The sequence below is a fragment of the Stenotrophomonas sp. RIT309 genome, from assembly GCF_000632045.1.
GTDB lineage: Bacteria > Pseudomonadota > Gammaproteobacteria > Xanthomonadales > Xanthomonadaceae > Stenotrophomonas > Stenotrophomonas indicatrix.
Genome location: NZ_JFYS01000012.1, coordinates 1 through 55,892 on the forward strand (window position 1 = coordinate 1; position 55,892 = coordinate 55,892).

Below are 55,892 nucleotides of genomic sequence, written 5' to 3' on the forward strand. Positions count from 1 at the left end.
CCCTGTAAGCTCGTTGGCGCCATGGATGGCGCCATCGAGCTTACAGGGACGTACTTGCAGCGTCCCCTGCATGGCCCACCCGCCCGGCCAAGCACGGCTTTTGATTCAAGCGACCAACCACGACGGGCTCAGCCGTTCGCCGCCAACTCCGCATCCAGCGCATGCAGGCGATCAACGGTCCCGACATCGGTCCAGCGCCCGCGATGGTGCTGCCCCGTCATCAACCCCTGTGCCATGAAATGCTTCTGCAACGGCACCACCGAAAACTTCGGTGGCACACGCTCGCTGCCCGGTGCCTCTCCGATCACCGCACGCCAATCGGCCACGATCGACGGACGATAGACGCCGATGCCCGCATAGGTCAGGCACGGGCCTTCGCGGTCATGGTGCAGTACACCGTGCGCGTCCAGCCGGTAGTCGCCATTGGGGTGCTGCGCCGGGTTGTCGACCAGTACCAGATGCGCTTGGCCGGCCGGTTCACGCGGCAGCGTGGCGAAATCGAAATCGGTCCAGATATCGCCGTTCACTACCAGGAACGGATCGTCCCCCAGCGCCGGCAATGCATTGAGGATGCCGCCACCGGTTTCCAGCGGGGTATCGCCTTCGTGCATGAAATGCAGGCGCAGGCCCCATTGGCTGCCATCGCCCAATGCGGCCGGGAACTGCTCGGCGAGCCACGCGGTGTTGATCACCACGTCGTGGATGCCGAGCGCAGCCAACCGCTCCAGATGCCACGCGATCAGGGGTTTGCCGGCCACTGCCAGCAGCGGCTTGGGCGTGTGCAGGGTGAGGGGGCGCATGCGCTCACCCAGGCCGGCGGCGAAAATCAGTGCCTTCATCGATGCGGCCTTCAGCGCTGCACGCGCATCGGCGCGGCCAACTCGGCCAGTGCCGGTTTGATCCGCGTTTCCAGCAACTGCTGCAGGGGCGCTAGTTCGCGATAGCGCGGCAGCACTTCATCGAGGTAGGCGATGAAGCGCGGCGCATCGTCCAGGTAGTGGCCCTTGTTGTCGCGATAGCGCAGGCGGCAGAACAGGCCGAGGATCTTCACGTGGCGCTGGATGCCCATCCAGTCGGCATCGCGCAGGAAAGTGGCACGGTCGGGTACCGGCAGGCCGGCATCGCGTGCGCGCTGGTGATACTGCGCCAGCCATTCGTCCACGCGCTGCAGCGGCCAGCTCAGGAAGGCATCCTTGAACAGACTTACCGCGTCGTACGCGATCGGGCCACGCACCAGGTCCTGGAAATCCAGCACCGCCGGGCCGCCATCCACCGGCATCAGGTTGCGCGGCATGTAGTCGCGGTGGGTCATCAGCTGGGCCTGGCCCAGCGCGTTGTCCATCAGCCGACGGTGCACCAGCTGCAGGCCTTCGATCTCGCCGCAGTCCAGTTCAAGGCCAAGATGGCGCTGCAGGAACCACTCGTCGAACAGGCCGGCATCACGCTGCAGCAGCGCTTCGCCGAACTGGCCGAAATCGGCCGGCACCGGAATGGCCTGCAGGCGCAGCAGCTGATCGATGGATCGGCTGAACCACGCGTCGGCATTGCGTTCGTCGAGGATCTTCGCCAGCGTCGGGCCGCCCAGGTCTTCCAGCAGCAGGAAGCCGGCGTCGAGGTCCTGGGCAAGCAGGGCGGGCACGCGCAGGCCGTGATCGTGCAGCAGGCCGCGCATGCGCAGCCACGGCGTGGGGTCTTCCAGCCCCGGCGGGGCGTCCATCACGATGTGGCTGCCGCGCTGGCTGGTGGTGCGCCAGTAGCTGCGCATGCCGGCGTCGACCGAGGCGCGTTCGACCACGGTGTTGCCGTCGTCAAGCTGGGTACGGGCCCACTGCAGGCGCTGTGCGCTGCGCTGGGGATCAGAGGCGGGTTCGGTCATGCAGGCATATCCGGGCGCGCCGGGCGCGCCAACGTCGGGGGCAGAATGAGAAAAGAGAGGGCGGCTCAGCGGCGGCCGCTGAACAGGCGCAGGATCGCCAGCACGACGACCGCACCCAGCACCGCGCCGAGGAAGCCGGCCGGTTCACCGGGCGCGTACCAGCCCATGTACTGGCCGAACCAGCCGGCCAGCAGCGCGCCGATGATGCCCAGCACGATGGTCAGCAGGCAGCCCATGCGGTTGTTGCCGGGCATGAAGAAGCGTCCCAGCAGGCCGACGAAGAAGCCGACCAGGATGATGTAGAGCCAGCTGGTGCTGCCAAACAGACCGTTCATGCGATCAGTGCTCTGGAAGGTTGGACGCAGCCTAGCAAGGCCGGGCTGCGTCCGTCACTGCGTGCTGGATCAGCAGCAGCCGTGGTCGCCGTGGCGGGTGCCGCTGTCGGCGGCCACCGGCGAACCGCTGGTCTCGCCACGCAGGCTGGCCGCGTAGTGCTCGCTGATCACCTTGGACACGCACGCGGTGACCTTCTTGCCCATCGGGATGTGCAGGAACTCGTTCGGGCCGTGGGCATTGGAGTGCGGGCCGAGCACGCCGGTGATCATGAACTGGGCGCCCGGGAACTTCTCGCCCAGCATGCCCATGAACGGGATCGAGCCGCCTTCGCCCATGTACATCGCCGGCTTGCCGAAGAAGGTCTGGCTGGCATCGTCGATGGCCTTGGTCAGCCAAGGTGCCATCGCCGGCGCGTTCCAGCCGGTGGAGGCCTTTTCCAGGTCCAGGGTGACCTGCGCGCCGTTCGGCGGATCGCGCAGCAGCGCTTCCTTCAGCAGTTCGCCGCAGGTTTTGCCATCGGCAGTGGGCGGCAGGCGCAGCGACAGCTTCACTGCGGTATGCGGCCGCAGCACGTTGCCGGCCGATTCCAGCGGCGGCATGCCGCCGATGCCGGTCACCGAGAGGGCAGGGCGCCAGGTGCGGTTGAGCACCAGCTCGGTCAGGTCGTCGTTCATCGGCTTGAGGCCATCGACCAGCGGGAATTTCTCGAAGATCGCGGTGTCGACCACGTCGGCGGCACGCTTGGCCTGTTCCAGGCGCTCGGCCGGGATCTCCACGTTCATGCCGTCGATCAGGATGCGGCCGGTGTCCTGGTCCTCGATGCGCGACAGCAGCTGGCGCAGCAGGCGGAAGCTTGACGGCACCACGCCGGAGGCATCACCGGAGTGCACGCCTTCGTTGAGCACCTTCACCGAGAAGTTGCCGCCGGTCAGGCCGCGCAGCGAGGTGGTGCACCACAGCTGGTCGTAGTTGGCACAGCCCGAATCCAGGCAGACCACCAGCGACGGCTTGCCGATGCGGTCAGCCAGATGGTCCACGTAGGCCGGCAGGTCGTAGCTGCCCGACTCTTCACAGGCTTCGATCAGCACCACGCAGCGGGCATGCGGCAGGCCCTGGGCCTGCAGTGCCAGCACGGCGGCCAGCGAGCCGAAGATGGCGTAGCCGTCATCGGCACCGCCACGGCCATACAGCTTGTCGCCGCGCAGGACCGGGGTCCACGGGCCCAGGTCGTCGTCCCAGCCGGTCATCTCCGGCTGCTTGTCCAGGTGCCCGTAGAGCAGGATGGTGTCGTCGCCGGTTTCGGCGCCGGTAGCCGGAATTTCCAGCAGAATCAGCGGGGTACGGCCTTCCAGGCGCACCACTTCGACCTTCAGGCCGGGCAGGTCCTGGGCCTTGGCCCAGCTTTCCATCAGGGTGACCGCCTGCTCCATGTAGCCGTTCTGCACCCAGTTGGCGTCGAACATCGGCGACTTGTTGGGAATGCGGATGTAGTCGACCAACTGCGGGACGATTTCGCTGTCCCACTTGTCATTGACGAATTGGCCGAGCTTGGCGCTGTCCATCTGAAACTCCGGTTGCATGGCTGATCCGCCCATTCTACGCCTCGGCCAAGGGTAGGGTTTTCCCTACATCACGTCGGGTATTTGGCTGGCTTTTAGAAATCCGTGAACCCTATACGCTGTGTGCATGTGGTGACGGACACTGTTTCGACCGACGGGATTGCCGGTCGGGACGGTCAGAACCACAAGGAGATACACGTCGTGCCTTGGTTTGTCGTGTTAAGGGCGCTGGTGCTGGGAATGTGGATCGCGGGAGCGCAAGCTGCCGAGCCGATCGACATCAACCGGGCCGATGCCCAGGCGCTGCAGCAGGGATTGACGATGGTCGGGGCCACCAAGGCTGCGGCGATCGTCGAGCACCGGCGCAGACACGGCCCGTTTCACCGCGTCGAGGACCTGACGCAGGTGAAGGGGATAGGGACATCGATCGTCGAACGGAATCGACGACGGATCACCGTTGGCAACACGATGTTGCCTGCGGATCCGGTACCCGGATCGGTACCGGTGCGAACCGTACCCAGGCGCTGACAACAGGAATCGTCGGAATCTGCAGGATGCAGGTTCAATGGCTGCGGACAGGATGGCTGCAGCCGCCGACCGTCGCAGGGATGCGGCACCAATCACCAGGATGGTGGCATCACAGACCTGTGGAAGGGGCTGAGATACAAACAGGACAGACGCGGCCGCGTGCAGGATGCAACGCCGCCCCCGCTTCGCAGGATGCGAGGGGGTGGCAGCAGGCCGACAGGGACGTGACGATTGCCCGGTACGACACATGGCTGTGTCGCCGGGCAATTTCTTTTGGCGCGGCTGCGACGTGCCCATGGTGTACGGTGGGGCCTTCGCATGGAATGGAACCTGCTGGATGCGCCTGCACCGTTTGACCTTGATGCTCGCCGTGGCCTTGGCACTGCCGTGCGCCGCACAGGCGGCCGCCCCCTCCAAGCCTGTCGTGGCCACGACTTCCGAAGTACGCGGGCCGACCGACCTCAAGCCGGGCGAGTACCTGTGGCATCCGGAAGTCTCGCCGGCCGGTCCGATCGTGCTGGTGGTGAGCCTGGATGAGCAACGGGCTTACGTGTACCGCAATGGCATTGCCATCGGCCTGACCACGATCAGCTCGGGCAAGACCGGCCATGAGACGCCGACCGGTGTGTTCACCATCCTGCAGAAGGACAAGGACCACCGCTCCAACCTCTACAACAGCGCACCCATGCCGTACATGCAGCGGCTGACCTGGGACGGCATCGCCCTTCACGGCGGCAGCCTGCCCGGGCATCCGGCCTCGCATGGCTGCGTGCGCCTGCCGCAGGCCTTCGCCCAGAAGCTGTTCAGCGAAACCAAGCGCGGCGATACGGTGGTCGTGGCCGATGCCAAGAGCGCGCCGATGACGCTGGCCTATCCGGCGGTGCTGGCGCCGGTGAATGCACGCGGCCAGGCCCTGCCGGAAGGCGAGGGCGGTGCTCCCGACAAGGCCTGGTGGGATGATGCGGCCGCACCCAGTGGCCAGGTCGGCATCCTGGTCAGCCTGCACGACCAGCGCCTGTACGTGCTGCGCGATGGCGTGATGATCGGTGAGTCGCCGCTGAAGGCCGACGCGCTGCCAGCGTTCCAGGGCACCACCCTGTTCGTGATGGGCCAGGGCTACAGCGATACGCCCAGCCCGCTTGATGCACAGCAGCGCCTGCACCAGTGGACGGCCTATCCGCTGCTGGGCCAGGACCGCGCCCAGGCCACGCCGGACCTGCTGGCCACGCCGTCGTTGCCGATGGCCCTGCCGGCCGATTTCGCCCGCCAGCTGTACCAGGTACTGGTGCCGGGCACGACCCTGCTGGTGACGTCGCTGCCGGCGGTGCGCCCAAGCGCGGCTGAATCGGGAATGCAGCCGGTCTTGGAATCAGAGCCGCCAGCGTCCACCCTCAAGGGATCCTGAGACCTCCCTACGTGCCCATGTCTGCTTCCCGCCTGTGCCGGCTGGCCGCCCTTGGCCTGCTGGCAACCACTGCCAGTGCCCCGGCCGGGGCACAGACGCCCATTGCCGCCATCAGCGCCGATGACCTCGCCGCGCAGCTGGCACGCACCGCGCCCAAGGCGGACCGTCGGGTTCTGCAGTTGGCTGCCCACGCCATGCGCTGCGCACTGCAGCGGCCGGAGCTGGGAGTCAGCAGTGAACGCCTGAGCGTGATCGATTACTCGCGGCCGTCCACCGAGCCGCGGATGTGGGTCTTCGATCTCGCCCGCCAGCGGCTGTTGTTCGAGGAGTGGGTGGCGCACGGCCGCAACAGCGGCGAGAACCGCACCGAACATTTCTCCAACCGCGATGGCAGCTTCATGTCCAGCATCGGTGCGTTCACCGCGCAGGAAACCTACATGGGCGGCAACGGCTATTCGCTGCGGCTGGCAGGGTTGGAGCCGGGGTTCAACGATCGTGCACGCGAGCGCGCCATCGTCATCCACGGTGCGCCGTATGTGAATCCGTCCACTGCGCAGTTGCAGGGGCGGTTGGGGCGCAGTCTGGGCTGCCCGGCGGTGCGGTTGTCGGTGGCCAAGCCGCTGATCGACGCGTTGCGAGGCGGCACGATGGTGTTTGCGTACTACCCCGACAAGGACTGGCTCAAGCACTCACAGCTGCTGGGCGGCGATTGCGGTACGGCTGCGGGTCTTGCAACGCGTTGATGCGTTGCGGCGCGCGGCATGATGCAATGCGCGCATGAACATCGACTCCCTGTTGCAGACCCCGAGCCAGGTGATTTCCAGCCTGGACTACCGCCGCGAACGCTGGCGCAACGGCCTCGGTTGGACCCGCGAGATCCTGCGGTTGCCAGCGCAGGGCGATGATTGGGCGTTGCGCCTGTCGGTGGCCGAGATCGAGCAGGACGCCGCGTTTTCCGCATTCCCGGGCGTCGAGCGCGAACTGGTGCTGCTGCAGGGCAATGGCGTGCGCCTGCGTTTCGAGGACGGCCGCGTAGCCGAGGTGCTGCCACCGCATGGGCGCGTGCGTTTTGCCGGTGAGGCTGCGCTGCACGGCGAGCTGGTGGACGGCACCACTCACGATTTCAACCTGATGTGGAAGCGCGGACTGCTGCAGGCCGAGCTGCTGCATCGTCCACTGGTCGGGCCGATGTTCTTCTTCTGCGAGCCGGGCGTGGCCTGGGCGCTGCACCTGTTGGGCGGGCAGGCCACGTTCGGCGCGGACAGCGGATTGCCTGCGATGCAGGCCGGCGATACCGCGTGGTTGGCCGCCGGTGAGCGTCAGCGGCATGCATTGCAGGGCGGCGGCGAGTTGTTGGCGATACGGGTGAGCGCGGCGGGCGGCTGAGCCAGCGTCGGCGCCCGGAGGCAATCATCCACGCATGGCGTGGATCTACTGCAGCATGGTTGTCACCTTGGATCCGCGTAGATCCACGCCATGCGTGGATGCGGCAGCCGATATCGCAGGTGCGGACAAGGGATCGCCGCCAGCCGTTCAGTAGATCCACGCCATGCGTGGATGCAGCAGCCGATGCCGCAGCAGGGTGCGAACAAGGGATCGCCGCCAGCCGTTCAGTAGATCCACGCCATGCGTGGATGCGGCAGCCGATATCGCAGGTGCGGACAAGGGATCGCCGCCAGCCGTTCAGTAGATCCACGCCATGCGTGGATGCGGCAGCCGATGCCGCAGCAGGGTGCGAACAAGGGATCGCCGCCAGCCATTCAGTAGATCCACGCCATGCGTGGATGCAGCAGCCGATATCGCAGCAGGGTGCCAACAAGGGATCGCCGCCAGCCGTTCAGTAGATCCACGCCATGCGTGGATGCGGCAGCCGATGCCGCAGCATGGTGCGAACAAGGGATCGCCGCCAGCCGTTCAGTAGATCCACGCCATGCGTGGATGTGGCAGCCGATATCGCAGCAGGGTGCGAACAAGGGATCGCCGCCAGCCGTTCAGTAGATCCACGCCATGCGTGGATGCAGCAGCCGATGCCGCAGCAGGGTGCCAACCAAGGTTCGCACCCACCAAGAGGCAATTCGCCCCAAACGTTCGCTCAATACACGTCGCGCCGGTAACGACCGGCCAGCAGCAGCGCTTCCTTGCCGTCGGCACCGAGCACCTGCTCGATCACCGCATCCACTGCCGGGGCCATGCCCTGCAGGCTGCCGCAGATCAGGATCGTCGCGCCGTCATTGACCCACTGCCGCAGCGTGGATGCTTCGGCCAGCAGGCGATCCTGCACGTAGCGATGTGCGCCGCCATCACGGCTGAATACCGTATCCAGGCGGGTCAGCGTGTCGTTGCCGAGCATCGCCTGCAGTTCATCGCCGAAGTGGAAATCATGCGCGGCCGAGCGTTCGCCGAACAACAGCCAGGTGCGGGCACCGCCAATGAGTGCGCGTTCGTGCAGGTGCGCGCGCAGGCCGGCGATACCGGTGCCGTTGCCGATCAGCAGCAGTGGAGCATCAGCGGCGACGCCATGGAAATTCTCGTTGCGGCGCAGGCGCATCTGTACCGGCCCGCCGATGGCGGCGTGGTCGCACAGCCAGCCACTGCCGATGCCCGGCGTGCCATCGGCACGCAGCTGTCGGCGCAGCAGCAGTTCCACCGCGCCGTCGTCCATCACCGAGGCGATGGAGTATTCGCGATGTGGCAGGGGCTGCAGGGCCGCCAACAGCCCAGGCAGATCGCCTGCTGCAACCAATGACGGCAGGTGCGAGCGCGCAACGCGGGCGAGCAGCGTAGTGCCGTCGTCCAACACGGTGTCCGCGTCGAAGCCCTGCGTCTGCAGCCAGTCGCGCGTGCTCTGTTCGGCATGCTGCGGACCGACCTCGGCGATGTCACCGGCCTGCCACTGCGCGCCGCTGCCGGTCGGGGGCTGCAGGCGCAGCCAATAGACCGGACCACCGGCGCTGCCGGGGTTGAGGTGGGTACGCTGCAGCAGCGTCCACGGCTGGTACTCGGCCGGTGTCCAATCGGGAAGTTCGCTCGCGCCGCCGCCGAGCTGGCCAAGCAGTTGCTGCCAGTGGCGCAGGGCAGCTGGATCGGCGTTGTCGACTTCAATGGCATCGAACAGCGGATGTGCTCCGTGCTGGCGCAGCCAGTCATGCAGCTGGTGGCCGAACGCGCAGAAATGCCCGTAGCTGCGATCGCCCAGTGCGAGCACCCCGTACTGCACGTGCTGCAGCGGCGGCTGCGTGCTCATTACCTTGCGCAGGAAGGGCAGGGCGTGGTCGGGTGCATCGCCTTCGCCGGTGGTGCTGACGATGAACAGTACACGCGCGCTGCCCGCCAGCAGGGTGGCATCGACCTCATGCAGACCGCGCAGGCGCACCGGCATGCCGGCCGAGCGCAGAGCCTGCGCACTGCGCTCGGCCAGTTCGCGGGCGAAGCCGGTCTGGCTGGACCAGACCAGCAGCATCGGTGGGTTGCCGCCTTCGGGCGTGTCGTCGCGCGGACGGCTGCGCCACCACAGCACGCCACACGCCAGCAGATACAGCGCAGTGGCGGCCAGCGCGATGCCCCATTGCCGGGCCGGCGGTGCACCCTGCCACCACGCTTCGCCCAGGTGCAGACGCAGCAGTGCCCCGCCGATCACGGCCAGCAGGGCCAGCACCATGACGTTGCCAACGGTCGCGCGCGGGAAACGCATGCTCATCCAGCCTGCTCATCCAGCAGCTGCTGGAAGGCGCTGCTGAGGGTTTCGCGTGGGCCGGTGGTGGTGCGTTCCAGATAGCGCGCGGCCAGCCCCTCGCGCTCTGCCAGCGCGATGCCTGCGTCGCGGCCGAGCACGGTCAGCGCGGTGGCCCAGGCGTCAGCATGCATCGCGTCGCTGGCGACCACGGTGACGGCGGCTGCGACCTGCCGTACCGGCGTGCCGCTGCGCGGGTCGAGGCTGTGGCTGTAGGCCACGTCATCGTCGTGATAGTGGTGCCAGCGATCGCCGGAGGTGGCCACCGCCTTTCCGTCCAGCGCCAGGACACGCGGTGGCGTATCGGTGTGGGCATCTTCTTCCGGCGCCGACTCCACCAGCACGCGCCACGGCTGGCCGTCGGGCTTGCGGCCGTAACCGGCCAGTTCCCCACCGACTTCAATCAGTGCGGCATCGACACCCTGGCCGCGCAGCCAGGCGGCGACGTGGTCGACGCCGAAGCCCTTGGCGATCGCCGAAAGATCCAGCTCCAGGCCACCGGGCTGCAGCAGCGCATCGTCCTGCCAGTGCAGGCGCTGCCAGCCGCAGCGTGCACGGGTTGCCTGCAACGTGGCGGCATCGGGTGCGCGCCGTGCGCCGGCATGGGCGCCGAAGCCCCACAGCGCCACCAGCGGGCCGACGGTGGGGTCGAACGCACCGCCGCTGGCTGCAGCGATGGCCTGCGCGCAGGCCAACACATGGCGTGTTTCGATGGGAAGCACGAGGTACTGGCCTGCGTCGGCACGGTTGTAGCGGCTCAGGTCGGAACCCGCTTCCCAGGTGCTCATCTGTGCGACCACTTCATCCAGACGTGCCTGGATGCCAGCATGCAGTGGATGCAGGTCGCGCTGGCGCGGTACGACCAGCGACACGCTCCAGGTGGTGCCCATGGTGGTGCCGCCCAGCCGGGCGATGTCGAGTGCGGTAGAGGTCATGGGCATGCGTGGCAGGCTGCGATACCAGGGCGCGCCTGGTATCGCAGCGCTGTCTTTACTGCGGCAGCACTTCCAGCGTGGCGACGTAGCTGAGGCGGCGCTTGGCGGCCTGCTTGACCGAGGTCTTCTTGTCCTCGGTGCCGGTTTCCAGCCAGTACATGCCGGCTTCCGGCCAGGTCACCTTGATCTCGCCCTTGGCGTCGCTGGTCAGCTTCTGCTCGTCCTGCGCGTTGCGGTAGCGGGTGCCGCCGCGCACGATCTCGAACTCCAGGCCTGCGGTCGGCTTGCCGTCGACCAGTACGCGGAAGGTGGCTTCCTCGCCGGCGAACAGGTCGTTCGGGTGACCGACGGCCACCAGTTCGATGCCGCGGTTGGTCGGCTTCAGCGCGGTGTCGTTCGGCGCCCCGTTGGTGACGAAGGTCTCCACGCGGCCGACCGACTGGCTCACTTCCAGCTTCTTCGCATCCTTGGGCAGTTCGCCGAAGGTAGCGGCGGTACCGCGCCAGCGCTTGCGCTCGCCGTTCAGCTCATAGGTGGCCGACAGGCCGTCGTTGACCGAGGCGATGCGGTAGGTGCCCTGCTGCTTCAGCTCGACGTCGAACACGCTGCGGTACTTGCCGGTGGCCGCGTTCTGCGCCTGCACGGTGCTGCCGTCCGGGGCGGTGATCACCACCGATTCCAGGCGCAGCGGCACGTGATTGAAGTAGAACAGGTCGTTGGAGACCGCACCGTCGACGGTGATCCACGGCGCGTTGCCGGCGATCACGGTCTGCGAGGGCAGCAGCCAGGCCTTGTGGGCCAGGGCAGAGAAGGGAAGGGCAGCGGCCAGAGCGGCGGCGAGGACGAGCGTGCGCTTCATGCGGAAGACTCCAGGGTGATTGATGGGGTCAGAGCCCTTCCTGCGGAAGTGATCCGACCCCTGGGGTGCTGCGATGGGGGCGGATCCCTTTCCAGCGGAAAGGGCTCTGACCCCGGCTCAGGCAATTACGGTTTGACGGCGAGGGTGACCTGGCCCAGTTCGGTGGCGCCCTGCGCGCGGCCGTTCTGTGCGGCGGTGGCCGGCCAGGTGAAGGGAATCTTCAGCAGTTCACGGCCGCCGACTTCGCGCACCGCTTCCACCACCAGGGTGTAGTTGCCCGGGGCCAGCTGCTTCAGTGCGGGCTGCTTGTCGTTGAACGACAGCGCGTGCTTGCCGGCCGGGCGGGTCGGGCCGGTCACGCCGTCCACCGGCACCTGCAGGGTGCGGCCGCTCTTGCGCCACCACTGGCGCAGGTCGGGCAGCCACTTGGTGCCATGGCCTTCGCTGTTGCTGGTCTGCTGGTACCAGACCGACAGATTGGCGGCGACCTTCTGGTCGGCGCCTTCCAGCCACACCGCCACATACGGGCGGTGGTACTCGGCCACGTTGAGCTTGGGCACTTCGACGTTGATGTCGAGGGTGGTGGCGTAGGCCGGCGAGGTGGCCAGCAGGCCGCTGAGGGCGATGGTCAGGGTGACGCGCATGGGGCGGCTCCGGAAGAACGGATGGAAGTCACGGTGGAAGTCAGTGGATCAGCAGCAGGGCGATCAGCAGCGGGATCATCAGGCCCAGGCCGACCAGTGGCCAGGTCATGCGTCGCTGCCGCGCATGCAGGTGCAGCAGGAACAGGCCGGTGATGCAGAACACCAGGCAGGCGACGGCGAACACATCCAGGAACCAGCCCCATGCGGGGCCGGCATTGCGGCCCTTGTGCAGGTCGTTGAGATAGGACACCGCGCCGCGCGAGGTGGATTCGTACTCCACCGCGCCGGTTTCGCGGTCGATGCTCAACCAGGCGTCGCCGCCGGGGCGTGGCAGTGACAGATAGATTTCCTCGGCCGACCATTCGGCGGGTCGACCGCCGATGGAGATGCCCAGCTGATCGTCGAGCCATTGCCGGGCCGGGCGTGGCAGCGGTGCATTGCCGTCCTCGCGGGAGCCCAGGCCGCCGAGCAGTTCGGCCGGCAGTTCCAGGTGCTGGTTCTGCACCTGTGGCTTGGCCTCGATCTTTGCTGCATGGTTCAGCGTCAGACCGGTCACCGCGAACAGCAGCATGCCGATCAGGCAGACCGCAGAGCTGATCCAGTGCCACTGGTGCAGGGTACGCAGCCAGAAGCCGCGGCTCTGCTGCTGCTGCACGGTGGAAGATGCGGGACGGCTCACGGCACGGTTCGGGACGGATGAATACTGGCCATTACATCATTGATGAGAATTGCTCGCAATTAGATGTCGTTGTGTATCTCTGAACGGGTAGTGCCGGCCGCTGGCCGGCAATCCCATGCCACCTGAGAGCATCGCGTGGTTGCCGGCCAGCGGCCGGCACTACCACGGGTCGGTGGATCCACGCCATGCGTGGATGGAGAGGTGCCGACCAAGGTCGGCACCCACCAGAGCGACGATCAGAACTTCGCGTTGAGTGAGATCCAGTAGCTGCGGCGCTGGTCCTTGGTGGCGTAGTCGTCCACGCAGTTGTATTCGCTGGGGCTGGTCAGCAGGCACGACTGCGAGACGAAGTTCTTGTCGAACAGGTTGTTGACCCGCGCGTTGACCGTCAGCCACTGCGTGGCCTTCCAGCTGCCACCGAGGTGGAAGAGGGTGTAGTCCTCGTAGTAGCGGGTATGACTGGCACCGGCGGCATCAAGGATCGTGTCGCGGTAGCGGTCGTAGCGGCCTTCGCCGATCAGCGACAGGCTGATGGCGTCGTTGAGCTGCCAGTTCAGGCTGGCGTTGGCCATGTGCTTGGCCGGCATGGTGCCGTTGATCGGCAGGCCCTTGCCGGAACCGGCGGTCTGCTCGCTCTTGGTCCAGGTGTAGTTGCCGCGCAGCTGCAGGGTGTCCAGCAGGTCGACGTGGCCGGCCAGTTCTGCGCCACGTGTCTCGGCCTTGTCGATGTTCACGCTCTGGGTGAAGGTGCTGTAGCCCAGCGACGCCCAGCCCGGGCCGATGTCCACGCAGTAGCCACTGCCGGCCGGCGCGACTTCACAGTTGGGGAACGTGCCGCCGCTGGCGATCTTGTCTTCGAACTTGTTGATGAAACCGGTGACGTTGAAGCCCCAGCGCTGGCCCTCGTAATAGGCGGCCAGCTCGTAGTTGGTGCTGGTTTCCGGCTTCAGGTTCGGCGAGCCCACCAGCGGCAGCACGCCCTGGCCACCAAAGCCGGTGATGCCGGGGAACAGCTGGTCCGGACGCGGGGTCTTGTAGCCGGTGCTGACGCCACCCTTGAAGGTCCAGGCATCGGTGGCATTCCAGACCAGGTAGCCGCGAGGGCTGAGGTGGCTGCCGAAGATGTTGTGGTCGTCGTAGCGCAGGCCGAAGGTGGCGGTCAGGGTGTCGGTCAGCGACCAGTTGTCCTCGGCGAACAGTGCCCACATGCGGTGCTTCTGTTTGGTGTTGCTGCGGTAGCCGGCACCGTCCATGCCGAACACGCCGTCCACCATGTCGGTGTCGTTGTATTGGCCGCCCACGGTCAGCTTGTGCGCACCGAAGTCGAGGTCGAGCATCGTGTCCAGCACGTAGCCTTCCAGTTCCATGGTGCGCAGCGGCCGCGGCAGGAACGCCTGCAGGCGTGCCTGTTCGCTGGCGTTGAGTGCGGCCAGTCCGTTGTTGCGGCCGGCGGCACAGTTGTTGGCGGCACCGGTGCGGCGGCAGACGTCGTTCCACAGGGTCTGCAGGCCGGCGCGCTCGTCCAGCGTCAGCGGCAGCGAGCGGCCGAGGTTGTTGCTCTTGCTGTGGGTCAGCGAGGTCTGCCAGGTGCCGAAGCTGTAGCGACCTTGATGGGTCAGCGAGAGCTGGTCGCGCTCATAGCGCTGGTAGGCGGTGTAGCCCACGCGCGGCTGCACCACGCGGCGGGTGACGGTGCCGCTGCCATTCGGGTTCGGCACCACCGCGTTGCCCACGCGCCACAGGCTGGCCAGGCTGTCGAGGGTGCCGGTCTGGCCTTCGCTGTTGTCGTACTTCTGGCGTGAGACGTCGTAGTCCAGCCACAGTTCGTGGTCGTCGTTGACATGGAAGTTCAGGCGCACGCCGGTGTTCCAGTTGGTGTTGGCCACCGACTTGCCGCCGCCACCGAAACCGATGCTGCGTTCCCACAGCGTGCCGTCGGGCAGGGTCAGTGCATCCCATTCGGGATTGGATGCCTTGGCGTCGTAGTAACTGCCGCGCACGGCCAGGCCCAGGCGATCCTTGACCAGCGGGCCGCTCAGGTACAGATCGGTGCTGCGCGCGTCGCCGAACTGGTCGTCCTGCTGCACGGTGAAGCCCTGGGTGACCGCGCCGTGCCAGCTGTCCTGGTTGCGGCGGGTGATGATGTTGATGACGCCGCCCATTGCATCCGAGCCGTACAGCGTGGACATCGGGCCACGCACCACTTCGATGCGCTCGATCGCATCCAGCGGCGGCAGGTAGGCGAACTGGCCACCACCGAAGTTGTTCGGATACAGCTGGCCGGCGTTGCTCTGGCGGCGACCGTCGATCAGCACCAGGGTGTACTCCGACGGCAGGCCGCGCATGGAGATGGTGGCGCGGCCGTTCTTGTCGGTGGCTTCCAGGCCGACGTCGATGCCTTCGACGTCGCGCAGGGCGTCGACCAGGCTGGTGTAAGGGCGCTTGCTCAGCTCTTCGCGGCTGACCACGCTGATGCTGGCCGGTGCATCGACTACCTTCTGCTCGAAACCGGAGGCGGTCACCACCACCTTGTCCAGCGTCTGCGGCGCGCCGCTGGCGGCACCATTGGCGTAGGCGGGCGCCGCGACCGCAGCCAGCACGGCGCTGGTTAACAGATGTCGGGACAGGGATGAACGGACACGATGGCGCTGGGCCATGGCAGATACCTCGAAGGATGTAGGGCAGCGCGATGCAGGGCGCGGAACGCGCACGGCAGGGCAGGGATGGCCCGGTCAGGGGCGGCAGGGGCGAAACAGGCAGCGGCGAGCCGTCGCAACCGCGCAGGCGGTCACGGCGTGCCGTGGATCAGGCGAGCGGCGGCGCCTGGCCGCGTTGCTGGCGGCGCCCGGGCGCATCGGCCCAGGGCATGTCCGGTACGGCCAGCGGCCAGTGCGGACGCGCGCCGGAGGGAACCGACGCAGAGGGAACCAGATCAAGTTCGGTGCGCAGCCAGTGGCTGGCCAGCAACAGCGGCGGGATCGGCTTGTCCGTGGACTTGGCCGGTGCCGAGGCGCAGCGCCGCAGTTTGGCTGGCGCTTCTTCCTGCAAAGGGCTTTCGCCGCCGCGCTCTTCCAGCGGCTGCTGCAGCGCCTGCGGCGCGGCAGCGTGGGCGACCGGCAGCAGCGGCAGGGTGCCCAGCAACAGCGTCAGCATCGCCACCCACGCCAGCAGGCTGGCCAGCGCAGGCCGACGGCCGCGCATGGCGGTGCCGAGCTGTACAAGCCGAAGCGGGCGGGGGCGGAACGGGCGACGCAAGCGGAGATCCCTGGCTGGCCGGAACATCCGGCGTCAACGGGGCGTGATTGTAATGAGACCCGTTAGCCGTTGCAAATGAGAATGATTGCCAAATTGCCGCAAGGGTGGCCTGATCGGTTCAGACCTCGCTCCAGCGTCGCAGCAGGTTGTGGTACACGCCGGTCAGCTGCAGCACCGCATCGGCATCGCCATTGGTCTGCCGCAGGCGCTCGATGGAAGTATCCATCTCCCACAGCAGACGACGCTGCACATCGTCGCGGATCATGCTCTGCACCCAGAAGAACGATGCCACGCGCGCACCGCGGGTGACCGGATTGACCTTGTGCAGGCTGCTGGAGGGATACACGATCAGATCACCGGCCGGCAGTTTCACTTCGTGCTCGCCGTAGGTATCACTGATGATCAGCTCACCGCCGTCGTACTCGTCCGGGTCGGACAGGAACAGCGTGCAGGAGATGTCCGAGCGCAGCTGCTCGCCGTTGGCCAGGTTCATCACCGCGCCATCGACGTGGAAGCCGTAGGTGCCGCCGCCGCTGTAGCGGTTGAAGCGCGGTGGCAGGTACTTCAAGGGCAGCGCGGCGCTGAAGAACAGCGGATGCCGTGCCAGGGCCACCAGAATGGTTTCGCCCAGTTCGCGGCGCAGCGGCGAAGCTTCAGGCAGCTGCTGGTTGTGCTTGGCCTGCGCGCCGAGGTGGCCGACGGTCTCGCGGCCATCGGTCCAGTCGGCTGCGTCGAGCCTGCGGCGGATGTCAGCCACCTGTCCGGCGCTGAGGATGTCGGGGATGTGCAGCAGCATGCGGAAGTCCTCAGCAAGCAGACGGTGCGACCAGCGCGCGCACCTGCGGGTAGGGTGAGGCGGCCAGCTCGGGCACGATATGTGCCATGAACGCGGGACTGCCGTGCTGCAGCGCCAACTGCAGCCAGTGCACGGCCTGTTCGATCTCACCGGCCTGCAGAAGGATGGAGGCGTAGTTGGCCTGGCCGCGGAAATCGCCGGCCTCGGCCGCGCGCCGATACCAGCCCAGTGCAGCCTGCGGATCGCGACCGGTGTCCAATCCATCTTCCAGATGCCGGGCCAGCAGGTTCATCGATTTGGCGTGGCCCAGATGGGCCGCGCGGGTGTACAGCGCCAGTGCCTGTGCACGGTCCTGTGGTACGCCGCGGCCGGTGGCCAGCAGGTTGGCCAGGTTGTACAGGCCCCAGTCCAGTCCGGTGTCGGCGGCGCGCCGGTACCAGACCGCTGCGAGCGAAGGATTGGCGGTGGTGCCCTGGCCCAGCTCATGGCAGCGGCCAAGCATGTTCATCGCCATCGGCGCGCCGTTGTTGGCTGCAGTCTCGTACCAGAGCAGGGCCGCAGCAGCGTCCTGGGGCGTGCCTTTGCCTTCCATGTGCATCTGCGCCAGCAGCAGCTGTGCCTCGACCTGCCCGGCCTGCGCCGCATCGCGGACGCGCGCGAAGGCAGCCTGCGGCTCGTGCAGCAGCAGGTCGGTCAGGGCGTCGGAATCAAAGGGGATGTTGGAAGCCATGCGCGGAGTATCGCCGGAAACAAAAACGGCGGCAGGAGATCCTGCCGCCGCGTGGGTGCTGCGGGTTACATCAGAACTTCACGTTCAGTGCCAGGGTGGCCGAACGACCCGGGGCGATGCTCGCGTAGTGCGACGCGTAGGCCTTGGTGAAGTAGGTCTTGTCGGTCAGGTTCTGCACGTTCAACTGCAGGCTGATGTTGTCCTGGATCGCGTAGCTGGCCATCGCATCGAAGCGGGTGTAGCTGGGGATCCACTTGGTGTTGGCCACATCACCGTACTGCTTGTCGGAGTAGTTGGCGCCGGCGCCGACGGTCAGGCCGAACGGGAAGCGGTAGGTGGTCCACAGGGTGGCGCTGTGCTTGGCGGTGTTCGGGAACACGTTGCCGTTGTACGGCGAGGGCACGTAGATGTTGGACGGGCAGGTACGGCCGGACACGGCGCAGACGAAGCCGTTGTCCTTCAGTTCCGAATCCAGGTAGGTGTAGCCGCCGTACAGGCTCCAGGCGTCGGTCAGCTGGCCGGTGAAGCCCAGTTCCACGCCGTTGATTTCCTTCTTGCCGGCGTTCTGGCTGGTGCCGTTGTCGACGGTCACGCGCGCGTTGTCCATCACGGTGTGGAAGATCGCCGCGGTCAGGTTCAGGCGGTTGTCGAACAGGTCCCACTTGGTACCCAGTTCGAGGTTCTTGGTGTCCTGCGGCTTGAGGTCGGCCACGGCCGCGCTGAGGCCATCGGAACCATCGCCACCGTCCATGCCCGGCGGGGTGGAGGAGGTGCCGTAGGACAGGTAGATGCTGCCGTTGGCGGTCGGCTTGAAGACAATGCCGGCCTGGTAGTTCAGGAAGTCATTGTCGTTGCGCACGCGGGTCGGCGCCTTGCCGGCCACCGGGGTGGTCAGGGTGGTGGAGAAGTCGTCGTAACGCAGGCCGACGTTGATCATCCACTGCGCGTTCAGTTCGATGGTGTCGAACAGGTAAGCGGACTTGGTCTTGGTGCGCTGCTCGACGTCCAGCGCCTTGTCGCTGCGGTACACCGCATGGGTGGCCGCCCACGGATCGTTCGGGTTCGGGTTGTCGAAGCTGGTGCAGTTGTAGCCGGTGGCCGCGCCGGTGGTCGGGCACTTGCTGCTGTTGGTCAGCGGATTGTTGGTGCCCGGGGTCATCAGGTAGCTGCCACGGGTCATCTTCTCGTCGCTGTATTCCGCGCCGGCGCTGTAGCTGTGCTTCAGTGCACCGGTCTGGAAGCTGCCGGTCAGGCTCAGCTGGTCGGCGAAGCTCTTGACGTCGACGGCGCGGCTGTTGGTACGACGCCACAAGGTGCCGTAGTTGTTCGGGTTGCCCTGGCTGTCGTCCGGCTGGGTCCACAGGTAATCGTTGCTGGTGTTGCCCAGGCGCGCGATGTTGCGCAGCTTGTGGCTGCCGAAGTCGTAGCTGCCGTCCAGCGTGCTGATGTCGGCGCGGGTGCGCTGGAAATCGCGGTCCACCAGGCCGTAGTAGTTGTTGCGGTCGGGCACCATCGGGCGGCCGTCCACCCACTTCGACACCGGCGCGCCGTTCGGGTTGCCATACGGGAAGCCGCCTGCGTCGGGCAGGTCGTCGCTCTGCATGTGGTAGTGGCTGGCGATCAGCTGCGCCGGGCCGTTCAGGCCGAACGCGATCGACGGCGCGATGCCCCAGCGGCTGACGTTGGCCGCGTCACGACCGGCAATGTCCGACTCGTGCTTCATCAGGTTCAGGCGTGCGGCGATGCCATCGCCCAGCACGTAGTTGGCATCCACGGTGCCGCGTGCGTAGCTGTCGGTGCCGATGCCCATGCTGGCAGTGGTCTCGTTCTTCAGCTTCGGGGTCTTGCTGACCAGGTTGAGGCTGCCACCACCGGAGTCACGACCGCCGTAGGCCGAGCTCGGGCCCTTGACCACTTCCACCTGCTCCAGGTCGAACACTTCGCGGGTCTGTGAACCGACGTCGCGCAGGCCATCGACGAACATGTTGCTCTGCGAGTCGAAGCCGCGGATGAAGGGGCGGTCACCGGTCGGGTTGCCGCCTTCGCCGGCGCCGAAGGTGATGCCCGGGACCATGCGCAGCGCATCCTGCAGGTTGGTCGCACCGGTTTCGGCGATCAGCTTCTCCGAGACGATCGAGACCGACTTCGGAGTGTCCAGCAGCGCGGCGGTGAACTTCGGCGAGGACGGGTTGAACCAGCTGCCGCGCACCTGGACCTTGTCCAGCTCGGTGGCCTTGCTGGCGCCGGCGTCGTCGGCGGCCTGCGCGGCCAGCGGCGCGAAGCCGGCGGCGAGGGTGGCGGTGGCCAGTACGGAAACGCGAGGTGCGTACTTGCGGGTCTTGATGTGGGTCATGGGTAGGTTGGCGGTGGCTTGGATGGGGAATGAGCGAGAGCTGGCCAGCACGACTCAATGGCGCGATGGCGGCGGCGAGGTTCGGGCAGTGCCAGGCCATGCCTGGCGGCAGTTCAGACGAGGCGAGGCGCACGGCAATGGCCGCAGGGCGCCTCAGATGGCGTGCGGTGCCGGAGGTGCGTGGCCGGGATTCAGGCGCAGCGAGGGGTCGTGCAGCTGCCAGCGCAGGGCATCGGAGTGCCACAGCGGGATGTGAGCCACCAGCGCAGCGCGCGGCGGCGCAGCGCCGGCACAGGGCGTGCTGCCCTCACCGTCCAGCGGAGGCTCCGGGGCCGGCGCAGCGTGGTGGGGGCATTCGTCGCTGGAAGGAGCCGGCAGCGGAGCGGCCTGGTCCATATTGTCCAGATGCGCCTGCCAGCCGGCGTGGGTGGCGTGGCCGCCGCGCCCTTCGTGCAACGCCGACCAGCCCAGCAGCAGCGTCAGCAGCGCGGCCACAAGCAGCGGCCACCCCTGACGGGCGAGCTTGCACAGCGTGGCAGTGGGCGCGGACGAAGCCATGGCGCAGGCGGAGGCGTTACGAAGATGTTACGTAGGATAACATCAACGATAATGATTCGCATGTACGGGCGTGGCAGGCCACCCGGAACGGGCCCGAAAGGCCTTGGCGGGGCCCTCAGGCTGTTCCAGTAGATCCACCCCATGGGTGGATGCCTTGAACTTCAATCGCGGTCGTCGCGGGTCCAGATGGCGTCGTGTTCGCGCTTCACCGGAAACTTCGGCACCGCGGTATACGCCGGCGCACACAGGGCGCGGCCATCACGCACGTCGAAGCGCGCGCCATGCAGTACGCATTCAACGCTGCCCTCGGCGGTGTTGAACTCGCCCGAGGACAGCTCGAACTCCTCATGCGTGCACTGGTCTTCCAACGCGTAGAGCTCGCCGTCGAGGTTGAACACCACGATCGGTGTGCCGGTGACTTCGTCGAAGACGCTCTTCAATTCGCCCGGCAGCAGTTCGGCGCCGGCGCAGACAAAGGTCCAGGCCTCGCTCACGCGGTGGCTCCGGCCAGCGGCTTTTCCAGGATCTCGAAGCGCAGGTCGTCGCGCTTGGGGATGCCGAAACGTTCGTCGCCATACGGGAACGGCTTCTTGATGCCGGTGCGCTGGTAACCGCGGCGCTCATAGAAGGCGATCAGTTCGTCGCGGATGTCGATCACGGTCATCTGCATCACCGGCACGTTCCATTCGCGTGCGGCGTGGGCTTCGGCCGCGTCCATCAACTGCTTGCCGACACCGCCGCCCTGCTGGGCCGGGTCGACCGAGAACATGCCGAAGTAGCCCTTGCCGTCGACGTCGGCGACATGGGCGCAGGCTACGAGCTGGCCGTCGCGTTCGGCCAGCAGGATGGTCGAGCGCGGGCGGTCCAGGTCGCCCTGGATGCCTTCGGCATCGACGCGGGCGCCGTCCAGCAGGTCGGCTTCGGTGGTCCAGCCGACGCGGCTGGCGTCGCCGCGGTAGGCCGAGGTGACCAGGGTGATCAGGGCGGGGATGTCGGCCGACGTGGCGGCGCGGAAGGTCAGGGTGCTCATGGGGGCATTCTAGGTGGGGCGGGGACGGGCGCAAAATGGGTCGAGGCAATGGGCCAGGGTCAGATCCCTTTCGCACTGCGAAAGGGCTCTGACCCCATCCCTGAATCCCACCCCTGCGAAAACGACGGCACTATGGGAACAAGGATCCAGGGAGGATCCAGAGGGCCGTGACCATGCGATTCGACGCTGTTGTCTCCGTTCGCTTCCTGCAGAGCGCCGAAGGTGGGAGGCGCACTGACATCGTGGGACAGGTGTACGCCTGCCCGTTGTTCGTGGCGGGCCGAGTATTTGACTGCCGCGTGCTGTTGCAGGAAGGACGGGCCGTCCTTGGGGAGAGCTACGAACTTCCCGTTGCGTTCCTGTTCCCGGAGGACGCGCTCGCCGTGGCCAACGTGGGAGAGGACGTCTCGCTGTGGGAGGGAAGGACGATTGCGCGCGGCCGGATTCTGCGTGTCGCCGGGAGGCGATTGCAGGAGTGAGCCGGTGATGGGGCCACATGCCTTCTGCAATCTTTCGCGCGCGAGGCAGCGTGGGGAAACGAGCGAGGCTACGGCTGAATCGCGAACGCCGTAGAGGTTGAGGTTGCGCATGGACTATGCTCCCGCGGTGCACAGATCCGCACGGAAGCGATGAGGCGTTACCCGCATGATGCGTACCAGGGATGGCAAAGCGACCACCTACCCGATGCTGCGCCTGAGCGTGCTTGCGCTAGCCGTTCTTGCGGTGTCGGCGTGCTCAGGGTTGACCGACACTGTCGTGGTCGTCAGGAACGTGGGCTCCCAGCGCATCGACGCGGTGCAGATCGACGCTGGCGGTCGAGTGACTGAGCTCGGGGCGATCGATGCAAATGCACAGGTTTCGATGACGCCGGTGGTCCAGCAGGACTCGTCCGTATCCGTGCGCTATCGGGAAGCAGGCCTCGACGTCGCGTGCCTGGGTGATGTGTACCTGACGCAGAATCTGCGGGCACGCATCGAGGTGCAGGTGGGCGATGGCACGTGCAAGGTCGTGGATGCCAGCCGCTAGCTGGGTGGCCGGGGTCAGAGCCCTTTTCGCGGTGCGAATGGGATCTGACCCCGGATTGCCGCTCTGCCGGTGTGCGGGCTCACCCCAACAACTTCCGCACCTTCGTCAACGCAGTCATGAACCGCTCGATCTCTTCATGCGTGTTGTAGAACGCCAGCGACGCACGGCAGGTTGCCGCCACGCCGTAATACTGCAGCAGCGGATGCGCGCAGTGCTGGCCCGAGCGCACGGCCACACCTTCCAGATCCAGCAGGGTAGCCAGATCGTGCGCATGGGCGCCGTCGATCAGGAATGACACCACCGCGGCCTTTTCCGGCGCTTCGCCGATGATGCGCAGGCCGTCAACCCGGCGCAGCTCTTCGGTGAAGTGCGCCAGCAGCTCGGCTTCGCGCGCTTCCACGTGGTCCAGGCCGACGTTCTGCAGATAGTCCGCCGCCACGCCGAGGCCGATGAAACCGGCGATGTTGGGGGTGCCGGCTTCAAACTTGTGCGGGGCGTCGTTGAATACGGTGCCGTCGAAGCTGACTTCCTTGATCATCTCGCCGCCGCCCAGGAACGGCGGCATCGCGTCCAGATGCTCGCGACGCGCCCAGAGCGCACCGGTGCCGGTCGGGCCGCACATCTTGTGGCCGGTGATGGCGTAGAAGTCGCAGCCGATCGCGGTGACGTCGACCTTGCGGTGCGGTGCGGCCTGCGAGCCGTCGACCACGGTGACGATGCCGCGCTTGCGCGCTTCGCGGCAGATCTCGCGCACCGGGTTGATGGTGCCGAGTACGTTGGAGACATGGGCCACGGCCAGCAGCTTGACCTCGGCGGTCATCGCCGCGCGCAGCGCGTCCAGGTCCAGCGCGCCGTCGGGGGTGATCTCGGCCACGCGGATGGTCGCGCCGGTGCGCTGGGCGACCAGCTGCCACGGCACGATGTTGGCGTGGTGTTCCATGCGCGACACCAGGATCACGTCGCCGGCCTTCAGCCGGGGCAGGGCCCAGGAGTAGGCAACCAGATTGATCGCGAAGGTGGTGCCGCTGCACAGCACCAGGTCGTTGCTGCGCACGTTGAGGAAACGGGCCAGCTTGTTGCGTGCGCCTTCGTAGGCGTCGGTGGCCTCGGTACCCAGCGCATGCACGGCACGGCTGACGTTGGCGTTGTAGCGGCGGTAGAACTCGTCCACCGCGCCGATCACCTGCACCGGCTTCTGGCCGGTGTTGGCGTTGTCGAAATAGACCAGCGGCTTGCCGTGCACTTCGCGCATCAGCAGCGGGAAGTCCAGGCGCACGCGCGCCCAGTCGGGGGCGTCGGCGGGTGCTTCGATCGGTCGCGGGGTGGACAGGTTCATGCCACGCCCGCCTCGGCCAGGGCCTTGTCCAGCCGGCGTGCCAGCTGTTCGCGCAGCGCTTCGGGCAGCACCTTCAGCGGTTCGTGGCAGAACGCGGCGCTCAGCAGCGCCTGCGCCTGGGCCTGCGGCAGGCCGCGCGAGCGCAGGTAGAACAGCGCGTTGGCGTCGAGCTGGCCGACGGTGGCACCGTGTGCGGCCTTCACTTCGTCGGCGTCGATCACCAGCGTCGGCTGGGTATCGATCTCGGCGTCGGCCGACAGCAGCAGGTTCTTGTTGGACAGGTTGGCGTCGGTGCCATCGGCACCGGCACGGATCTGGATGCCGCCATGGAACACCACGCGGCTGCGGTTGGCGGCCACGCCACGCCACTGCAGCTCGGCGCTGGTGTCGCGGGCGATGTGGTCGATGCCCAGGCGGGTATCGACGTGGCGGCGACCATTGCCGAGCAGCACGCCATTGGCGGTCAGCTGGGCGTTGTCGCCTTCCAGGCGCACGTTCAGCTCATGGCGGCTGAGCGCGGCACCCAGCTCCAGGTCCACGCGGTGGTACTGCGCGTCCTTGGCCAGCACCGCGTCGGTACGCAGGAAGCTGGTCTGGCGCGCGCTGCCGGCCTGCACGCGGGCGTGCTTGAGCACCGCATCGCGGGCGACGTGGGCGTGCAGTACCGTGTTGTCCAGATGCGCCGAATCACCGACGCTGAAGCGGTGCTCGACCACGCCCAGGCTGGCGCCGGCACGCAGTTCGATCAGGTGGCGGTGGTGCCAGGCCAGATCGGTGTCGCCGGCCACGCTGGCGAATACCAGCTGCAGCGGCACCTCGACCTGCACGCCGTCGTCCACGCGCAGCACCACGCCTTCATCGGCGAGGGCGGCGTTGAGGCGGGCGAACACATCGTCGCTGCGATCGTAGCGGCGGCCGAGGAAGCGCACGGCGTCCTCGCCAGCGGCCAGTGCGGAGGACAACGTCTCCAGCTGCACGCCGGCCGGCAGGCCCTGCACGTCGCTCAGCGCGTCGTTGAGGCGGCCATTGACGAACACCAGGCGCGGTGCCGGGATGTTCTCCAGCGCGGCGGCATCCAGCAGCGCCGGGGCCAACGGTGCGGCCGCAAAGCTGCGACGCTCCAGCTGGCGCAGCGAGGTGTACTTCCAGGTTTCGCTGCGTGCGCCGGGCAGGCCGTCGCGCAGCACGCTGTCGAGCACTTCGCGGCGCGCATCGCTGCCGCAGAAGGCCTGGGCCATGGAATCGAGCAGGGCGCTCATCAGACCGCCGCCTCGGGCACGACCCGGTCCTTCAGGAAGTCATAGCCGTGCGCTTCCAGTTCCAGCGCCAGTTCCGGGCCGCCGCTCTTGACGATGCGGCCATCGGCCAGCACGTGCACGACGTCCGGCTTGATGTAGTCCAGCAGGCGCTGGTAGTGGGTGATGACCAGGAACGAGCGGTCGGCGCTGCGCAGCGCGTTGACGCCGTCGGCCACGCTCTTCAGTGCATCGATGTCCAGGCCCGAATCGGTTTCGTCCAGGATCGCCAGCTTCGGCTCGAGCACGGCCAGCTGGAAGATCTCGTTGCGCTTCTTCTCGCCACCGGAGAAGCCTTCGTTGACGCCACGGTGCAGCAGTTCGTCCTTCAGGTGCAGCACGGCCAGCTTCTGCCGCACCAGCTTGAGGAACTGCATGGAATCCAGTTCTTCCTCGCCGCGCGCCTTGCGCTGTGCATTCAGCGCGGCGCGCAGGAAGTAGGTGTTGTTCACTCCGGGGATTTCCACCGGGTACTGGAATGCCAGGAACAGGCCGGCAGCGGCGCGCGCTTCCGGGTCCTGGTCGAGCAGGTTGACGCCTTCGAACTGCACGCTGCCTTCGCTGACCTCATAGCCGTCGCGGCCAGCCAGGACATTGCCCAGGGTGGACTTGCCGGCGCCGTTGGGGCCCATGATGGCGTGCACCTGGCCGGGCTTCACTTCCAGGGACAGGCCCTTGAGGATTTCCTTGTCGCCGATGCGGGCGTGGAGGTTTTCGATCTTCAGCATGATGGGGGTTTCCGTGGTGCGGGCCGGGGCCCGCCGGTAAAGAGAATGCGTTGTGCGAGGGCAGGGCGGGCGATCAGCCCACCGAACCTTCCAGCGAGACTTCCAGCAGCTTCTTGGCTTCCACCGCGAATTCCATCGGCAGTTCGCGGAACACCTGCTTGCAGAAGCCGTCGACGATCATCGACACCGCGTCTTCCTGGCTGATGCCACGGGCGCGGCAGTAGAACAGCTGGTCGTCGGAGATCTTCGAGGTGGTGGCCTCATGCTCGACGGTGGCGCCGGGGTTCTTCACCTCGATGTAGGGGAAGGTGTGGGCGCCGCACTGCTTGCCGATCAGCAGCGAATCGCACTGGGTGTAGTTGCGCGCGCCGTCGGCATTGCGGTCCACCTTGACCAGGCCACGATAGGTGTTCTGGCCGCGGCCGGCGCTGATGCCCTTGCTGATGATCTTGCTCTTGGTGCGCTTGCCGACGTGGATCATCTTGGTGCCGGTGTCGGCCTGCTGGCGATGATGGGTCAGTGCCACCGAGTGGAACTCGCCGACCGAGTCGTCGCCCAGCAGCACGCAGGACGGGTACTTCCAGGTGATCGCCGAGCCGGTCTCGACCTGGGTCCAGGTGACCTTGCTGCGCGCGCCACGGCATTCGGCACGCTTGGTGACGAAGTTGTAGATGCCGCCGACGCCATTCTCATCGCCCGGGTACCAGTTCTGCACGGTGGAGTACTTGATCTCGGCATCGTCCAGCGTCACCAGCTCGACCACCGCCGCATGCAGCTGGTTCTCATCGCGCATCGGCGCGGTGCAGCCTTCCAGGTAGGACACGTACGCCTTCTCTTCGCAGATGATCAGCGTGCGCTCGAACTGGCCGGTGTGGCCGGCGTTGATGCGGAAGTAGGTGCTCAGTTCCATCGGGCAACGCACGCCCTTGGGAATGAACACGAAGCTGCCATCGGAGAACACCGCAGAATTGAGCGCGGCGAAGTAGTTGTCGCCCACCGGCACCACGGTGCCCAGGTACTGTTTGACCAGTTCCGGGTGCTCCTTGATGGCTTCGGACATCGAGCAGAACACGATGCCCTTTTCGGCCAGTTCCTTGCGGAAGGTGGTACCGACGGACACCGAGTCGAACACCGCGTCCACCGCTACGCCGGCCAGCTTGGCGCGCTCGTGCAGCGGCACGCCCAGCTTGTCGTAGGTGTCCAGCAGTTCCTTGGGCACGTCATCCAGCGAGGCGTACTTCGGGCCCTTCGGCGCGGAGTAGTAGCTGAGCGCCTGCAGGTCGATCGGGGCGATCTGCAGCTTGGCCCAGTTCGGCATCGGCATGGTCAGGAAGTGGCGGTAGGCGTCCAGGCGCCACTGCGTCATCCATTCCGGCTCTTCCTTCTTGGCCGACAGGGCGCGGATGGTGTCCTCGTCCAGGCCGGCGGGAAGGGAGTCCGACTCGATGTCCGTGATGAAGCCGGCCGAATACTTGCGGCCGAGCTGCTCATGGATCTCGCGGTTGGGGGTGTCGTCGCTGGCGACGGTTTCGATGGTTTCGGTGGCCATGGGGGGCTGCCTACGGATCAGGAGACGACGTCGACAGCGATGGTGCGGCGCTGTTCTTCGTCGACAAGGGGAAGAGGGGGCAGGATCTGCGCCAGGCTGACATCGCGCAGGGCCTCGGAGACCACGTCGTTGATCAGCCGCCAGCTGCTGCGCGCGCCGCACTTGGGCGCCATGCCGCACTGATGGTGGTCGTGGCTGCACTCGGTCAGGGCCAACGGCCCTTCCATGGCTTCAACCACTTCAAACAGCGAGATCTCGATCGATGGGCGGGTCAGCCGGTAACCGCCGCGGACGCCGCGCAGGCCTTCGACCAGGCCGGCCTGGGCCAGTGGCTTGAGCACCTTGCTGACGGTGGGCGGCTCCAGACCGGTGAATTCGGCCAGCTCGGTGGCACTGAGCACCTCGCCCGGACGGGCGGCGAGTACGGTCAGTACGACGGTGGCGTAATCGGTGAGCTTGGTGACGCGCAACATGGGATGCGAGTGGTTCTTAAAGCGGACTGAAATTGTACGCTTTTATTCGCCGGCATCCAACCCGGCCATTCAGCGGGCGCTTGGGCCCGGCCGGAGGGCAGTCGCCAAGGGCCGCCATCGGGGCGACATGCTGCGGCATGGGGGTGATTTTCGCAATCACCCGGAATGGGCGAGAATCAACGTTCCTTCCGCTGCAAACGTCTCTTGCCGATGCCCAAGAAGATCCAAGCCCGCAAGTCCGCCATCCACGGCAACGGTGTGTTTTCCGTGGCCCCGATCAAGCAGGGCGAGCGCGTGATCCAGTACAAGGGCCTGCTGCGCAGCCACGGCGATGTCGATGCCGATGACAGTGGCGACGTGGAAAGCGGCCATACCTTCCTGTTCACCCTCAACGACGACTGGGTGATCGATGCCAACTACAAGGGCAACGACGCGCGCTGGATCAACCACAGCTGCGACCCGAACTGCGAGGCGGTGATCGAGGAAGACGAAGACGGTGACAGCCGCGGCGACAAGGTCTTCATCGAGGCGCTGCGCGATATCAAGGCGGGCGAAGAGTTGACGTACAACTACGGCATCACCCTGGCCGAGCGCCACACGGCCAAGCTGAAGAAGATCTGGGAGTGCCGCTGTGGCTCGCCCAAGTGCACCGGCACGATGCTGCAGCCCAAGCGCTGATCCGGTAGCGCCGGGCCATGCCCGGCGAGCGCGAAGCGCGGGCGGAACCAGAAGCCGCCGGGCACGGCCCGGCGCTATCCGGGCGATTCTCCACCTGCCGTGCACGTGAGGGTCACCGCCGTTCAAGGGCCACTCGGCCACCCTGTGCGCTCCCCCCTATCTGGAGCACGACATGGCACAGCGTCTACGCGGCAAACAGATCGCCATCCTCGCCACGCATGGTTTCGAGCAGTCCGAACTGATCGAGCCCAAGCACCTGTTGGAAGCGGAGGGCGCGCGCGTGAGCGTGGTGTCGCCGGCCAAGGAGGCGAGCATCAAGGGCTGGAAGGACAAGGACTGGGGTGATTCGGTCGCCGTGGATCAACCACTGGATGGCGCCGACGCCGGCGGTTTCGATGCGCTGGTGCTGCCCGGTGGCGTGATCAATCCGGACACCCTGCGCACCAACGAAGCAGTACTGGATTTCATCCGCAGCATGGCCGGTGCCGGCAAGCCGGTGGCCGCGATCTGCCACGGCCCCTGGCTGCTGATCAACAGCGGGCTGGCGGAGGGACACGAGGTCACCTCGTGGCCGTCGCTGCAGCAGGACCTGGCCAATGCCGGCGCGCGCTGGCGCGACGCGGAAGTGGTGGTGGACGGCAACCTGATCACCAGCCGCAAGCCCGATGACATTCCGGCCTTCAGCGAGGCGGTGGTGAAAGCGCTGGCGGCGTAATGCGGCGCTGGTAGTGCCGGCCGCTGGCCGGCACGTGCGTGAAAGGATTGCCGGCCAGCGGCCGGCACTACCTTATTTGCCGAGGATGCCCGCCGGCACCAGGTCGCCCAGGTTCTGGTTGAAGGTCACCACCAGCTTGCCGTTCTTCACCTGTGCCGACTGCACCTGCAGGGCGCCGAGCAGTCCGGCCACGGCCGGGTCCAGCTTGTAGATCGGTTCGCGCTGGGCGTAGTCGCTCAGCCATGCGTTCAGCAGGCCACGGGTCCGTGAATCGAGACGGCCACCCTGGCTGGCCGGAGTGAAGTCATCCACGCTCGGCTGCTGCAGGTGGAAGCCCTGGGTCTGCGCGTCATAGCGCAGGCCACTGCTGAGCTTCACCGTACCCAGCTTGGCCGGGTTGCCGCCGGCGGTGGCCAGCGCCACGTCCATGCCCAGGTTCAAGCGCTCGCCTGCGGGCAGGCTCAGCTGCGGGTGGCTCATGGTCAGCGCGATCAGGCCGCCCAGCGCGTCCTGCGTGCGCGGGAAGCTGCCGTCCAGATACTGCTGCACGTCGCTGGCGCCAACCGCCAGTTCGCGACCGGAGATCGAAGGGGCGGCCTGCGCACCGATCGCAGCAGCAATCAGCACGGTCGAGGCGGCTAGGCGGGTCATCAGGGAACGCAGGCGCATGGCGGTGACCGGAAGAAGGATCCAAGAGGCCTACAGAGTAGCTTTGCCCGCTGAATCGCGGGTACACACGGTTGCAACGGTTCAGTCCAGCGTTGGTTGCAGGCTGGCCGACTGGATCTGCCAGCTGCGGCCATCGGCGCTGGGCTGCACCCGGTACCAGCCGTGGTAGCGGAAGGTGCCGTTGGCGGTCACCGCGCGGATCTTCACTGGCACCTCCAGCAGGCGTGGCGGCTGCCCATCGTCGCGTGGCAACGCCACGTCACTGTCCAGGCGCAGGCTGCGCACGTCGGGCAGCAGGCGCAGCACGGCATCGTCGGCACGGCGCGGGTCGGCGGGGGCATAGGCCCAGGCTGCATCGCTGCGCGATGTGTTGCGGTTGAGCAGATCCAGCATGTAGCGGTTGAGCATCGCTGCGGGCGTTTCGCTGCCGTTGGCAACGGCGCCATACAGCGGATCGATGGCGATCGCGTCAACGGTAGCGGCCTGCGGTGCCGCTTTCGTCGTCGGCACCGACGGGGCGGTTGTGGCGGCGCTCGCGTCGCGCCCGGTGGCATCGACCGGGGGCGCCGGGTTCGAACACCCCGCCACAAGCAGCGGGATCAACAAGGAAATAAAACCGCGCATGTCTGCCTCCTCCCCGAGGCGACCTGAAAGGCGGCAGTGTAGCGGCCGGGGGCCGCTCAGCGCGAAGTGGTCAGCGCGAAGAGGGAAGCCGTTCCAGCGCGTCCAGCGCCGGCAGGACCTGCGCGGCGACCGCTGCCAGTGCATGGCCGTCGGTGTCGGCATGGCGCTGCACGATGTCACGCAGCAGCTGGGTGGCCACCACCAGGGTGGCACGTTCGTCACCGCTCAGGCCTGCCGTGCGCGGGGCCGATTCCAGCAGGCGCATCAGGTCGCGGCTGGCGCGGTGCTCCAGTTCGATGGTGCAGCGCCCGGTGCACTGGTGCCCGTCCTTTTCGATCGGGGTCACCGAGATCCGGTAGCGGGTGGAAGGGCTGGCCATGGGGGTGCTCGCGCTGGTGGGGAGGAATGGGACCACCATAGGCAAGGCGTCGGCCGGCGGCGATGGCCGGCGCTGCACGCAGTGTTCCACCCGGTTCGTTCCTGCGCTGGAAAAACAGCGGCGCGGCCATGGGCGGCGGGCCTGTGCGGGAAATTGCGTGGGCGCGGGAAACGCTGTGTTGCGGGGGCGCAGTGGACGGCATCCACGCATGGCGTGGATCTACTGCAGAGCGAGCGCGGATGCGGGGCAAAAAAAACGGGACGGCCAAGGCCGTCCCGTCAGGTATCCGCTGCAGGGCGCGCGCTTAGAGCGCAGCGTCCTTGAGCTTCTTCAGCGGGCGAACCTTGAGCTTGGTGGTGGCCGGCTTGGCGGCGAACCACTGCTCTTCCTTGGTGAACGGGTTGATGCCCTTGCGCTTCGGCTTGGCCGGCACATTGACGGTGGTGATCTTCAGCAGGCCCGGCAGGGTGAACGAGCCGGCGCCCTTCTTGTGCACCGAGGAAGCGACAGCGCCTTCCAGCGAGGCCAGCACAGCGCGGACGTCCTTGGCGACAACGCCGGAGACTTCAGCGATGTGTGCAACCAGGCCCGACTTGGTCAGCACTTCCTTGATCGGCTTCGGAGCGGCCGGCTTGGCGGCTGCCTTCGTCGCGACTTTCTTCACTGCCTTCTTCGGGGCAGCCTTCTTAGCGGTCTTTGCCATGGTTTCCTGTTCCGTGAACGGTTGGTTGTTTGGTCGGCGCCGAACCCCGTCGGCAAGCGCAATGTAGGGCAACTCTTGGGCGCCGCCAATAGCCTGGAGCGCTGAAAGTGCATGTTTTTTCATATCCAGGCCGATTCAGTACATGGCCGGCAGTAGGGGGAGCGGGTGCGGTGGTGCGCTGCACCGCAGTGTCGGTGATTGCGACTGGATGGGCGAAATGACTGAAAACAAGGGGGAAATCGCCAGATTGCTGGCGAAGAAGTGTCCAGTCGTTGGCTCGGGACAGGCGCGCCGCATGCGGCGGGGCGACGCAGGGCTAACGCGGCGCGTGCCAGGGTATTGGTTCATCACAGCCACAACGGAGCAGGACATGGGAATCTCGCGACACGCTACCGCGCATTGGGAAGGCGACCTGAAGTCGGGCAAGGGCCAGTTGAGCACGCCGCAGAGTGGTCTTCTGGACAAGACCCGCTACGGCTTCAACAGCCGTTTCGGTGATGAAAAAGGCACCAATCCCGAAGAACTGATCGCTGCCGCGCACGCCGGTTGTTTCACCATGGCGCTGTCGGCCAAGCTCGGCGAAGCCGGTTTCACCCCGACCTCGCTGGATACCGAAGCCAAGGTCGATCTGTCGATGGAAGGCGGCCCGCAGCTGTCGCAGATCCGGCTGAAAGTGAAGGCGGTTGTGCCGGGAATCGAGGCGACGCAGTTCCGTGCGATCGCTGATGACGCCAAGCAGAACTGCCCGGTTTCCAAGGCGCTGAGCGCGGTGCCGATCAGCCTGGAAGCCGAACTGGGCTGAGAAGGTAGTGCCGGCCGCTGGCCGGCAACCACATGAAACCGGGTATAAGGTGGCAGCCGGCCAGCGGCCGGCTCTACCGCCTTGCGTTCACCAATCGATGGTGCCGGAAATCACCGTCTGCACCTGGCCGCCGGACCAGACCTCACCCTCTTCATCGACCAGCAGCGTCAGCCGCGCATCGTGGCCGACTTCGCGTCCCTGGCTGACGTCGAAGGGCTGGCGGCCGCGCGGAAGGGCGTCGCGCAGGTCCAGCCAGGCCGCCAGCACAGCGTTGGCCGCGCCAGAAGCAGCATCCTCGAAGCGGCGCCCATTGCCGACGAAAGCGCGCACGGCCAGGTCGTAACCTTCGCTGCCATCGGCAAAGGCATAGGCGAACACGCCCATGCTGTCGGTCGATTCAGCCAGCGTGGCGATCGCATCCCAGTCCGGGTGCAGGGCGCGCAACGCGGCCTCATCCGCGACCTCTACGACCCACCAGCTGCGGCCACCCTGCATGCGGGCCGGCGGCAGCGAACCCAGCGGCCAGGTGCGCAATGCGGCCTGAAGGCGTGGATCATCGGTGGCGGCGATCTCGGCCAGCTGCGCGCGGGGCGTGCGGATGGCGATGCGCTGCTGCGCGCCTTCGCCGGTCACGCGCAGTGGCAGCGCACCGGCGATGCCGTCCTGAACCAGTACCCCGTCGACCGGCATGGCCAGGCCCGCCTGCAGCACCGCGTGGGCGGTGCCGACGCTCGGATGGCCGGCGAACGGCACTTCCTTCTGCGGGCTGAACATGCGCAGCCGATAGCTGGTGCCGGCCGTCTGTGCCGGGAACACAAACGTCGTTTCGGGCAGGCGGGTCCAGCGGGCGATGGCCTGCATCGTCGCATCGTCCAGGCCTTCGGCGTCGAGCACGACGGCCAGCGGATTGCCGGCGCCCGGGCGCGGGGAAAACACATCCAGCTGCAGGAAACGGCGGGTGGTCATCGGGCAGGAACTCCAGAAAACAGGCGGCATAGGGTAACGCGGGGCCATGCCCCGCGAGCGCGCAGCACGGCAGGCCGCCGGGCGTGGCCCGGCGCTACCAGGTGATGTTGCCGTCTATCACCAGCTGCACCTGGCCGCCGATCCACACCGTGTCCTGCGCGTCCACAGTGACCTGGACGCGGCCGTCGCGGCCGACCTCGCGGCCCTGGCTGGCCACATAGGTCCGGTTCTCGCCGGGCAGGGCATTACGCTGCCGAAGCCAGGCGCCGATCAGCGCGTTGGCGCTGCCGGTCACCGGGTCTTCCGGCACGTTGGGCGCATCGGCGGGGCAGAACGCGCGCACCACCAGGTCGTGCCCGGTATCGGCTTCGAGCGCGAACACGGCGATGCCGAGCGCGTCGGTGGCAATGCTCCAGTCGCGCAGGGCCGCCATGTCCGGTGCCAGCGTGCGTACGGCCTCGGCGTCGCGCAGCGGCAGCAGCCACCAGCGCGGGCCGTTGTCCCACAGCTCGGCGCGCTGGCCCTCGGCGGCAGCAGCGCGCAGGGCGTCAGGAATGTCGCCTGGCAGAGCCGGCAGCGGCCGTGCCTCTGGGCTCGCCAGGCGGATGGTGGGCGCGTTGGCCGGCCCGGTGACCTGCACCGGCAGCAGGCCGGCCGCGCACTGCTGCACCAGGGCCCCGTCGCGTGGCTGCACCAGGCCGCAGGTGACCGCAGCCCAGGCGGCGCCCACGCTGGGGTGCCCGGCGAAGGGCAGCTCGCTGGCAGGGGTGAAGATGCGCACGTGGTAGTCGGCGCCGGCAGCGGTGGGGCGAAGGAAGAATACGGTCTCGGACAGGTTCAGCCAGGCGGCCAGGGCCTGCATGCGGTCGGTGGACAGTCCATCAGCGTCGAACACGACACCGAGCGGGTTGCCGGTACCGGGCTGGTGGGCGAAGACATCGAGCTGCAGGTAGCGGTAGGCGGTCATTGACGGGTGTATTGGGCTTAGAATCGAAGGTTCCGCCCCCTCGGGCGGCTTCCCCACATTACACATAGCCTATCCATGTCAGCTTCCCCCCTTGTCGATCGTTGGATCGTACTGAAGTTCGGCGGCACCTCGGTGTCGCGTCGCCACCGCTGGGACACGATCGGGAAGCTGGCGAAAAAACGGGCCGAAGAGACCGGTTCGCGCGTTCTGGTGGTGGTTTCGGCGCTGTCCGGGGTCACCAATGAACTGACCGCGATTGCCGATGGCGCGCCGGACAGCCGCGATCGCGTGGCGGCGCTGGTCGAACGCCACCAGGCCTTCCTGGACGAGCTGGGGCTGGGCGCGGAGGTGCTGGCCGAGCGGCTGGCCGCGCTGCAGGGCCTGCTGGACGACCCGCGTGCGCCCAGCCGTCCTCTGGACTGGCAGGCCGAAGTGCTCGGCCAGGGTGAACTGCTGTCTTCCAGCCTGGGCGCGGCCTATCTGCGTGCCAGCGGCCTGGATTTCGGCTGGATGGATGCGCGCCAGTGGCTGGACGCGCTGCCGCCGCAGCCGAACCAGAGCGACTGGTCGCAGCGCCTGTCGGTGAACTGCCAGTGGCGTGCCGATGCGGAATGGGCGCAGCGCTTCCGCGCTCAGCCCACGCGCCTGCTGATCACCCAGGGGTTCATCTCGCGTCACGCCGACGGTGGCACTGCCATCCTCGGCCGCGGCGGCTCGGATACCTCCGCGGCATACTTCGGTGCGCTGCTCGGCGCCAGCCGCGTGGAGATCTGGACCGATGTGCCAGGCATGTTCAGCGCCAATCCCAAGGACGTGCCGGACGCGCGCCTGTTGACCCGCCTGGACTATTACGAAGCGCAGGAAATCGCCACCACCGGCGCCAAGGTGCTGCACCCGCGCTCGATCAAGCCGTGCCGCGATGCGGGCGTGCCGATGGCGATCCTCGATACCGAGCGTCCGGAACTGCCGGGTACCAGCATCGACGGCAATGCCGCGCCGGTGCCCGGAGTGAAGGCAATCAGCCGCCGCAACGGCATCGTGCTGGTGTCGATGGAAGGCATCGGCATGTGGCAGCAGGTCGGCTTCCTCGCCGATGTATTCGGCCTGTTCAAGAAGCACGGCCTGTCGGTGGACCTGATCGGTTCGGCCGAGACCAACGTCACCGTATCGCTGGATCCGTCCGAGAACCTGGTCAACACCGATGTGCTGGCCGCGCTGTCGGCCGACCTGTCGCAGATCTGCAAGGTCAAGGTGATCGTGCCGTGCGCGGCGATCACCCTGGTCGGCCTGGGCATGCGCTCGCTGCTGCACAAGCTGTCGGACGTGTGGGCGACCTTCGGTCGTGAGCGCGTGCACATGATCTCGCAGTCGTCCAACGACCTGAACCTGACCTTCGTCATCGACGAAGCCGATGCCGATGGCCTGCTGCCGATCCTGCACGCCGAACTGATCGACAGCGGCGCGATGCCGGTGGAAGAGACCGAAGTGTTCGGCCCGCGCTGGCGCGAAATCGCCGGCACCGTGCGCCCGCGTGGTACGCCGTGGTGGCGTGGCCAGCGTGCGCACCTGCTGCAGCTGGCCGATGCCGGCACCCCGCGCTACGTCTACCACCTGCCGACGGTGCGGGCGCGTGCCCGCGCGCTGGCGGCGATCAAGCCGATCGACCAGCGTTATTACGCGATCAAGGCCAACAGCCATCCGGCCATCCTGCAGCTGCTGGAGGCCGAAGGTTTCGGCCTGGAGTGCGTGTCGCACGGTGAGCTGAAGCATGTGTTCCAGGCCATTCCGGAACTGTCGCCCAAGCGCGTGCTGTTCACCCCCAGCTTCTGCCCGCGCAGCGAGTACGAAGCGGCGTTCGCGCTGGGCGTGACCGTCACTGTCGACAACGTCGAAGCCCTGCAACGCTGGCCGGACCTGTTCCGCAACCGCGAACTGTGGCTGCGCGTGGACCTGGGCCGTGGCGAAGGCCATCACGCCAAGGTCCGCACCGGTGGCAAGGAATCCAAGTTCGGCCTGCCGATCGCGCGCGTGGACGAGTTCGTGCGCGCGGCCACCGAGCTGGGCACCCGCGTGGTCGGCCTGCATGCGCACCTTGGCAGCGGCGTGGAAACCGCCCAGCACTGGCGCCTGATGTGCGATGAGCTGGCGGGCTTTGCGCGCCGCATCGGCAGCGTGCACACCATCGACATCGGTGGTGGCCTGCCGATCCCGTACAGCGAGGAAGACGAGCCGTTCGACCTGGATGCCTGGGCCGAGGGCCTGGCCGAGGTCAAGGCGCTGCATCCGGCGTTCCGCCTGGCGATCGAGCCGGGCCGCTTCCTGGTGGCCGAATCGGGCGTGCTGCTGACCCACGCCACCCAGGTGGTGGAGAAGGATGGCGTGCGCCGCGTCGGCCTGGATGCCGGCATGAACACGCTGATGCGCCCGGCCCTGTACGACGCCTGGCACGACATCGAGAACCTCAGCCGCCAGGGCGGTTACGCCGAAGCGGCGTTCGATGTGGTCGGCCCGATCTGCGAATCCAGCGATGTGTTCGGCAAGCGCCGCAAGCTGCCGGTGTCGACCGCGCCGGACGATGTGATGCTGATCGCCGACGCCGGTGCCTACGGCTATGTGATGTCCAACACCTACAACCAGCGGGCGATGCCGCGCGAAGACGTGATCGAATGATCGCCGCCTTCCGCGCCCTGCACCCGCCCACCGACACGTCCCGCGCCTGCGCGCGGGCACGTGCCTGACCGTGCTTGAACTGGATTCACCATGACTGCTTTCGATAAACACCAGGTTTCCCGCTTCCGTTTCGTCCGCTGCGAATTCGCCGCGGACACCGGCGTGGCCAAGCTGGTCTACGCCTTCGATGACGGCCCGGAAATGGTGGAAACCGTTACCGTGCCCGGCGCCCCGTTCGTGCTGGAACCGGCCCGTGCCGATGCCGTGCAGCGCGCGCTGCGGCTGCTGCACCTGATTGCCGGTGTGAGCTACTACAAGGCCGGCGTGCCCGATACGGTCAGCATCGACAGCTACAGCATCGATGCCGATACCGCAGCGCTGGTGGAGACCATCTACCTCAACGGCCTGGGCGAATTCGCTTACCGCAACGGCCTGAACCTGCGTGGGCGCTTCCGCCTGCCGGTGCAGGGCGAGGCGGTGCAGGCGCCGGTGCTGGGCCTGCAATCGCACGCGCTGGTCGCCATCGGCGGCGGCAAGGATTCGCTGGTCAGCATCGAAGCGCTGCGCCGCGCCGGCGTGGACGAGACGGTAACCTGGATCGGGGGTTCGCAGTTGATCCGTGCCTGTGCCGAACGCACCGGGCTGCCGACGTTGAACCTGGGCCGCGCGCTGGCGCCGGAACTGTTCGAACTCAACCGCCAGGGCGCATGGAACGGGCACATCCCGGTCACCGTGGTGAACTCGGCGATCATGGTGCTGGCTGCGCTGCTGCACGGTGTGGACCAGGTGGTGTTCTCCAACGAGCGCTCGGCCAGCTACGGCAGCCAGATTCCGGGCACCGGTGAAGTGAACCACCAGTGGTCCAAGGGCTGGGCCTGCGAGCAGGCCTTCGGTAACCACGTGCGCAAGTACGTGGCCGCCGACCTGCAGTACTACTCGCTGCTGCGGCCGATGTCGGAGCTGGCGGTGGCCCGCCAGTTCGCCAAGAGCGATTTCTACGACGCGCATTTCTCCAGCTGCAACCGCAACTTCCACATCCTTGGCGAGCGCCCGGTGAACCGTTGGTGCGGCGTCTGCCCGAAGTGCCACTTCGTGTTCCTGGCGCTGGCCCCGTTCATGCCCAAGACCCGCCTGGTGCGCATCTTCGGCCGCAACCTGCTGGATGACATCGAGCAGGCTGGTGGCTTCGATGCGCTGCTGGAATTCCAGGACCACAAGCCGTTCGAATGCGTGGGCGAAGGCCGCGAATCGCGTGCGGCGATGGCCACCCTGGCGCAGCGCCCGGAGTGGAAGGAAGACGTGCTGGTGAAGCGCTTCTGCAATGAAATCCAGCCGCAGCTGGATGCGGCCGAGCTGGAGCTTGCACCGCTGATGCAGCTGCAGGGCGAACATCGTATTCCGGCGACGCTGTGGGAACGGGTGCGTGAAGATTTCGCAGCTTGAAGGCAAGCGCGTAGCGCTGTGGGGCTGGGGACGTGAGGGGCGTGCTGCGTATGCGGTGCTGCGCGCGCGCCTGCCATCGCTTGGCCTGAGCCTGTTCTGCCCGGCCAGCGAGGTCGCGGCCGCGCGTGCGGAGACGCAGGGCGTGCTGGACGTGCGTGGTGAACCGTCGGCCGAGGCCTTGGCGGCATTCGAGGTGGTGATCAAGTCGCCGGGGATCAGCCCGTACCTGCCGATCGCGTTGGCGGCGGCGGAGCAGAGCACCCGCTTCATCGGCGGCACGGCGTTGTGGTTTGCCGAACATGCCGATGCCGATGGCACCGTGCGCGACACGATCTGCGTGACCGGCACCAAGGGCAAAAGCACCACCACCGCGCTGGTCGCGCACCTGCTGCGCGCAGCGGGACATCGCACCGGCCTGGTCGGCAACATCGGCCTGCCACTGCTGGAAGTGCTGGACCCGCAACCGGCGCCTGCGTACTGGGCGGTGGAGCTGTCCAGCTACCAGACCGGCGAGGTCGCGCGCAGTGGTGCGCACCCGCAGGTGGCGGTGGTGCTGAACCTGTTCCCGGAACACCTGGACTGGCACGGCAGCGAACAGCGCTACATCGAAGACAAGCTGCAGCTGGTGACCGGGGCCGCGCCGCGCGTTGCCGTGCTCAATGCCGCAGATCCGCATCTGGCGGCGCTGTCGCTGCCCGACAGCGAGGTGGTCTGGTTCAACCAGCCGCAGGGCTGGCACATGCGCGGTGACATCGTGCATCGCGGCGGGCAGGCGGTATTCGATACCCGCAATACGCCACTGCCGGGCCGCCACAACCGCGGCAACCTGTGCGCGGTGCTGGCCGCGCTGGAGGCGCTGGGCCTGGATGCCGTGGCGCTGGCGCCGGCGGTGCAGGATTTCCGGCCGCTGCCGAACCGCCTGCAACGCATCGGCCAGGCCGATGGCCTGACCTACGTCAACGATTCGATCAGCACCACGCCGCATGCCAGCCTGGCGGCACTGGAGTGCTTTGCCGGCCAGCGCATCGCGTTGCTGGTCGGCGGGCATGATCGTGGCCTGGACTGGACTGATTTCATGCAGCACATGGCGCACGACGTGCCGCCGGTGGAGATCGTGACCATGGGCAGCAACGGCCCGCGCATCCACGCGATGCTGCAGCCGCTGGCCGACGCCGGCCGTTTCGGCCTGCATGCCGCTGCCGATCTGCCCGACGCGATGTCGCTGGCGCGTCGCGCACTGGGCGAACAGGGTGGGGTGGTGCTGCTGTCGCCGGGCGCGCCGAGCTATGGCGCCTACCGCGATTACGTTGCACGCGGGCGGCATTTCGCCGAGCTGGCCGGGTTCGACCCGGATACGATCAGCGCGATTCCGGGCATCGGGATCGCCTGACGGTCGTGCCGGCCGGTGGCCGGCAACCTGGGGGGGCATCCACGCATGGCGTGGATCTACTCGTCGAGGAAGCTGTAGTCGCGGTCGATCAGCTGCTGCAGGTAGGCATCGAAGCTGGGGGCGATGACCGCGTAGCTGTCCGGGTCGTGCAGGTAGCGCACCACCTGTCCAACGCTGCCGCCGGGTGCGGGATCGAAATCCAGATACAGCATCGAGGTGCCGCCGTTGTTCATGCAGTGCGAGAAGCACAGGCGGCGGCCCATCGGCAGGTCGGCATCGATGCCGGCACCGAGGATCTCCGGTTCTTCTTCCAGCCATTCCTCGTAGATGGAACGGATGCTGTCGTCCCATTGCTGTTGGTCTTCGAAGATCTGCGCGATGGAGCGCAGGTAGTACGGGTAGTCGCCCACGTCCGAGCCCAGCATCAGCACGCAGACCTCGCCCTTCGGATAGTCGCGGAAGTGCGTGCCGTCCACGCGCGAAAGCAGCTCGACCAGGCTGTCGGGCACCTGCGGCCACTGCGCGCGCAGCCGTTGCAGGTCGGCCTCGCTGGCGCCTTCGGTCCACGCCCATTGCGGGGCATCGTCCTCGGGCAGCCGCGGGATCAATCCAGACAGAAAGCGATCAACAAGGTTCATGCAGAAAAGGGGACGGAGGGGATCAAGTCGTATCCAACCACACCTGCGTCACGCCGCCAATGCAGAATGCGACGCGGGAGGGGCGATTACGGCTTAATCCCCTCCGTCCCTTTTTCTGGAGCAGGCGCATGAACCGTTGGCGTTGCGGCGTGGCGATGGTACTGGGGCTGGCAGCGATGCCAGCGTGGGCGGCGATGAAGACCCAGCCGGTGGAGTGGAAGCACCAGGGCACGACCTTCAGTGGCGTACTGGTCTATGACGATGGAGATGCTGACAAGCGTCCCGGCCTGGTGATGGTGCCGAACTGGAAGGGCGTGAACGAATCGGCCATCGAGAAGGCCAAGCAGCTGGCGGGCGATGACTACGTGGTGCTGGTGGCCGATGTGTACGGCAAGGGCGTGCGACCGAAGACCGATGCCGAGGCCGGACCGGTGGCGACCAAGCTGCGCAATGACCGGCCGCTGCTGCGGGCGCGGGCGCTGGAGGCGGTCAACGTACTGAAGGCGCAGGCGGGCAAGGCACCGCTGGACGCCAGCCGGATCGGCGCAGTGGGCTTCTGCTTTGGCGGCACCACGGTGCTGGAACTGGCCCGCGCCGCTGCGCCGCTGGCGGGTGTGGTCAGCCTGCATGGCGGGCTCGGCTCCCCCTTGCCGGCGCAGGCCGGCGGCAGCCACCCGTCGGTGCTGGTGCTGAACGGCGCCGACGACAAGAGCGTGACCGCCGAGGATATCGGCAGTTTCCAGAAGGAAATGGATGCGGCCAAGGTGGACTGGGAGTTCACCAACTACAGCGGTGCGGTGCACTGCTTTGCCGAGCGCGATGCCAACAGCCCGCCGGGCTGCCAGTACAACGAACGTGCCGCCAAGCGTGCCTGGAAGGCACTGGGTGAGTTCTTCGAGGAGCGTTTCGAGAGGCGTTGAAAAGGTGTGCCGACCAACGGTCGGCACCCACCCGCTGTTGCAGGTGCCGACCGTTGGTCGGCACTCATCTGCCCTGGTTGGTGCCGACCGTTGGTCGGCACTCCTCCATCAATGCGAACGCTGTACCGCGTAGCGGGCCAGGCCGCGCAGGGCGGCGACGGCATCGTTGTCGCCCAGGCCGTCAAGCGCCCGTTCGGCGGCCTCTGCATATTCCTCGGCACGACGGCGGCTGTATTCCAGGCCTCCCGTGGCGTGGATCGCCGCCAGCACTTCCGGCATCGCCGAGGCGTCACCGTTCTGCACGATCGCGCGCAGGCGCTGGCGGGTGGCCTCATCGGAATGGGCCATGGCATGGATCAGCGGCAGCGTCGCCTTGCCTTCGGCCAGGTCGTCACCCAGGTTCTTGCCCAGCTCGTCGGCGTTGGCTGAATAATCCAGCACGTCATCGGCGATCTGGAAGGCGTAGCCCAGGTGCATGCCGTAGTCGTACAGGGCCTGCTGGGTGGCTTCATCGACGCCGCTGGCCAGTGCACCCAGGCGCGTGCCGGCGGCGAACAGCACCGCGGTCTTGCGCTCGATCACGCGCAGGTAGGCGGCTTCGTCGGTGTCCGGGTTGTGCACGTGCAGCAGCTGCAGCACTTCGCCTTCGGCAATGCGGTTGGTGGTGTCGGCCAGGATCTGCATCACCGGCATCCGGTCCAGCTCGACCATCAGCTGGAAGCTGCGCGAGTACAGGAAGTCGCCCACCAGCACGCTGGGCGCGTTGCCCCACAGTGCATTGGCGGTGCTGCGGCCGCGGCGCAGGCTGGATTCGTCCACCACGTCGTCGTGCAGCAGGGTGGAGGTGTGGATGAACTCGATGATCGCTGCCAGCTGGTGGTGCTCGGGGCCGGAGCCGCCGACCGCATGGCCGGCCAGCATCACCAGCATCGGCCGCAGGCGTTTGCCGCCAGCGGAGATGATGTGGTCGGCGATCTGGTTGATCAGCACCACATCCGAGGACAGCCGGCGGCGGATCAGGGCATCGACGGCAGCCATGTCGGCTGCGGCAAGCGACTGGATCTGGGACAGGCCCAGGGCGGGACGGGTGTCTTCAGTGATGGTCATGCGATCAGGCTTTCAGGCTCATCCCTGATTATAGGCGTTGCCTGTGAATTGGGGAGGAAACCGGGGGCCAAGCCACCGCCGCGCGCCACCGGGCGTGGCGTCTGGCGTGAATACGTATGCAGGCAGCGCCATCGTCGTGGGCCGCCGCTAAGCTTGCGGGAGTTGGTTTTCGGCCCGCTTCCAGCGGGTCCCGCATGCCCGGAGGGGGGCTGTCGATGTCGCACTATCCATGGTGGCGCGGAGCCGTCATCTACCAGATCTACCCGCGCAGTTTCCTCGACGCCAACGGCGACGGGGTAGGCGACCTGCCCGGCATCATCCAGCGCCTGGACCATATCGCCGCGCTGGGCGTGGATGCGATCTGGATCTCGCCGTTCTTCCGATCGCCGATGGCCGACTTCGGGTATGACATCGCCGACTACCGCGATGTCGATCCGCTGTTCGGCAGCCTGGACGACTTCGACCGGCTGCTGGCCAAGGCCCACGGCCTGGGCCTGAAGGTGATGATCGACCAGGTGCTCAGCCACACCTCGATCGAGCACGCCTGGTTCCGCGAGAGCCGCCAGGACCGCAGCAACCCGAAGGCGGACTGGTATGTGTGGGTGGATCCGCGCGAAGACGGCACGCCCCCCAACAACTGGCTGTCGCTGTTCGGCGGCGGTGCCTGGCAGTGGGAGCCGCGCCGCGAGCAGTACTACCTGCACAACTTCCTGGTGGACCAGCCGGACCTGAATTTCCACCACCCGCAGGTGCAGCAGGCGACCCTGGACAACGTGCGCTTCTGGCTGGACCGGGGTGTGGATGGCTTCCGCCTGGATGCGATCAACTTCTGCTTCCATGACGCGCAGCTGCGCGACAACCCGCCCAAGCCGGCCGACAAGCGCGTCGGCCGCGGCTTCAGCGCGGACAACCCGTACGCCTACCAGTACCACTATTACAACAACACCCAGCCGGAGAACCTGCCGTTCCTTGAGCAGCTGCGCGCCCTGCTGGACGAGTACCCGGGGGCGGTGAGCCTGGGCGAGATCTCCTCGGAGGATTCGCTGGCGACCACCGCCGAATACACCCAGGATGGCCGCCTGCACATGGGCTACAGCTTCGAGCTGCTGGTCAACGATTACAGCGCGGCCTACATCCGCGACACCGTTTCGCGCCTGGAAGCGGCGATGACCGAAGGCTGGCCGTGCTGGGCAGTGTCCAACCACGATGTGGAGCGGGCGGTCAGCCGCTGGGGTGGTCATCCGGCCGACCCTCGCCTGGCGCGGATGCTGGTGGCGCTGCTGTGTTCACTGCGCGGTTCGGTCTGCCTGTACCAGGGCGAGGAACTGGGCCTGGCCGAGGCCGAAGTGCCGTTCGAGGCGCTGCAGGACCCGTATGGGATCACCTTCTGGCCCAACTTCAAGGGGCGCGACGGCTGCCGCACGCCGCTGCCGTGGATCGACGCGCCGCTGGCCGGCTTCACCACCGGCAAGCCGTGGTTGCCGATCCCGGCCGAGCACCAGGCGGCGGCCGTGGCGGTGCAGGCGCGGGATCCGCAGTCGGTGCTGTCGGCCTTCCGCAGCTTCCTGGCCTGGCGCCGTACCCAGCCGGCGCTGCTGCACGGTGACATCCGGTTCCTGGACAGTGCCGAGCCAGTGCTGCTGTTCGAGCGTATGCTTGCAGATGAAACTCTCCTGCTGGCCTTCAACCTGTCGGCCGAAGCGGTGAGCCATCCGCTGCCGGCGGGCAACTGGCAACAGGTGGCTGTGCCGGGCCCGGATGCGGGGACGGTGCAGGGCAATGAACTGCAGCTGCCGCCGCGTGCGGTGTATTGCGCACGACGCAGCTGACCGATTTCTCCGGTGGCGGTACTTGCGGGGACGGGGCCGAAGCGCCCCGTCCCTTTTTTGTGGGCGCGGTTCCGGTGCAGGACATCCACGCAGGGCGTGGATCTACCAGGGGGGGGGGGCCGAATGAATGCCCGCCACGCATCGATTGCGATGCGGCGGGGGAGAACCACGGCATGCGTGGATGGGTGATGGATGCGACGGTAGATCCACGCCATGCGTGGATGGGGCCGTACCGATCACGCTTCACTGGCCATCGCGTTGTGCGCACAAAGGAAAACCCGCTGCCTGCGCAGCGGGTTTCCGGTCCTGTTCCCTGTGTCCTGTCGCCGGGCGTGGCCCGGCGCTACCGATGGCGGTACCGGCCAGCGGCCGGCACTACCGAGTCCGGGTCGCCGGGCATGGCCCGGCGCTACCTCAGAACTTGTAGTTCACGCCCAGCATGTAGGTGCGGCCCCACTCGATGTACTCCAGCGGGCGATCCTTGGTGCCGGCGTAGGTGCGGTACGGCTCGTTGGTCAGGTTGCTTCCCTGCAGCAGCAGGGTCAGCCCACGCAGGCTGCTGCTGTCGCTGAAGGTATAGCTGACCTGCGCATCGGTCACGTTCTCGCCCACGACATAACGCAGGGTGCGGTTGCCGTTGAAGTTGCCGATCTCGCCGATGAAGTCCGAACGGCGGCGCTGGCTCACGCGTGCTTCAAAGCCACTACGCTCGTAGTAGGCAGTGAAGTTGTACACGCGCTTGGACAGGCCGGGCAGGCTGATCGGGTCGGTGCCCACGCTGGACGCGCTTTCCGGATCCAGGATCTGGATGTCGCTCTTGTTGAAGGTCGCGCTGGCCTGCACGCCGAAGCCACGCAGGCTGTCGGTCAGCATTTCCAGCGGGAACGACGCGGTCAGCTCCAGGCCCTTCAGGGTGCCGCCCTTGCCGTTCACCGGAGTCGAGAACGTGCCGGTCGGCAGCACCGGCACCACCATGCCCGGCGGCGGCACATAGTCGCCCAGCAGGCCGGTGAAGTCGTAGTTGTCCACCGACTGGGTGTAGACGTAGCTCTTCAGGTCCTTGTAGAAGATCGCGGCGGCCACGTAGGCCTTCTCGCCGAAGTACTTCTCGTAGGACAGGTCCAGTGCGGTGGCGCGCCACGGGTCCAGCAACGGGTTGCCGCCACTGCCGCCGGGGCGACCGGTACCGGTATCCACGCCGAACTCCAGGCCCGCGCGCATCTGGTCCACGCGCGGGCGCGCGACCTGCTTGGCTGCGGCAAAACGCAGAGTCTGCTCATGCGGGAACATGAAGGCCAGGTTCAAGCTGGGCAGCCAGTCGTTGTACTTGCGGCCGTCCGAGTAGGGCTGGATGTTGTTGCCGGCCGCCTGCGAGCTATCCCAGTAGCGCGAGTCCGAGCTCTGGTCGGTGTGCTGCATCTGCACGCCGATATTGCCGCGTACGCCCACCACACCGATGTCGGTGTTGATGTTCAGGCGCGCCCAGGCGGTGGTGATCTTTTCCTGCACCGTCCACGACTTGGGAATCAGGTAGTCCAGGTTGTCGACCGGATTGAAGGTCATGTAGCGACCGACCGCGCCAGGCACGTTCCAGGCCGGGATGGTGCCCAGGCCGGCGAAGCCGAGGTTGACCGGGCGGTACTGCAGATCCGATGCGATGTTGGCATCGCCCTGCGCGCCCAGCAGGATGTTGCCTTCGGACTGGGTCTTCACCTTGCGGCGGTCGGCATAGTTCACGCCGATATCCAGATCCGGTGCCCACGACGCCATTGCTTCGGGCAGGGCGATGGTCGCGGCCAGCTTGCCACCCTTCAGGCGGTCTTCCACCTTCGGCACCTTGCCGTAACCAGAACCGTAGATGGTGTTGGTCAGGAACAGCGCGTCCGGGTTGGAGTAGTTCAGGCCCGGGCTGATCTGCGAGAAGCCATCCTGGCGGAACTGCACACCGACCGTATCCAGCTGCGGCATCGGGGTCAGCTGCAGGTTGTTTTCCAGGTTCAGTTCGTCGCGGGTGGCCTTGGAATAGTTCAGGTCGGCAACCAGCTTGACGCTGCCGAAGGTGAACTCGTTGTTCCAGCCGAACGCATCGATCTTGTCCTTGCGCTTGTTGTACATGCCGCGCACCAGCGGGTACACGCCACTGGCGGTGCCACCGGTGAAGGTGCCATTGGCGTTGACCTGCGGGTTGCTGACCAGCAGTCCCGGGGTGTAGCCGCCGTTGTAGTTGCTGAGGTTGAGCTCGAACTGGTTGGCGGTGTCGATCTGTTCCGCTTCGGTATGGAACGCGTCGAAGGTGCTGGTCCAGCTGTTGTTCGGCCGGAACTGGATCGTGGCCATCACACCGTCGCGCTTGTTGTTGCCGGTGCGGCGCAGCGCCTTGATGCCGTCGGTGAAGTAGGTGCCAGCGGCAACACCGGGGCGGTCGCCGTTGGTGGTGTGCTCGGTGGTCCACGGCTCGTACAGGCCCACCTGGTTTTCCTGGATCGGCATGTCGCTGTGCGCGTAGCCGATGGCGATGCCGAGGGTCTTGTCCAGGAACTGGTCGATGTAGCTGGCGCTGAAGCGGTTGCCGTACGGGTCGGTGTCGGCGGCGCGGCCCAGCGAGCTCTTCTGGTAGCGGCCGCTGACGGCGATGACGCGGTCGGGGAAGCTGAGCGGACGTGCGGTCTGCATGTCGATGGTGCCCGACAGGCCCTGGCCGACCAGCGCTGCATCGGGGGTCTTGTACACGGTCACGCCGTTGACCAGCTCGGACGGATACTGGTCGAACTCGACGCCGCGGTTGTCGCCGGTGCTGACCACTTCACGCCCGTTGAGCAGGGTGGTGGCGAAATCCGGCGACAGGCCGCGCACGCTGATCACCTGCGCACGACCGGCCACACGCTGTGCGGCAAGGCCAGGCAGGCGCGAGATCGATTCGGCGATGCTGACGTCGGGCAGCTTGCCGATGTCCTCGGCGGAGATGGCTTCGACCACCGAGGTGGCGTCCTGCTTGGTGGCGATGGCGCTTTCGATGCCGCGACGGATGCCGGTGACCTGCACGGTGTCCAGGTTGGTGGCGGCGGTGCCGGTTGGCGGGGTTGCCGTGCTCTGCGTGGACTGCGCTGCTGCCAGCGATGGCGTCAGTACGACGGCCAACGCGATGCTCAGCGCACTGCGCTTGTGGTTCAACATTTTCCCCTCCCAGGCAATGTTGTAGTGCGATTCGTGGTCGTCCCGATGGTGTCGAGGACGTGCGACGCGGTGGCCGCTGTCGTCGCCGCTATGGTAGGCAGCGCGTTCTTCGTGGGAATCACCCTGCATACGTATTCAATGGCGTTTGCAGGGTTGTAATCGCTTCCAGATCATCATTCCGGTAGTGCCGGCCACTGGCCGGCAACCATCCACGTCGCAACGATGCCGGCCAGCGGCCGGCACTACCTGCGCATTCACAGCGGGGTGAAGCGGATGGCCTGTCCGCCGCCCGGCGCCAGCACCAGCGTGAGTGAATCGGTGCTGCTGACCTCGCGTGTTTCGCGCTTGAAGGCGAAGGGGTTGCTGCGGAAATCCGCGCCATCGCCATCGCGGTAGATCTCGGCGCGGTAGCGCACGCCCGGCTCCAGGAAACCCAGCGACACCGGCAGCACGCGGCCGTTCTCGTCGGTGATGCTGCCCAGGAACCAGTCACGGCTGTTGCGGTCGCGGCGCACGATCGTCACGTAGTCGCCGACCTCGCCATCGAGCACGCGGCTCTGCTCCCAGTCCACCGCCACGTCCTCGATGAAGCGGAACGCTTCGCGGTGCTGCAGGTAGTGCTCGGGCAGGTCGGCAGCCATCTGGATGGGGCTGTACAGCACCACATACAGGGCCAGCTGGCGGGCCAGCGTGCTGGGAATGGCCTGGCCGTGGCGGCCCTTCAGGCTGAGGATGCCGGGCGTGTAATCCATCGGCCCGGCCAGCATGCGGGTGAACACCAGGTTGACCTCATGCTCGGGCGGGTTCGGTGGCTGGCCCCAGGCGTTGTATTCCATGCCACGTGCGCCCTCGCGGGAAATCCAGTTCGGGTAGGTGCGGCGCAGGCCGGTGTCCTTGATCGGCTCGTGCGGGTTCACCGACAGGTGCCGGCGGGCGGCTTCCTGCACCACCTTCAGGTGATGGCGGGCCATGAACTGCCCGTCGTGCCACTCGCGCCACAGCGGGCCGCCGGTCGGATTGCGGCGATCAACCTGGCCGTCGTCGCAGACGTAGCCGGTCTTGAACTGGTCCACGCCCAGCCGCGCATACAGATCCAGCGCAGCACCCAGCTGGTCTTCGTAGTGTTCGATCGCACAGCCGGTTTCATGATGTCCGACCAGGTGCACGCCCTTCTTCAGCCCGTACGCCGACAATGATTCGATGTCGAAATCCGGCGTGGCGCGGGTGAAATTGAAGTCGTAACCGTTGCCGACCCAGTTGCCGTCCCAGCCAGGATTCCAGCCTTCCACCAGCACACCACGGAAGCCGTGCGCGGCGGCGAAATCGATCACTTTCCGCGTCTTTGCGGTGGTGGCCGCATGCTTCGGTCCGGTGGCCCAGCTCTCTTCATCCAGGTGCATCGACCACCACACGCCCAGATACTTGGCCGGTTTCACCCAGCTCACATCGCCCAGCGCATTGGGCTCGTTGAGGTTGAGGATCAGGTCGGACTCGACCAGGCCGCCGGCACGGTCGGCGATCTGCAGGGTGCGCCATGGCGTGGCGAAGGGCAGGGCGCGGCGCACTTTCCAGCCTTCGGCCGAAGGCGAAAGCTGGGCGCGCAGGCGCTGGCCCTCGGTGCGGCGCAGCCACATGCCCGCGTAGTCGACCAGTGCCGCCTCATGGATGGCCACGTGCAGGCCGTCGTGGCTGCGCAGGGTCATCGGCGTGTGCACCAGCGGCACTTCGCGCAGCGGGGTGCGCTGGTACAGGTATTCGTAATGGATCGGCTCGCCCGCAGGTATCCACCATGCGGTGGACTCCGGCGCGATGGCGAACTCGGTCAGCTCGTCATCGATGATCGCTTCGCGCAGGTTCGGTTGCTCGGGGAATACGTAACGGAAGCCCAGGCCGTCGTCGTAGACGCGGAACACCAGGTCCAGCCGGCGCTTGCTGCCGGTGCTTTCGGCCAGGTGCACGGTCAGTTCGTTGAAGTGGTTGCGGGTGAGCCGGCGCTCGCCCCAGGGCTGTTCCCAGCTGTCATCGACACTGCGCCGTTCCTGCGCCAGCAGGCTGAAGTCGCTGTCGAGGCGACCATCGCGCAGTTCAAAACCCAGCTTCGAATCGGCCACCACGGTCTGGCCGAGGCGCTCGACGCGGTAGCGCGCGGTACCGCCGTCCAGCACCAGGCTGACCTTCAGCACCTTGTCCGGTGATTCGACGCTGGCGATCTGCGGTGCCGCCGCCTGTGCCAGCGCGGCCCATCCCAGCAGGGCCAGGCCGAAAGCGTGCGCGAACACTGCGCGTACCGTTGTGGGTGACGTCGGCATTTCCCCTCCCAAGGCGCCGTTGACAGACCCGGACCATAAGCCAGCCCGGCAGGCCTGCCGGTACTGCACGCCATGAATACGTATGCAGCTGGACGCAGTCGACAGCCCCGCGTCTACCATGGGGCCAGGGCACCTTGAGGGAGGTGCCGCGCCCGCACGCCGGCAACGGCAGTGCGGACCCACAACGGTGCAGAGAGGGAGGGAGGTCGACGGGCGCAAGCCGGTCTGCCGCTTCGATGCTGAAGATCATTTGCCTGACCGCTGCCCTGGGGGCAGCGCTGGGGACGACCGCGCACGCGGCCGACCTGACATTCGACGGCCGCCAGGCGCGCGCCGAATCCGCTGCCAAGGGCAGCTTCGTGCTGCATGCGCCGAAGGGTGAGGTGCGCATCGCCGCCGCGCCCATGCGCAGCCAGACCGGCAGCGTGATGTTCGATGCGCTGTTCGCGCTGGCCCAGCAGGAAATGGACCAGGACCGGGTGGATGCCATCCGCGATCCGGCCTTCGACGAAGGCCGTCCGGTACCGTGCGAGTGCTTCCAGACCGGCGCGCGCTGGCCGTATGTGTGGACGCGTGACGTCAGCTTTGCAGCCGATCTGGCGCTGGCGAAGCTGGACCCGAAGCGCACCCGTCAGTCGCTGCAGTTCAAGTTGTCGGCTGCGCGCGACGGGCATACGCCCGGCCTGTTCGTGGCCCAGGACACCGGCTCCGGTGGCAGCTGGCCGATCAGCAGCGACCGTGTGGTGTGGTTCCTCGCCGCACGCCACCTGCTGGATGATCCTGCGTTTGCCGAGCAGGTCTGGCAGGCCCTGCAGGGCACATTGGCGCAGGACCGGGCGATGGTGTTCGACGCGCAGATGGGCCTGTATCGCGGCGAGACCTCGTTCCTTGATTGGCGCGAGCAGACCTATCCGGACTGGACGCGCGAGGACGTGCGCTTCATCGGTGATTCCTACGCGCTGTCCACCAACGTGCTGCATTACCAGGCGCTGCGCCTGGCGCAGCAGATGGCCGCGCAGCTGGGCGACGAGCGCAGCGAGCAGTACAGAGCCTGGGCCGATGCACTGGCGGTGCAGATCGACGCGCGCTTCTGGCGCGAAGACATGGGCCAGTACATGAGCTACATCGGCGAGGCGGCGCACCCGGTGCCGTACGCCAAGATCGATCTGCTCGGCCTGTCGCTGGGCATCCTCGCCGACGTGCTGCCTGCTGAGCGTGCGCGTCGGGCGCTGGCGGGCTATCCGATGGGCGCTGCCGGCAGCCCGGTGGTGTGGCCGCAGGAAGCGCAGCAGCCGATCTACCACAACCGTGCGATCTGGCCGTTCGTCAGCGCGTACTCGCTGCGCGCGGCGCGCAAGGTGGACGATGCGCCGCGCATTGCTGCCGAGATCCGCTCGCTGATGCAAGGGGCGGCGCTGGCAGGTTCCAACATGGAGAACTACGAGCTGGTCAGCCAGGCCGTGCACGTGGACGAAGGCGCGTTGAGCGGGCCGGTGGTCAACTCCGAGCGCCAGCTGTGGTCGGTGGCCGGCTATCTGTCGATGGTCACCGAAGGCGTGTTCGGCCTGCAGGACGACGGTCGCGTGCAGCCCAAGCTGCCGGCCGAGCTGGTGCCGGAGCTGTTCGGAAAGCAGAAGCGGATCAGTCTGGAGGCGGGCGGCAAGCGCTATGTGCTGGAGCGCCCGAAGCAGGTGGGCGCTGGCTTGTTGATCGCGGGAAAAACGCGTACGCGCGGCACCACGACCACCGTGCAGCTGGTCGCTGCGCCGGCAGCCGTGAGCCGTGATGTGCCGCGTGCCGATGCCAATGCACGAGCACCGGCCACGCCGCTGGCACCCCGGGCAAAGCGCAGTGGCAAGGGCTGGTCGGTCGCGGTGGCTGCCGGCCAGGTCCTCTGGCAGGACGGTGTCGCGGCCACGGCCAGCAAGGGCCAGGTGCGCGTCGGCGATGATGGCCTGCAGCACTGCCTGAGCCTGACCCGGCGCGAAGGTGCGCTGGAATCCCTGCACAGCCCGATGGTCTGTGTCGGCCCGCAGCAGGTGCTGCGGGGCAGCCGGCAATGGCAGTTCAATGCAGCCAGCGCGGGCCACGTGCGCCTGCGCCTGCAGTACAGCAACCCGAACGGCCCGATCAACACCGGTGTGACCGCGGCGGTGAAGCAGCTGGCCGTGCAGTGCAAGGGCCAGCCTCCGCAGCGGCACACGGTAACGCTGCCGCACAGTGTGGCGGCGCAGGACTCGACCGCGGCAACCTTCGCGGTACCCAAAGGCCGCTGCACGGTGACGCTGGAAGAGGGCTTCAACATGAGCGCGCTGCAGCACTTCGCGCACTACACCGGCGGCAAGGGCGGGCGTGATGGCGTGCTGAACCAGGCCCAGGTGCAGGCGCTGAAGATTGCGCCGGTGGCGGCAGCAGAGGACGCACGATGAGCCGTCCTGCAAAGCCGCAGTTGTCGTTCTGGCAGATCTGGAACATGTGCTTTGGCTTCCTTGGCATCCAGTTCGGCTTTGCCCTGCAGAACGCCAACGCCAGCCGCATCTTCGAAACGCTGGGTGCGGACATGGACGCGGTGCCCGGACTGTGGATCGCCGCACCGCTGACCGGCCTGCTGGTGCAGCCGGTGATCGGCTACCTGTCCGACCGCACGTGGACACGCTGGGGACGGCGCCGCCCGTTCTTCATGATCGGCGCGGTGCTGACCACGCTGGCCCTGCTGGTGATGCCGAACTCGCCGACGCTGTGGATCGCGGCTGGCACGCTGTGGGTGCTGGACGCCTCGATCAACGTGTCGATGGAGCCGTTCCGCGCTTTCGTTGGCGACCAGCTGGCACCGCGGCAGCGCCCGGCGGGCTATGCCATGCAGAGCTTCTTCATCGGCGTCGGCGCGATCGTTGCCAGCTTCCTGCCCTTCATCCTGGCCCACTTCGGTGTTGCCAACACGGCAGCGGCGGGCGAGGTGCCCGATACCGTGCGCTATGCGTTCTACTTCGGCGCGGTGGTGCTGCTGGCGGCGATCACCTGGACGGTGGTCAGCACCCGTGAGTATTCGCCCGACGAGCTGGCCAGCTTCGATGATGCCGAACCACCGGCGCATCACGCCGGGGCCGCGGTCACCGGGCCCGCGCCGTGGACGCAGGTTGCGCTGTGGCTCGGTCTCGGTGCGCTGCTGGCGGTACTGATCGCGTGGCGCCACGGCGACAAGATGCTGTACGTGCTGGCCGGCCTGTGCGCGGGTTACGGCGCACTGCTGGCGGCGGCGCGGGTACTACTGGGCACGCACATGCTGGCCGCCATCGTCGACGACCTGCGCGCGATGCCGATCACCATGCGCCGGCTGGCCTGGGTGCAGTTCTTTTCCTGGTTCGCCCTGTTCGCGATGTGGATCTTCACCACGCGTGCGGTGGCCGGCATGCATTTCGGTTCCACCGATGTCGAATCGGCGGCCTACAACGAAGGTGCCAACTGGGTGGGCGTGCTGTTCGGTGCCTACAACGGCTTCGCCGCACTGGCCGCGCTGCTGATCCCGCCGATGGTGCGGGCGATCGGCCTGCGCTGGAGCCACCTGGTCAACCTGTGGCTGGGTGGGGCAGGGTTGATCTCGATGATGTTCATCGACGATCCGCAGTGGCTGCTGCTGTCGATGGTCGGCGTCGGCTTTGCCTGGGCCTCGATCCTGTCGCTGCCCTATGCGCTGCTGTCGGACAGCGTCCCGGCAGCGAAGATGGGCGTGTACATGGGCATCTTCAATTTCTTCATCGTGATCCCGCAGCTGGTCGCGGCCAGCGCGCTCGGTTTCGCCCTGCGTGCATGGCTGGGGGGCCAGCCGATGCATGTCCTGGTGCTGGGTGGCTGCAGTCTGTTGATTGCCGGTCTGTGCGTGTTGCGGGTTCCGTCCCGTCCGGAGGTAGTGTGATGCGTGGTGCCCTGTCTGCTGCTGTATCCCTTGTGCTGTTCGCTGGCCATGCTTCGGCTGCGCCACGCCCGGCCTATGTTGGTACCACCGAGCCGTTCGCCAGTGACGCGGTGTACTTCGTGGTCACCGACCGCTTCGTCAACGGCGATCCGTCCAACGACCATCGCGACCAGGGCGGCAAGCACCGTACCTTCGATATTCCGGTGCCATGCCCGGACAAGGTGGACGGCAACATCGGCTATCTCGGTGGCGATTTCCGTGGCGTACTCGACAATGCCGACTACATCCGCAACCTCGGTTTCGGCGCGGTGTGGATCACGCCCATCGTCGACAACCCGGATGAAGCCTTCACCGGCAGCAAGCCGATCAGCTGTACCAGCACCCTGACCGACCGTGGCAAGACCGGCTACCACGGCTACTGGGGCGTCAACTTCTACGCGCTGGACGAGCACCTGCCGAGCAGGGATCTGGATTTTGCCGGGTTGACCAAGGGCCTGCACGGCGCCGGCCTGAAGGTGGTGCTGGACATCGTCGGCAACCATGGTTCGCCGGCCTGGACCATGCCCAAGCGGCAGCCGCAGTTCGGCCAGATCTTCGACAAGGACGGCAGGTTGATTGCCGACCACCAGAACCTGCCGCCACAGAAGCTGGACCCGAAGCACAATCCGCTGCACGCGTTCTACAACAATATCGGCCCGGTCGACAGCAAGGACGGCTCGATCTTCGATGGCAACCTGGCCGAGCTGGGCGACTTCAACCAAGACAACCCGGCAGTGATGGACTACCTGGTGGGGGCGTACCTGCAGTGGACCGCGCAGGGTGTGGATGCGCTGCGCATCGACACCATCGGCTGGCTGCCGCATCCGTGGTGGCACGAGTTCGTCAACCGCATCCGCGCGCAGCACCCGGGCATGTTCATGTTCGGCGAAGCGTTCGACTACAACGCCGCCAGCATCGCCGAACATACCTGGCCGGCCAACGCCAATGTCAGCGTGCTCGACTTCCCGCTGCGCGGCGCGCTGGAGCAGGCCTTCGGCAGCGCCGGCAAGGGCTTTGAAACGCTGGCTGAGCCGCTGCACCTGACCGGTGGCCCGTACGCCAACCCGTACGAGCTGATGAGTTTCTACGACAACCACGACATGCCGCGCCTGCAGGCCAGCGACAGCGGCTTCATCGACGCGCACAACTGGTTGTTCACCGCGCGCGGCATTCCGGTGGTCTATTACGGATCGGAAACCGGCTTCATGCGCGGCCGTGCGGAGCACGCCGGCAACCGTGCCTACTTCGGCCAGCCGCGGGTGGATGCAGCCCCGCAGAGCCCGATCTTCGCCCCGCTGCAGCGCATCGCCAAGCTGCGCGAGAGTACGCCGGCGTTGCAGCGCGGCCTGCAGGTGAACGAACGTCTGCAGGGCGATGAAGCGGTGTTCTTCCGTGTGCTGCAGCATGGCGACGTGGCGCAGACCGCGCTGGTGCTGCTGAACAAGGGCGACGCCACGAAGACCTTCAGCGTGGACCGCTACCTGCAGCCCGGCCTCTGGCGCGACGCGCTGGACGGCGGCCAGGTGACGGTGAAGGACAGCCTGAAGGCGGAGGTGCCGGCGCACGGGGTGAAGGTGTTTGTGCTGGATGCGGACGTGCAGCAGCCGGCCCTGCAGGCCGAACTGGACAAGGCCATGGCAGACCAGTTGGCGCGCGACCAGCGACTGAAGCGCTGACCGCGCAGTGACCAGCGGAAACGGTAGTGCCGGCCGCTGGCCGGCAGCCTCTTCGTCGTTGGACCCAATGCAGTTGCCGGCCAGCGGCCGGAACTACCTGGTGTGGCGGCATCCGGCACAATAGGCATCCCCTGATGCCGCGCCTGTACTGCCATGACCGACCTTGCCCCGCAGACCCCGATCGAAACCCTGCTCAAGGCCGCGATGGATGGAACGGTGCCGATCCGCGCGTTCATGGAGGCCTTCGTCGCTTCCCAGGTGGTGCTGCTGACCGGCAGCCTGGTCACGCCCGATGGGAGTGGCTTCGATCCGCTGCTGTTCGACAAGCAGGGCACCCTGCACGTGGCCGTGTTCACCGATCCGGCGCGGGTGGGCATCTACAGCCAGCAGGCCGAGCATCAGGTCCGCTGGCTGATGCTGGACGTGCTGCGCCGCGTGCCGGGCGGCTACGGCGTGGTGATCAACCCGGGTACTACGCTGGGCTTCGAGATCTCGCCCAGCGGCGTCGGCGAGATCCTGAAGGACTTCGCGCAGGGCTGATTGCAATGCCCGCCCGCTGTAGCCCGAGCCCATGCCCGGTGTCGGCGGGTCAATAATTTGC

Annotated in this window: 50 protein-coding genes; 18 read left to right on the forward strand and 32 right to left on the reverse strand. The window is 66.9% G+C overall.

The features are described 5' to 3' along the window. Positions 1 to 128: 128 nt before the first annotated feature. The 4 genes from murU to BW38_RS13085 form a co-directional block, all read right to left on the reverse strand. Positions 129 to 839, reverse strand: a complete 711-nt coding sequence (murU, locus tag BW38_RS13100) for an N-acetylmuramate alpha-1-phosphate uridylyltransferase MurU (protein ID WP_032975826.1) — start codon at positions 837 to 839, stop codon at positions 129 to 131. A gap of 11 nt (positions 840 to 850) precedes the next feature. After that, positions 851 to 1,876, reverse strand: a complete 1,026-nt coding sequence (locus tag BW38_RS13095; RefSeq protein WP_032975827.1) for a phosphotransferase — start codon at positions 1,874 to 1,876, stop codon at positions 851 to 853. A gap of 65 nt (positions 1,877 to 1,941) precedes the next feature. Then, positions 1,942 to 2,211: a GlsB/YeaQ/YmgE family stress response membrane protein gene (locus BW38_RS13090; RefSeq protein WP_025874000.1), complete on the reverse strand. Its 270-nt coding sequence runs from the start codon at positions 2,209 to 2,211 to the stop codon at positions 1,942 to 1,944. A gap of 69 nt (positions 2,212 to 2,280) precedes the next feature. Next, on the reverse strand, positions 2,281 to 3,774 hold the full coding sequence (locus BW38_RS13085) for a M20 family metallopeptidase (protein ID WP_032975828.1): 1,494 nt from the start codon (positions 3,772 to 3,774) through the stop codon (positions 2,281 to 2,283). A gap of 237 nt (positions 3,775 to 4,011) precedes the next feature. Here BW38_RS13085 and BW38_RS0120600 point away from each other — a divergent pair, with 237 nt between their 5' ends. The 4 genes from BW38_RS0120600 (at position 4,012) to BW38_RS13070 (ending at position 7,090) form a co-directional block, all read left to right on the forward strand. Beyond that, positions 4,012 to 4,299 (forward strand): helix-hairpin-helix domain-containing protein, encoded by a 288-nt coding sequence (locus BW38_RS0120600; RefSeq protein ID WP_051562335.1) that lies wholly within the window; start codon positions 4,012 to 4,014, stop codon positions 4,297 to 4,299. Between the two features lie 337 nt (positions 4,300 to 4,636). Then, complete coding sequence (locus tag BW38_RS13080) at positions 4,637 to 5,704, forward strand: L,D-transpeptidase (RefSeq protein WP_032975830.1); 1,068 nt, start codon at positions 4,637 to 4,639, stop codon at positions 5,702 to 5,704. Positions 5,705 to 5,721: 17 nt separating this feature from the next. Continuing rightward, positions 5,722 to 6,447, forward strand: a complete 726-nt coding sequence (locus BW38_RS13075) for a murein L,D-transpeptidase catalytic domain family protein (RefSeq protein WP_025873996.1) — start codon at positions 5,722 to 5,724, stop codon at positions 6,445 to 6,447. A gap of 34 nt (positions 6,448 to 6,481) precedes the next feature. Beyond that, positions 6,482 to 7,090: a HutD family protein gene (locus tag BW38_RS13070; protein WP_032975832.1), complete on the forward strand. Its 609-nt coding sequence runs from the start codon at positions 6,482 to 6,484 to the stop codon at positions 7,088 to 7,090. Positions 7,091 to 7,796: 706 nt separating this feature from the next. Here the strand turns inward: BW38_RS13070 and BW38_RS13065 are convergent. The 13 genes from BW38_RS13065 to BW38_RS13005 all read right to left on the reverse strand — a co-directional run bounded on the left by BW38_RS13065 (position 7,797) and on the right by BW38_RS13005 (position 21,273). Beyond that, a complete protein-coding gene (locus BW38_RS13065; protein ID WP_032975833.1) occupies positions 7,797 to 9,401 on the reverse strand; it encodes a sulfite reductase subunit alpha in 1,605 nt (534 codons plus the stop codon). Further along, entirely contained in the window at positions 9,398 to 10,369 is a 972-nt protein-coding gene (locus tag BW38_RS13060) for an FAD:protein FMN transferase (RefSeq protein ID WP_032975834.1), read from the reverse strand. Before BW38_RS13060 ends, BW38_RS13065 begins: the two co-directional genes overlap by 4 nt. Before the next feature lie 55 nt (positions 10,370 to 10,424). Beyond that, positions 10,425 to 11,228 (reverse strand): DUF4198 domain-containing protein, encoded by an 804-nt coding sequence (locus tag BW38_RS13055; RefSeq protein ID WP_025873992.1) that lies wholly within the window; start codon positions 11,226 to 11,228, stop codon positions 10,425 to 10,427. 125 nt (positions 11,229 to 11,353) lie between these two features. Next, the gene (locus BW38_RS13050; RefSeq protein WP_032975835.1) at positions 11,354 to 11,872 is read right to left on the reverse strand and encodes a DUF2271 domain-containing protein; all 519 of its coding nucleotides are present in this window, start codon (positions 11,870 to 11,872) and stop codon (positions 11,354 to 11,356) included. 40 nt (positions 11,873 to 11,912) lie between these two features. Further along, positions 11,913 to 12,551 carry a PepSY-associated TM helix domain-containing protein gene (locus BW38_RS13045; protein WP_032975837.1) on the reverse strand — a complete coding sequence of 213 codons (639 nt, stop codon included), beginning with the start codon at positions 12,549 to 12,551 and terminating at the stop codon, positions 11,913 to 11,915. Positions 12,552 to 12,787: 236 nt separating this feature from the next. Then, a complete protein-coding gene (locus BW38_RS13040; RefSeq protein ID WP_032975839.1) occupies positions 12,788 to 15,208 on the reverse strand; it encodes a TonB-dependent receptor in 2,421 nt (806 codons plus the stop codon). A 148-nt stretch (positions 15,209 to 15,356) separates the two neighbouring features. Next, on the reverse strand, positions 15,357 to 15,752 hold the full coding sequence (locus BW38_RS13035) for a hypothetical protein (protein WP_032951575.1): 396 nt from the start codon (positions 15,750 to 15,752) through the stop codon (positions 15,357 to 15,359). Positions 15,753 to 15,924: 172 nt separating this feature from the next. Beyond that, on the reverse strand, positions 15,925 to 16,602 hold the full coding sequence (locus BW38_RS13030) for a Fe2+-dependent dioxygenase (RefSeq protein ID WP_032975840.1): 678 nt from the start codon (positions 16,600 to 16,602) through the stop codon (positions 15,925 to 15,927). A gap of 10 nt (positions 16,603 to 16,612) precedes the next feature. Further along, entirely contained in the window at positions 16,613 to 17,332 is a 720-nt protein-coding gene (locus BW38_RS13025) for a tetratricopeptide repeat protein (RefSeq protein ID WP_032975841.1), read from the reverse strand. A 70-nt stretch (positions 17,333 to 17,402) separates the two neighbouring features. Continuing rightward, positions 17,403 to 19,685 (reverse strand): TonB-dependent siderophore receptor, encoded by a 2,283-nt coding sequence (locus tag BW38_RS13020; protein WP_032975842.1) that lies wholly within the window; start codon positions 19,683 to 19,685, stop codon positions 17,403 to 17,405. A gap of 153 nt (positions 19,686 to 19,838) precedes the next feature. After that, entirely contained in the window at positions 19,839 to 20,243 is a 405-nt protein-coding gene (locus BW38_RS13015) for a hypothetical protein (protein WP_032975844.1), read from the reverse strand. Positions 20,244 to 20,404: 161 nt separating this feature from the next. After that, on the reverse strand, positions 20,405 to 20,737 hold the full coding sequence (locus BW38_RS13010) for a non-heme iron oxygenase ferredoxin subunit (RefSeq protein WP_032975846.1): 333 nt from the start codon (positions 20,735 to 20,737) through the stop codon (positions 20,405 to 20,407). Next, positions 20,734 to 21,273: a GNAT family N-acetyltransferase gene (locus tag BW38_RS13005; protein WP_032975848.1), complete on the reverse strand. Its 540-nt coding sequence runs from the start codon at positions 21,271 to 21,273 to the stop codon at positions 20,734 to 20,736. The genes BW38_RS13010 and BW38_RS13005 overlap by 4 nt, the downstream gene beginning before the upstream one ends. Positions 21,274 to 21,440: 167 nt before the next feature. Between BW38_RS13005 and BW38_RS13000 the strand changes: the two genes are divergently transcribed. Then, complete coding sequence (locus BW38_RS13000; RefSeq protein ID WP_152543295.1) at positions 21,441 to 21,752, forward strand: hypothetical protein; 312 nt, start codon at positions 21,441 to 21,443, stop codon at positions 21,750 to 21,752. A gap of 166 nt (positions 21,753 to 21,918) precedes the next feature. Beyond that, positions 21,919 to 22,299, forward strand: coding sequence for a hypothetical protein (locus tag BW38_RS12995; protein WP_032975851.1), 381 nt, complete (start codon positions 21,919 to 21,921; stop codon positions 22,297 to 22,299). A gap of 79 nt (positions 22,300 to 22,378) precedes the next feature. Here BW38_RS12995 and BW38_RS12990 read toward each other — a convergent pair whose 3' ends face one another. The 5 genes from BW38_RS12990 to BW38_RS12970 form a co-directional block, all read right to left on the reverse strand. After that, positions 22,379 to 23,635, reverse strand: a complete 1,257-nt coding sequence (locus BW38_RS12990) for a cysteine desulfurase (protein ID WP_025873982.1) — start codon at positions 23,633 to 23,635, stop codon at positions 22,379 to 22,381. Beyond that, complete coding sequence (gene sufD / locus BW38_RS12985) at positions 23,632 to 24,894, reverse strand: Fe-S cluster assembly protein SufD (protein ID WP_032975852.1); 1,263 nt, start codon at positions 24,892 to 24,894, stop codon at positions 23,632 to 23,634. The genes BW38_RS12990 and sufD overlap by 4 nt, the downstream gene beginning before the upstream one ends. Next, positions 24,894 to 25,658 (reverse strand): Fe-S cluster assembly ATPase SufC, encoded by a 765-nt coding sequence (sufC, locus tag BW38_RS12980; protein ID WP_032975854.1) that lies wholly within the window; start codon positions 25,656 to 25,658, stop codon positions 24,894 to 24,896. The genes sufD and sufC overlap by 1 nt, the downstream gene beginning before the upstream one ends. 73 nt (positions 25,659 to 25,731) lie before the next feature. Continuing rightward, on the reverse strand, positions 25,732 to 27,207 hold the full coding sequence (gene sufB / locus BW38_RS12975) for a Fe-S cluster assembly protein SufB (RefSeq protein WP_025873979.1): 1,476 nt from the start codon (positions 27,205 to 27,207) through the stop codon (positions 25,732 to 25,734). A 17-nt stretch (positions 27,208 to 27,224) separates the two neighbouring features. Then, positions 27,225 to 27,680: an SUF system Fe-S cluster assembly regulator gene (locus BW38_RS12970; protein WP_025873978.1), complete on the reverse strand. Its 456-nt coding sequence runs from the start codon at positions 27,678 to 27,680 to the stop codon at positions 27,225 to 27,227. A 210-nt stretch (positions 27,681 to 27,890) separates the two neighbouring features. Between BW38_RS12970 and BW38_RS12965 the strand changes: the two genes are divergently transcribed. Together BW38_RS12965 and BW38_RS12960 are read left to right on the forward strand one after the other, a co-directional pair. Further along, the gene (locus tag BW38_RS12965; protein WP_010483549.1) at positions 27,891 to 28,358 is read left to right on the forward strand and encodes an SET domain-containing protein-lysine N-methyltransferase; all 468 of its coding nucleotides are present in this window, start codon (positions 27,891 to 27,893) and stop codon (positions 28,356 to 28,358) included. Positions 28,359 to 28,530: 172 nt separating this feature from the next. Beyond that, positions 28,531 to 29,073 (forward strand): type 1 glutamine amidotransferase domain-containing protein, encoded by a 543-nt coding sequence (locus BW38_RS12960; RefSeq protein ID WP_032975856.1) that lies wholly within the window; start codon positions 28,531 to 28,533, stop codon positions 29,071 to 29,073. Between the two features lie 72 nt (positions 29,074 to 29,145). Here the strand turns inward: BW38_RS12960 and BW38_RS12955 are convergent, their stop codons facing one another. The 4 genes from BW38_RS12955 to BW38_RS12940 form a co-directional block, all read right to left on the reverse strand. After that, positions 29,146 to 29,742 (reverse strand): DUF1439 domain-containing protein, encoded by a 597-nt coding sequence (locus BW38_RS12955; RefSeq protein ID WP_025873976.1) that lies wholly within the window; start codon positions 29,740 to 29,742, stop codon positions 29,146 to 29,148. 81 nt (positions 29,743 to 29,823) lie between these two features. Further along, on the reverse strand, positions 29,824 to 30,366 hold the full coding sequence (locus tag BW38_RS12950) for a hypothetical protein (protein WP_032975858.1): 543 nt from the start codon (positions 30,364 to 30,366) through the stop codon (positions 29,824 to 29,826). A gap of 70 nt (positions 30,367 to 30,436) precedes the next feature. After that, positions 30,437 to 30,745, reverse strand: coding sequence for a DUF3861 family protein (locus tag BW38_RS12945; protein WP_032975859.1), 309 nt, complete (start codon positions 30,743 to 30,745; stop codon positions 30,437 to 30,439). Between the two features lie 304 nt (positions 30,746 to 31,049). After that, complete coding sequence (locus tag BW38_RS12940) at positions 31,050 to 31,448, reverse strand: HU family DNA-binding protein (RefSeq protein WP_025873973.1); 399 nt, start codon at positions 31,446 to 31,448, stop codon at positions 31,050 to 31,052. Between the two features lie 370 nt (positions 31,449 to 31,818). Between BW38_RS12940 and BW38_RS12935 the strand changes: the two genes are divergently transcribed. Next, entirely contained in the window at positions 31,819 to 32,250 is a 432-nt protein-coding gene (locus tag BW38_RS12935; RefSeq protein ID WP_025873972.1) for an OsmC family protein, read from the forward strand. Positions 32,251 to 32,337: 87 nt separating this feature from the next. Here BW38_RS12935 and BW38_RS12930 read toward each other — a convergent pair whose 3' ends face one another. After that, complete coding sequence (locus BW38_RS12930; protein WP_032975860.1) at positions 32,338 to 33,216, reverse strand: PhzF family phenazine biosynthesis protein; 879 nt, start codon at positions 33,214 to 33,216, stop codon at positions 32,338 to 32,340. 94 nt (positions 33,217 to 33,310) lie between these two features. Further along, a complete protein-coding gene (locus tag BW38_RS12925; RefSeq protein WP_032975861.1) occupies positions 33,311 to 34,183 on the reverse strand; it encodes a PhzF family phenazine biosynthesis protein in 873 nt (290 codons plus the stop codon). A 75-nt stretch (positions 34,184 to 34,258) separates the two neighbouring features. Here BW38_RS12925 and BW38_RS12920 point away from each other — a divergent pair, with 75 nt between their 5' ends. From BW38_RS12920 to murD, 3 genes are all read left to right on the forward strand, one after another. After that, the gene (locus tag BW38_RS12920) at positions 34,259 to 36,853 is read left to right on the forward strand and encodes a bifunctional aspartate kinase/diaminopimelate decarboxylase (protein ID WP_025873969.1); all 2,595 of its coding nucleotides are present in this window, start codon (positions 34,259 to 34,261) and stop codon (positions 36,851 to 36,853) included. A gap of 90 nt (positions 36,854 to 36,943) precedes the next feature. Beyond that, a complete protein-coding gene (murL, locus tag BW38_RS12915; protein ID WP_032975862.1) occupies positions 36,944 to 38,296 on the forward strand; it encodes a UDP-N-acetyl-alpha-D-muramoyl-L-alanyl-L-glutamate epimerase in 1,353 nt (450 codons plus the stop codon). After that, entirely contained in the window at positions 38,277 to 39,686 is a 1,410-nt protein-coding gene (gene murD / locus BW38_RS12910) for a UDP-N-acetylmuramoyl-L-alanine--D-glutamate ligase (protein WP_032975864.1), read from the forward strand. The genes murL and murD overlap by 20 nt, the downstream gene beginning before the upstream one ends. A gap of 56 nt (positions 39,687 to 39,742) precedes the next feature. On the opposite strand, the gene BW38_RS12905 is transcribed toward murD, so the two are convergent. Then, on the reverse strand, positions 39,743 to 40,324 hold the full coding sequence (locus tag BW38_RS12905; protein ID WP_032975865.1) for an SMI1/KNR4 family protein: 582 nt from the start codon (positions 40,322 to 40,324) through the stop codon (positions 39,743 to 39,745). A 128-nt stretch (positions 40,325 to 40,452) separates the two neighbouring features. Between BW38_RS12905 and BW38_RS12900 the strand changes: the two genes are divergently transcribed. Then, positions 40,453 to 41,244 carry a dienelactone hydrolase family protein gene (locus BW38_RS12900; RefSeq protein ID WP_032975866.1) on the forward strand — a complete coding sequence of 264 codons (792 nt, stop codon included), beginning with the start codon at positions 40,453 to 40,455 and terminating at the stop codon, positions 41,242 to 41,244. 108 nt (positions 41,245 to 41,352) lie between these two features. On the opposite strand, the gene BW38_RS12895 is transcribed toward BW38_RS12900, so the two are convergent. Beyond that, entirely contained in the window at positions 41,353 to 42,351 is a 999-nt protein-coding gene (locus tag BW38_RS12895) for a polyprenyl synthetase family protein (protein ID WP_025873964.1), read from the reverse strand. A gap of 215 nt (positions 42,352 to 42,566) precedes the next feature. Here BW38_RS12895 and BW38_RS12890 point away from each other — a divergent pair, with 215 nt between their 5' ends. Further along, on the forward strand, positions 42,567 to 44,180 hold the full coding sequence (locus BW38_RS12890) for an alpha-glucosidase family protein (protein ID WP_032975867.1): 1,614 nt from the start codon (positions 42,567 to 42,569) through the stop codon (positions 44,178 to 44,180). A 414-nt stretch (positions 44,181 to 44,594) separates the two neighbouring features. On the opposite strand, the gene BW38_RS12885 is transcribed toward BW38_RS12890, so the two are convergent. Then, a complete protein-coding gene (locus tag BW38_RS12885) occupies positions 44,595 to 47,354 on the reverse strand; it encodes a TonB-dependent receptor (protein ID WP_032976056.1) in 2,760 nt (919 codons plus the stop codon). A gap of 254 nt (positions 47,355 to 47,608) precedes the next feature. Next, positions 47,609 to 49,663, reverse strand: a complete 2,055-nt coding sequence (locus BW38_RS12880; RefSeq protein ID WP_032975869.1) for a glycoside hydrolase family 97 protein — start codon at positions 49,661 to 49,663, stop codon at positions 47,609 to 47,611. 236 nt (positions 49,664 to 49,899) lie between these two features. Here BW38_RS12880 and BW38_RS12875 point away from each other — a divergent pair, with 236 nt between their 5' ends. The 4 genes from BW38_RS12875 (at position 49,900) to BW38_RS12860 (ending at position 55,831) form a co-directional block, all read left to right on the forward strand. After that, positions 49,900 to 52,092, forward strand: a complete 2,193-nt coding sequence (locus BW38_RS12875) for a Six-hairpin glycosidase-like protein (RefSeq protein WP_032975871.1) — start codon at positions 49,900 to 49,902, stop codon at positions 52,090 to 52,092. Beyond that, positions 52,089 to 53,576: an MFS transporter gene (locus BW38_RS12870; RefSeq protein WP_032975872.1), complete on the forward strand. Its 1,488-nt coding sequence runs from the start codon at positions 52,089 to 52,091 to the stop codon at positions 53,574 to 53,576. Before BW38_RS12875 ends, BW38_RS12870 begins: the two co-directional genes overlap by 4 nt. Next, positions 53,576 to 55,291 (forward strand): alpha-amylase family glycosyl hydrolase, encoded by a 1,716-nt coding sequence (locus BW38_RS12865; RefSeq protein ID WP_032975873.1) that lies wholly within the window; start codon positions 53,576 to 53,578, stop codon positions 55,289 to 55,291. Before BW38_RS12870 ends, BW38_RS12865 begins: the two co-directional genes overlap by 1 nt. A 153-nt stretch (positions 55,292 to 55,444) precedes the next feature. Next, positions 55,445 to 55,831, forward strand: a complete 387-nt coding sequence (locus BW38_RS12860; RefSeq protein WP_032975874.1) for an SseB family protein — start codon at positions 55,445 to 55,447, stop codon at positions 55,829 to 55,831. Positions 55,832 to 55,892 lie beyond the last annotated feature (61 nt).

What these genes read in the sequence shown, in the direction of transcription:
- BW38_RS12930 (WP_032975860.1), bottom strand. Translation starts at nt 33,216, where the DNA reads ATGACCACCCGCCGTTTCCTGCAGCTGGATGTGTTTTCCCCGCGCCCG.
- BW38_RS12995 (WP_032975851.1), top strand. Translation starts at nt 21,919, where the DNA reads ATGATGCGTACCAGGGATGGCAAAGCGACCACCTACCCGATGCTGCGC.
- BW38_RS12950 (WP_032975858.1), bottom strand. Translation starts at nt 30,366, where the DNA reads ATGCGCGGTTTTATTTCCTTGTTGATCCCGCTGCTTGTGGCGGGGTGT.
- BW38_RS12895 (WP_025873964.1), bottom strand. Translation starts at nt 42,351, where the DNA reads ATGACCATCACTGAAGACACCCGTCCCGCCCTGGGCCTGTCCCAGATC.
- BW38_RS12945 (WP_032975859.1), bottom strand. Translation starts at nt 30,745, where the DNA reads ATGGCCAGCCCTTCCACCCGCTACCGGATCTCGGTGACCCCGATCGAA.
- BW38_RS13065 (WP_032975833.1), bottom strand. Translation starts at nt 9,401, where the DNA reads ATGAGCATGCGTTTCCCGCGCGCGACCGTTGGCAACGTCATGGTGCTG.
- BW38_RS12955 (WP_025873976.1), bottom strand. Translation starts at nt 29,742, where the DNA reads ATGCGCCTGCGTTCCCTGATGACCCGCCTAGCCGCCTCGACCGTGCTG.
- BW38_RS13055 (WP_025873992.1), bottom strand. Translation starts at nt 11,228, where the DNA reads ATGAAGCGCACGCTCGTCCTCGCCGCCGCTCTGGCCGCTGCCCTTCCC.
- BW38_RS13095 (WP_032975827.1), bottom strand. Translation starts at nt 1,876, where the DNA reads ATGACCGAACCCGCCTCTGATCCCCAGCGCAGCGCACAGCGCCTGCAG.
- BW38_RS13025 (WP_032975841.1), bottom strand. Translation starts at nt 17,332, where the DNA reads ATGGCTTCCAACATCCCCTTTGATTCCGACGCCCTGACCGACCTGCTG.
- BW38_RS0120600 (WP_051562335.1), top strand. Translation starts at nt 4,012, where the DNA reads ATGTGGATCGCGGGAGCGCAAGCTGCCGAGCCGATCGACATCAACCGG.
- BW38_RS12870 (WP_032975872.1), top strand. Translation starts at nt 52,089, where the DNA reads ATGAGCCGTCCTGCAAAGCCGCAGTTGTCGTTCTGGCAGATCTGGAAC.
- BW38_RS12905 (WP_032975865.1), bottom strand. Translation starts at nt 40,324, where the DNA reads ATGAACCTTGTTGATCGCTTTCTGTCTGGATTGATCCCGCGGCTGCCC.
- BW38_RS12960 (WP_032975856.1), top strand. Translation starts at nt 28,531, where the DNA reads ATGGCACAGCGTCTACGCGGCAAACAGATCGCCATCCTCGCCACGCAT.
- BW38_RS13060 (WP_032975834.1), bottom strand. Translation starts at nt 10,369, where the DNA reads ATGACCTCTACCGCACTCGACATCGCCCGGCTGGGCGGCACCACCATG.
- BW38_RS13080 (WP_032975830.1), top strand. Translation starts at nt 4,637, where the DNA reads ATGCGCCTGCACCGTTTGACCTTGATGCTCGCCGTGGCCTTGGCACTG.
- murU (WP_032975826.1), bottom strand. Translation starts at nt 839, where the DNA reads ATGAAGGCACTGATTTTCGCCGCCGGCCTGGGTGAGCGCATGCGCCCC.
- BW38_RS13085 (WP_032975828.1), bottom strand. Translation starts at nt 3,774, where the DNA reads ATGGACAGCGCCAAGCTCGGCCAATTCGTCAATGACAAGTGGGACAGC.
- BW38_RS12940 (WP_025873973.1), bottom strand. Translation starts at nt 31,448, where the DNA reads ATGGCAAAGACCGCTAAGAAGGCTGCCCCGAAGAAGGCAGTGAAGAAA.
- BW38_RS12990 (WP_025873982.1), bottom strand. Translation starts at nt 23,635, where the DNA reads ATGAACCTGTCCACCCCGCGACCGATCGAAGCACCCGCCGACGCCCCC.
- BW38_RS12860 (WP_032975874.1), top strand. Translation starts at nt 55,445, where the DNA reads ATGACCGACCTTGCCCCGCAGACCCCGATCGAAACCCTGCTCAAGGCC.
- BW38_RS12970 (WP_025873978.1), bottom strand. Translation starts at nt 27,680, where the DNA reads ATGTTGCGCGTCACCAAGCTCACCGATTACGCCACCGTCGTACTGACC.
- BW38_RS13005 (WP_032975848.1), bottom strand. Translation starts at nt 21,273, where the DNA reads ATGAGCACCCTGACCTTCCGCGCCGCCACGTCGGCCGACATCCCCGCC.
- sufB (WP_025873979.1), bottom strand. Translation starts at nt 27,207, where the DNA reads ATGGCCACCGAAACCATCGAAACCGTCGCCAGCGACGACACCCCCAAC.
- BW38_RS12865 (WP_032975873.1), top strand. Translation starts at nt 53,576, where the DNA reads ATGCGTGGTGCCCTGTCTGCTGCTGTATCCCTTGTGCTGTTCGCTGGC.
- BW38_RS12880 (WP_032975869.1), bottom strand. Translation starts at nt 49,663, where the DNA reads ATGCCGACGTCACCCACAACGGTACGCGCAGTGTTCGCGCACGCTTTC.
- BW38_RS12935 (WP_025873972.1), top strand. Translation starts at nt 31,819, where the DNA reads ATGGGAATCTCGCGACACGCTACCGCGCATTGGGAAGGCGACCTGAAG.
- BW38_RS13030 (WP_032975840.1), bottom strand. Translation starts at nt 16,602, where the DNA reads ATGCTGCTGCACATCCCCGACATCCTCAGCGCCGGACAGGTGGCTGAC.
- BW38_RS13050 (WP_032975835.1), bottom strand. Translation starts at nt 11,872, where the DNA reads ATGCGCGTCACCCTGACCATCGCCCTCAGCGGCCTGCTGGCCACCTCG.
- sufD (WP_032975852.1), bottom strand. Translation starts at nt 24,894, where the DNA reads ATGAGCGCCCTGCTCGATTCCATGGCCCAGGCCTTCTGCGGCAGCGAT.
- BW38_RS13015 (WP_032975844.1), bottom strand. Translation starts at nt 20,243, where the DNA reads ATGGCTTCGTCCGCGCCCACTGCCACGCTGTGCAAGCTCGCCCGTCAG.
- BW38_RS13070 (WP_032975832.1), top strand. Translation starts at nt 6,482, where the DNA reads ATGAACATCGACTCCCTGTTGCAGACCCCGAGCCAGGTGATTTCCAGC.
- BW38_RS12885 (WP_032976056.1), bottom strand. Translation starts at nt 47,354, where the DNA reads ATGTTGAACCACAAGCGCAGTGCGCTGAGCATCGCGTTGGCCGTCGTA.
- BW38_RS13090 (WP_025874000.1), bottom strand. Translation starts at nt 2,211, where the DNA reads ATGAACGGTCTGTTTGGCAGCACCAGCTGGCTCTACATCATCCTGGTC.
- BW38_RS13075 (WP_025873996.1), top strand. Translation starts at nt 5,722, where the DNA reads ATGTCTGCTTCCCGCCTGTGCCGGCTGGCCGCCCTTGGCCTGCTGGCA.
- BW38_RS12875 (WP_032975871.1), top strand. Translation starts at nt 49,900, where the DNA reads ATGCTGAAGATCATTTGCCTGACCGCTGCCCTGGGGGCAGCGCTGGGG.
- BW38_RS13020 (WP_032975842.1), bottom strand. Translation starts at nt 19,685, where the DNA reads ATGACCCACATCAAGACCCGCAAGTACGCACCTCGCGTTTCCGTACTG.
- murL (WP_032975862.1), top strand. Translation starts at nt 36,944, where the DNA reads ATGACTGCTTTCGATAAACACCAGGTTTCCCGCTTCCGTTTCGTCCGC.
- BW38_RS12900 (WP_032975866.1), top strand. Translation starts at nt 40,453, where the DNA reads ATGAACCGTTGGCGTTGCGGCGTGGCGATGGTACTGGGGCTGGCAGCG.
- BW38_RS12965 (WP_010483549.1), top strand. Translation starts at nt 27,891, where the DNA reads ATGCCCAAGAAGATCCAAGCCCGCAAGTCCGCCATCCACGGCAACGGT.
- sufC (WP_032975854.1), bottom strand. Translation starts at nt 25,658, where the DNA reads ATGCTGAAGATCGAAAACCTCCACGCCCGCATCGGCGACAAGGAAATC.
- BW38_RS13040 (WP_032975839.1), bottom strand. Translation starts at nt 15,208, where the DNA reads ATGGCCCAGCGCCATCGTGTCCGTTCATCCCTGTCCCGACATCTGTTA.
- BW38_RS12925 (WP_032975861.1), bottom strand. Translation starts at nt 34,183, where the DNA reads ATGACCGCCTACCGCTACCTGCAGCTCGATGTCTTCGCCCACCAGCCC.
- BW38_RS13035 (WP_032951575.1), bottom strand. Translation starts at nt 15,752, where the DNA reads ATGCGCGGCCGTCGGCCTGCGCTGGCCAGCCTGCTGGCGTGGGTGGCG.
- BW38_RS12920 (WP_025873969.1), top strand. Translation starts at nt 34,259, where the DNA reads ATGTCAGCTTCCCCCCTTGTCGATCGTTGGATCGTACTGAAGTTCGGC.
- BW38_RS12890 (WP_032975867.1), top strand. Translation starts at nt 42,567, where the DNA reads ATGTCGCACTATCCATGGTGGCGCGGAGCCGTCATCTACCAGATCTAC.